This is a genomic window from Gluconobacter sphaericus NBRC 12467 (assembly GCF_006539125.1).
Classification (GTDB): Bacteria; Pseudomonadota; Alphaproteobacteria; order Acetobacterales; family Acetobacteraceae; genus Gluconobacter; species Gluconobacter sphaericus.
On record NZ_BJMK01000015.1, the window covers coordinates 1 to 48,669 of the forward strand.

Below are 48,669 nucleotides of genomic sequence, written 5' to 3' on the forward strand. Positions count from 1 at the left end.
CTGGTTTTCCGCAGGATCTCCGTCCCGGAAGGCAGGGCCTGATCCCTTTTTCCTCCAGAGCCCCCCGAAACCAGTCAGCATCATAACTCCGGTCCGTCAGCATCCACTGTGCCATAGAAAGGCTGTCCAGAAGAGCAGCGGACCTGTATAATCGCTGACCTGTCCCGCCGTCATGAAGAAGCTCAGCGGTCGCCCGTTCTGATCCGTGATCGCATGCAGCTTCGTATTCATGCCACCTTTGGTACGACCGATCAGACGCCCTGGATCATCCTTTTGAACTACAGGCTCAAAGCCGGGCGGTACGCCTTGAGATAGATCGCATCAATCATAATGGTCTGAGACTCTGCCTCTCCGGCAGCTGGACCGCCCATCATCCGGGCAGAAGACCTCCATGGCGTCCCAGCGCGTCTTGTGCGGGCCGTATTCCCGAGGCGCATCCCGCCAGCGCAGACCATTGCGGTTTACGAAAATGATGCCGCTCAGCACACGACGGTCATCAACACGAGACTTGCCGCGGCTCTTGGGAAAGAACGGTCGCAGGCGCTCCATTTGATCGTCCGTCAGCCAAAACAGGTCGCTCATCTTCAGTCTCCTCAAGGAGCCTGAATCAAAATTCTACACAAAAATCAATAGGTTATGATCCTAATGATCCGCTGGCCGAAGCGCACACATATATTAGCGTCCCACCACCCGACTTGCATGACGGGCATAGTGATTCAGGAAATGGCTTCGTACGAGCGCAATTCTCGCATTTTTCTCAGAAACAACCACGTGGTATCCGGATCGATACTTTAAGACCGGGCCCTTCGGTGCGACCTGATAGTTCGATTGCACCGTCGATTCTGTCGATAGCCCGGGCAACGATGGCTAGACCAAGTCCGCTCCCTATACCCGGCGTGTTGCCAAGCTGGTAGAAGCGACGGAAAACGTCAGCCCTGCTGGCTTCCGGAATACCTGGTCCTCGGTCGGAAACGTCAATGCGGAGAGATTGCGAGCTATCTTGCCCTATCGTATAGAGCCGAACCTCAACAATTTTACCGGAGGCCGCGTGAATCATGGCGTTTTCGATCAGCGCCGACAACGCTGTTTCCAGCAACGTGGGATCAGATATGAGGATCGTCGGTTCGTCGCTGTCAAATGAGAATGCGACGCCGCTTTGCGCAGCAAGGAGTGCCTGTCGCGCTATAATCCCACTAATAAGCTCCGCAACATCGAATTGTGCTCTGCTGGCGGTTCCCGCGTCCAGACGGGCCAACAGCAGCATGCTGTCTGTCAGAGACCGAGCCTGATCAATAGATTTAAGCAATGGGATCGTTTGCGCTCTTGAGAGGGCCGTGGTTCGCACCAGCAACTCAGCATGCATACGAATGGCGGCCAGAGGTGTGCGCAATTGATGCGCGGCAGCATCGGTAAAGGCCTGTTCATGTTCGATGCCGGTTCGGACGCGCGCGAAAAGTGTGTTCAATGTACTGATCAAGCCACCCAGTTCTCGCGACCAATTGGATGGGTCAAGTGGGTCGAGATCCTGAAAGGAGCGGCAATCCAATTGCCTGTTTAGACGTCGCATATCCGCGAGACCATTGCGAAGCATGTTCCACAGCAAAAATGCACTAAAAAGAACAAGAAGATTAACCGGAAATACGATTTTATGAACCAGTCTTATGAGACTCCGGTTGATGTCGGCCCGACGCTCGCCAACGACGATCAACAGGCCATAATGCGGAATGTCCATCCCATATGAGCGCCATCGGTCTTGACCGAAGGTATGAAGACCTGGATTACGCGGGATAATGGCATCGGGTGGCGCATTCTCAGAATGGACAATGTCGGCTCCATTCCGAAAGACAGCGAACATGCGCTTTTGCTCGCCGGTGCGAAAAGCCAGCCTATCTTCTGCGCTCAGTAGATCTTTCGGAAAATGTGTATCGGCGCTTTCCGACAACTCTTCCTGCATCAGGGCGTAAAGCATATTCGCGCTGACCCTTAAGCTGCTGTCCGAGGCTCTGTCGATATCGGAACGCGCCATGACGTACGCGATGCCACCGGCTGCCGAGCCGAATGCGATCAACAGCAGCAGCATACGGATATAAACGGCAGCCGTCAGGGAGCGCAGACGCATCGACAGGATACTCTTTATATCTCTATTTCGGGACGGTATAACCCAGTCCACGCGCCGTGATTACGAAATCAGATCCAAGCTTGCGTCGAATGGCTGATATCGCGACTTCGATTGTGTTGCTGTCATATTCCTCACCATCATCATATAGTTCATTAGCTAGGTCTGGCTTCGAAACAAAGCGACCCGCACGGCGTGAGAGTAACGCTAGCAGTTTAAATTCCTTGGCCGTCAGATGCACCGGCTGATCGTCCCGGTGCACGACGCGCCCTCCTAAATCAATGTCCACACCCCGGATGGACAGAATGTCGGACAGACGGCCCTCCTGCCTACGAATTTGCGCGCGTATGCGTGCCGCCAGTTCGGCAAGATCGACAGGCTTGACGACGAAATCGTCTGCTCCGGCATCGAGACCCGCGACACGATGTCGGGGATGCTCCCGCGCTGTGAGAATGATGACGGGGGTGTAGGTGGATTGCCGACGGATCAGGCGAAGGATCTCCTCTCCAGACAGAACAGGCAACCCAAGATCAAGGAGTGCAACGTCAAACCGTGACTGTGTTAAGGCGGCGACTGCCGCCTCGCCGTCCTGACACCAACAGACATTATAGCCATCCTGTTCCAATGCGACCTTAATTGCCATTCCAAGTAGATCATGGTCTTCCACAAGCAGAATCTGCATCGGATATCCTATCCCGGTGCGAGAAACGGCCAAAGGATCGCGGCCCCGCCCCATTACAGTAGTCGCCAAAGCCACATTTTCCACATGGCATCTGACGCGTCGGAGAGCATAAGTTCGCATGATCCGCGAGCTATACGGATCAAAATCCGGCCTTCAATGTCGCGACGATAGCCAGACCCGGTGCGATTAAATAGTCAGGCGCCGTGCCCTGCACTCCGTGTGTCGTCACGGCGTTTGTTGTCACACTCTGAACACCAGACAGGTAGTTATTGTTTGTAAGATTAATGAAATTAAGCTGGATCATAGGGCTTTTCATTGGCCCGTATCCTGGCATCCGCGCGCCGACAGATGCGTTCATGTCATAATATCCTGGAATGTACTCGTCGTTCATGAAGGTGGAATATTGCCGCGACACGTAACGGATGCTGTAGTTCCAGAAGAACATGCCATTGTCCCAGTCGATGCCCAACGCTCCTGTCCAGCGCGGCGAACGCACGGCCGTCTTGCCGCTGGTCGGCAGGCCGGCAATATTATTGTCGATCGTAGCATGCAGATATTGGCCGGAAACATAAGGGCGAAAATGCCAGAACGGCCGCGTCCCTACTTCAATACTGACGCCGTCAGACGTCTGACCCCCAGCATTGATGTCAACCGTCTCCGCGCCGTTCGTGCCGGGAATGACGCTCTGGATCTGCCGATTGGTAAAATTATAGTGGAAATAGGTCGCGCTGGCGACGAGTAGCGGCCCATTGTAGCGATAGCCGATCTCTTCCGAAATCGAATACTCGTCCTTCATGTTCGTAATGCCCTGGACTGAAATTCCGTGCCCGTAATAGGCATTGTACAGCGTTGGAGTCGTTGGCGAACGGAAATTTGTCGAGACACTGGCGAAGATCTGGTGTTCCTTGCTGAACTGATAGCGCGCCGAAAGCGCCGGCAAGGGCTGGAAGTCGTTCAGGACAACCTTGTATTGCGGGCCAGGCAGTTCATTAGTGCCATTACGATTGACCATCGCTACCTTGAGCCCGGCATCCACCGTCAACTTGCCGTCAAAGTAGGTTGCACGCTCCCCCGCGAAGAGCGCATTGACGGTCGTGATCGTCGAGATGTTCTGGTTGGCAAGTAACTGTCCATTGGCGAGTTTGATATTGTCGGTTTCGCCGAAGATATTAATAGGATTTCCGTTTAAGGTAACGGGGGACAAGATGACCGAGTCATGGTCGTTCGAATAATCAAACCACCATCCCAAATAGACGTCATGGTGGCTGCTGATCCTGTAATCGGTTTTCGCCGTGAAACCGCCCCGATATTGGTCGTTCTGAAAGGCCATTAACGTCATGGCATTAGTCGTGCCATCTCCGGCCGGCTGGGCATAGGGCAAATGAAGCGATTGCGTTATGGATTCCGTACCAAGGAAATTACCGTTGGTATTGTTAATGAAGGCACCCGTCGAACTATTGCCGTAGCCATGCCAGAAATAGGGCGTGACATCGAGCTTCCAGTGATTTGTCAGCGTGATATGGGAGGGCGCGCTGAGCAACAGGTTGTCGTAAGGGTTCCGATTGAGCCGCCAGTAATTCTGACCCTCCGGCCCAAAAACATATTTACGGTCCCATGTGAAATTGCGGCCATAGGTCTTCCAATCTGCCATCGTCGTCGAGGGCCACGTGTTTTCAATGGAGTCACGATAGGCTCCGACGAAGGTGACGCGACTGTCGTCGCCCCATTCCTTCACCGCTTTCCAGTCCATGTTCCAGATTCGGTCGTGACCGGGACCGCGCCAGGCATCATCTTGCTGATTGGCGTATGAAATATAAGCGCGCACACCGCTATGACCGACCTCGCCTGTGTCGAGGCGGACAAATTCACGGTGATAGTTGAACGAACCGTAGCCGAGCGTCACAAGCCCCCCGATTTTGTGAGAGGGATCACGGTCACGAAAGGAAAGCAGGCCTCCCGAACCGTTGATGGTCGGCGTGTCGAGATTGGAAGAGCCTTGTTGAACGCTCATATCCTCCAGATCTTCGTTGCTGGCGAATTCCGACGTATCAATCGTGTAGACCCCAACGTCAGTCGCAGGCGCCCCCTCCCATGTTATCGCCATTTCGGATTGATCAAGGCCGCGCAGCGAGATGGTACCCCCCGTTACGCCGAACGGATCGGCAGATCCCACGACGACGCCCGGCAGCAATTGCACCAATTGCAACGGATTTTGGGCCGGTGATTGCTTCTGGATAAAGTCTCGGCTGACGGTGCTAACCGATTTTGGTGCCGTCTCAGGCTTAATGAGGCCACCACCCGGTTGCAGTCCCGTCACGCCGTCCACTGACCGATGGCGACGGAGCGTCACGATGATTTTTTCCTCAGCCGGCTTCGTCGCGGCGCCGGTAAGGATTGGTTGGACTGGCTTGTCGGGCCTCATGTGAATGGGAGACGCGTCGTGGGCATGGCGCATAGGCAGGTTTTTAATTGGTTTCTGTGCATAGGCGTGAACGCTCACGAAGGCACTCGTACAAGCCAGAAGGCACGCATATGAGCGGAGATTAGTCGTGATTTTAATGGAAACCCGCATCATTCAGAACCATACGCCATCGGCCTGCGAGACGAACTGGTGCATGCCGCCGCACTGTTCTTGGAGTTCGTGCGTCTGGAAAACCTGCGTATAGCTGAGCCGCACACCACCCCGGATGAGGGCTGCTGCTAATTCCGTCTCTCCGACTGCGTTGATCATCGAGACATACGGCGTATAAGGCGCTTTGCCTGCGTTGAGAGTCATATCCGCCGGCAACGTATAACCCATTAGCAAGCCGTTAACGTAATAACGGTCCGTCAGGAACGCTGGAGCGATGAAGGCATTTTCATCCTGGAGGGCGCTGATGCTATGTGGCTCGGCCTGCTGCAAATCAGTCGTGTGCGCTCTCGTTGGAGAGATATATCCGGCATTTACTGGAAAACCTAAAAACACGATCGGCAGTCTAGACCTTCGTATCCTGGCATTCTTCGACGGCTTGATATTATTTGCCACCAGAGACCCTCCTTTCTCACGTAAGGCTGACCTTGTAACGCATCAACCTGATGTGAACCTGAAGATGGCGACGAGAGTGACATCCAATGCAACATATCCACAAAGCGAAGATGTCACAGTGCGCGGTCCCCGGCGAATTGAAGTAACCTCGCTGTAGTCGATTAGTCGCTCAAGCTGACGCCAGTCTTGGCAATCAATGCTGCAGAAGCAGCAATGTAACGCTTGGCATAAGCCTCATTCATGCCCTCGGATGGCAATATGGCCTGAGCCTTGCGATTGAAGAATACCCCGCTACGCTGATCCAGATCGGGAGAGACCAGCAATGGCAGAATGCGCGCCGCGTAGTCGTCAGCGCTCGGGGCCAGCTTGCCAATCAGCCATTCCATGATCCGGTGTTTGAGACTGTCCGCGCCCATCAGGTTGCTGCGGATGCTCGATTTGATGAGGCCAGGATTCAGTCCAAAGACGCCGAGATCAGGGTAACGATGTGCAGAGTTTACGACCAGCGCCTCATTGCCAGCGACCGTGTTCATATGGGCCGCCATCACTTTGTAAGCCCGCTCGGAATTCAGGTCGTCTAGCGTACCAAGCTGGCCCGTGCCGGGGTACCCCATGATGAACACGCGCGCATGCAGTGACCCGTCGATCCGTTGTGTACCCAGACGAGGTGCCAGGTTGCGTAGCATCACCAGCCGGTTCAGATAGCTGACCGCCATGTCGCGCTCGATCCCCTCGGCCGTCACCTGACGTTTGGGCGCGGCGAAGATACCCGTTGTAAAAACCAGAAGGTCAGCCTGTTCCACTGGAAGTTCCCGCGCAACCCGCTCCGCATCCTTCAGCAGGCTGAGATCGGCCTGTACGAAGGAGATATTGGCAATATCGGCGTCGCGGAATGTCTGTCCAACGACAGTCACCTGCGCACCACGCGCAGCAAGGGCCTGACTCACAGCACGCCCCACCCCGCCTGTCCCCCCGACGACGATGGCTCTTCTGCCTCGCAGAGAGCCTGGATCCACATTATGCCATTTCAGGCTAAGATCGCGTTTCATAGTTTGGATGCCTCTTGCTTTCTTTCTAGACAGAAAGATATGCTGATGAGGTGAATCGTCAAGTCGGAATCAGGAATGAAAATCGGACGCCCAAAAGAAGTCTCGGACGAACACATCGTAGCCGTTGCCCGCCGCTGCTTTCTTGAACGCGGTGGAAGCATCTCGGCTGCGGACATCGCACGGGAAATCGGTGTCAGCCATACAACTCTCTTCAACCGCTTCGGGTCGAAGCAGGGTCTTATGCTGGCAGCATTGGGCGCACCGAGGGATATCCACTGGATTGAAACACTTGAAGCCGGCCCCGATCACCGACCGATCCGGGAGCAGATTGTCGAGATCGCCTGTACGATTGCAGCGTTTTTCGAAGATCTGTATGCCGGATTTACGGTGCTTCAGGCCAGTGGCATTCCCACTGAAGCCCTGTGCCCAGGGGAAGATCCGGAAGAATCCGCTCCAGCGCGCGCCTTTCGCGCTCTGACTGAATGGATCGGACGAGCGCAGGATCAGAAGAAGCTGGCGCAATGCGATGCACAGGTTCTTGCGTCCACACTTCTCGGGGTTCTGCACAACCGGGCTTTTTCCAACCGCATCTGCGGTGAACCGGGTTCTGACAAAGCAACGGACGAACATCATGTTGCCGACGTAATCACCCTGCTCTGGGACGGGATCAAACCGGTGCCCTAGCAGCTTTTTCCATTAGCCCTCGTGTGACTGAAAGTGCGTGATGCCGAGCAAGGACAGATGACTATGGTGGATCAATCGAAAGCCGTGCGCGCTTCGCAATCGAGATCGCCATAGCTGTTGCCGAGGAAATCGGCGCCGATCGGACAGCCATCCGCTTCTCACCGAGCACCACCCTCTGGGACATTGATGAAAGCGAAGAGGGGCCGGGCTATCTGATTGGCAAACTGGATAAACTCCATCTGTCGTATGTTCACATCATGCATCAGGGCAATGAACAGCTTCTGTCCGATATCCGGCAATTGTGGACAGCCAGACTGATCCTGAACCGTCTCGGTCGACAACGCGCAGACATCGGGAAAGACGTGGCCAGCGGCCTCGCAGACATGGAAGCGTACGGCCAGATGATCCTTGCCAATCTGGATTTTCTGGCACGCCTGAAGGCAAATGCCCCGCTGAACGAGGCTGACCGGAAAACGTTCTTCAGTGGAGCCTAGAAAGGCTATATCGACTCTCCCTTTCTTTAATTACGAATGAGCCTCTCTCAATGTCTGATAACGGGCATTAAGAAATCCAAAGCAGACATTCTGCTTGCCCCTCCATGGCTGTCATTCCAAAGAACGCGGTGCTTCATCGCGGGTCAACAGATCATCCGACAAACGCCCCTGAAGGCGTAGAGCCTCTACCACCGGCGCGTTCATCCATGCGCCCAATTCGTCCGGTTACATAAGAATAACGGGCATAGCCTTCGGATGGATCGCGCCCACTTCCCGGTTGGCCTCTGTGGTCAGAAACTCTCTTTCGCTTAGCCTCTCTACCCAGCGCCGGTTGCAGACGCTCAGGTCGAGCATTCAGGGCTAGTCGCAACGGACGTCTCACGCCGCCCTTGTCCCCTTTTTAGCCTATGGCGAACCTTGAGTGAGGCCACTTTCGAACAGTGTTTCGAGAAGGTCAAAAAAGAGGGGGTAGAAAATGGGCATATTTTTTCCGATTTTGTACATAAAATACAGGGCAAGTGCCATTTTGCTCCTCCGCCTTTTTCTGGGGGGGGGGGAGCGTCTTCGTATCGAAAAGGGAGCCGAATTTATTCGGCGATAGAGGAAAGAGAAAAAGCGTAGCGATTTCATATGCATCCGGAGGGTGCATATGAAATCGAAGTAGCGTGCCTTCCAAGCAGGGGTAAGCAGGTCGTAGGCTCAGGATTCACAGCCAGAAGATTACGGCTGCGCCGAGGCAGATGGCTGAGAGGAATACGGTCGGGCATCTGTCATTATGTGTTACGGCACTCCGCCAGTCCTTGAGGACTCCGAACATAATCTCGATGCGATTACGGCGTTTATATTTTCGCTTGTCGTATTTGAGCGGTTTTCCGCGAGATTTCCGTCCTGGAATGCAGGGCTTTATCCCTTTCGCTTCTAGGGCGTCTCTGAACCAGTCGGCGTCATAACCTCGGTCCGCCAGCATCCACTGTGCCATAGGAAGACTGTCCAACAAGGCAGCAGCACCGGTATAATCGCTGCTCTGCCCCGCAGTCATGAAAAAGCGCCGCAGACGCTCCATCTGTTCCTCCGTCAGCCAAAACAGGTCGCTTATCTTCCGTCTCCGCGCAGAGCCTGAAACAGATTTTCGCAGTCAAATCAATGGGTCCCGAGCCAGGAACAGACAAGTAGTTCAGGTGGAAGATGGTACCAAATCGCTATTATACTCCCTTCTTCATTTATTCTCGCAAAATAGATATTTTCTGGAGCGTAGCAGGATCTGCCACAGAACACGGCGTCCCCAGAGCGAAACCCGGTTTGATGGGACGAACAACTGGGAGCGGAGAGCGATGAATCTCTGATGCTTGCGGACAAATGGACGCATCTGAGCCTCGAACATTTGTAGCGCACCATTAATATCGTGTGGACAGGCCGCGAGAGCTTCACCGAGAACCTGGCCACCAAGCATACCGGCTGAAGCGCCCATGCCTGAATACAGGGTCAGGCACCAGGCTGAATCTCCCAACAGCAGGACCCGACCTTTCGACCAACAGGACATTTTAACCATCTGAACGGAATCAAAAAAGAAGTCGTCCGTTGTTGCAAGATCCTCAAGAGCATTGGAAATAATCCCGTCTACATCCAGATCGGCAAATATCTGACGCAGCGTGGAAAGCAGATCTTTTCTCGAAGCTCGCTCCGGATTTCTGGTTCGGTATGAGAAAAGTGCGGTCGACGGACGCCCTTCCAGCGGAAACACGGTCAAAGTACGTTTCACGTCTGCAACCATAAGGCCATCGTTCGCTTTGAAGCCCTCGACGGGCCGCGCCAGCGGAAAAGCACACAGCATCGTGCCAACTGAATGGAAGAATGCCTCATCTGGGCCGAAGACCAGTTTGCGAACGGTCGAGCGCACTCCATCAGCACCAATCACAAGATCGTAGTCTTCCGTCGTTTCCTCACCGCCGTCTGTTCGGAGTGTGACCTGCGCTTGTGTATCGCCATTCACAATCGCCGAAGGTACGGTACTGAACCGGACGTCCACCTGTCCTTCAATTCCGTGCCAGAGAGCTTCTTCGATATCTCCTCGCAGTACGGCGATCGGCGCATTCGTCTCTTGCGTCAGATCAGCAATGCGTCTGCGCGTGCCATCCTTGCGCACATCCCAGAACCGGATGTTGTCCGGGGTTCTTTTTTCCATGACATCCAGCACACCTAAAGCCGAGGCGGCATTTTTGCCTTCATCGCGCAGACCGATGAAATAACCGCCTTTTCGCCGTTCCGGAGCACGTTCAATAATAACCGGTGTCCAGCCCTGACGCTTTAAGGCAATAGCAGCAGACATACCGCCAATACCGAGACCTACGATCAGTGCGCGCTGTGTCATATAATGCATTTCCAAGAAAGGTGGCATTGTCCATCTGAACATTGCATAGATTGGAGATGTCATCAATCTGAACAATGTTTATATGAATGATCAGGAGACGGTATGAGTGGGGCAACCCGAGACAGCTATCATCATGGCGACCTGAAAACAGCGCTCATTGTAGCGTCGGAGGAGATCATTCGAACGGAAGGTGTCGAAGGGTTTACCTTAAGGAAGGCCGCCAAATCTGCTGGCGTCTCTCCTGGTGCTCCCTCACATCATTTTAACGGCACGAAAGGGCTTTTGACAGCTGTCGCCATTCGGACTTTCGAAAAGCTCGGAAACGAACTGAATACTCTTCCGTCATCCGGTATCCCGGCTCAGGATCTCCGAACGCAGGCGTTGGGCTACGTGAAATTTGCTGCGATCAATCCAGGGTTGTTTCGCCTAATCTGCCGTGTTGACCTGATCGATTTCAAAGATCCTGCTTTCATGCAAGCCTCATTCGACGCACTAAACAGATATGGACACGCAGCAGCAGCGTATTTTGGACAAGAACCACCAGATGTGAACAAGCGTGTTTTTCGCCCATACATGGCCAGTGCAATGGCGACCGCGCATGGGCTAGCTCATATGGTCATAGAAGGACGGCCTGCGCTCTTATTGGATAAACCAGACTCTGACAGCACGTTTATTGAGACGATGCTTTCATCTGTTCTGCTGACCACCTGGCCGGATTGATAAGTCCGCTTTTCAAAAAAGCAATCTACAGTCCTAATGTCTCAGATGAGGGCGTAAGCGGATTTGCGACTTCCGCCGACATAGTAGATGTTCAAACCCACAGAGTGCTTTTCCGAAAGCGGATATCGTCAACAGGCGAAAACCTGCTTGCAAATTGATTGCACGATATCACGAAGCCAGCGGTGAGCAGGGTCGGCGTCAAGCCTTGGGTGCCACATTGCAGAAATAGCGATTTCAGATGTCTGCACGGGCAAAGGGAACAACTTTAAGTCCGATATTCCTGGCGTCTCCTTAGACAGGGCCGCAAGGCACGATCGCGGAACATGGGTGATCAGATCCGAATGCCGCACGATCTCAAGCGTATCCGGAAATCCAGGCACCACAACTGACACATTGCGTTGGTATCCCAGCTGCTCCAGTGCATCATCAACAGGTCCCCAGAATGTCCCACGTCGTGAGGCCGCGACATGCTGGCATGCGGCGTATCGTGCCACGCTGATATCTCCATCTGCGAAAAGAGAATGGCCGATACGCGCCACGCCTATGAACGTATCCCGGAACATGAGTCGACTTCGGATCTCTGGGGCTGACGCGCCCCGGACACCAATTTCCAGGTCGATCCGCCCCTCTCGCAGTGGCAGCGCATCCTTGTCAGGTTTGGGCGCAAACTGCAGTCGAACCCGGGGCGCTTCCTTCAGAATAGACGTCACCAAAGGGGCTGAAGCAACATTCAGAAAGCCTTCATTGGCGCGAAGGACGAATGTCCGATCCAGCGTTTTCAAATCCAATTCCCGATGCTGCGGCCGTAGGACAGCCTGCACATCACGTGTCAGGATATGAACGTGCTCACGAATATCCATCGCATATGGCGTCGGCACGAGATGTCGGCCTGCCCGCACAAGTAATGGATCACCGGTGACAAAGCGGAGCCGCGTTAGCGTACGGCTCATAGCGGACGTGCTGAGCCCAAGTCGCCGGGCAGCACCGGTCACACTGGCTTCCTCAAGGAGTACATCCAGTGCCGTCAGAAGGTTAAGATCCACGTTTTCCATCCGATGAGCCTACCAACAATGATCGGCAACATATAGCGTCGCATGCAAGAACACATTGATATCCATGCGTCTGGCGCCTTTTCAACTTCTGCATTTATTTTCACTGCCGTGGAAACAGGCCTGCAATCATGACAGCGGCCTGCGGGCAGGAGCCATCGCATGAAACTGATCGGTATCGAAGAGCATTTCCTGACGACCGAGGTGAAGGACGCCTGGTCTGCCATTGGCCTTGAAGCCGCTGATCCGAGTGTCGCGTTCCATGGCGGTCCGCTTGAAAAACGGCTGCTGAATCTCGCCGAAGAGCGGCTGTCACTCATGGACGAAAGCGGGCTGGACGTGCAGGTGCTGTCCCTTACCACACCGTCATTGCATGATCTTGGGGCGAATAGTGTCGATTTAGCGCGCCGTGCGAATGACGCCGTGGCGGAAGCAGTAGCTCGCCACCCGGATCGCTTTCAGGCGCTTGCGACACTGCCGGTTGCGATGCCCGATGAAGCAGCGCTTGAACTCGAACGCTGCGTCAGAACGCTCGGCTTCAAGGGAACAATGCTATGCGGGCGTGTAGGCCACCGTAACCTAGACCATACCGATCTGCTCCCGATCTTCCAGATCGCTGCGGCGTTGAAAGCACCGATCCTGCTTCATCCCAGAGCACCGGACAAAGTCGTTCGGGATGCCTATTATTCCGGGTTTAGCCCGCAGGTGGATGCCGCGTTTTCCTGTTTCGGTCTCGGCTGGCATTACGACGCCGGCATTCAATTTCTGCGCCTCGTACTGGCGGGCCATTTCGATCGTTTTCCGGACCTGCAGGTTATTCTGGGCCATTGGGGGGAACTGGTCCTGTTCTATGCCGAACGTATCGCCAATATGGATCGCGTGTCCGAGCTGACCCATTCCATGGCGACGTATTTCCGACGCAATCTGTATGTGACGGCGAGCGGGATATTCATGCCGCATTATCTGGAACAGGCAGCACGGATTGTCGGCCGAGACAGACTGCTGTTTTCTACAGATTATCCATACCAATACCGCCCCGGTGGCGATGCGAGGCGCTTTCTCGAAAGTTGTGGTCTGGATGAGGCTGAAAGGCGAGCATTCGCGTATGGAAACTGGGAGCGGCTTACAGAAAATCTGTCCCTTGGATCAAATTTCTAGATTTTTAGTACCATGGTTTAATGGCGTGATATATTCACGAAAGTGCAAGGAACCTTATATGGGACAGAGGCATCATGGCAGCGCCACGACCACGCATGCCGTGCAAACAGCAATACAGTGATCGCACTCTTCGCTCGCGGCGCTGAGCAAAGAGTGCGGGATCAACCCGAAAACCATTGCAAAATGGCGCAAGCGTCAAACGGTTGAGGATCATAAGACAGGACCTAAAGAGCCGCGATCAACGCCCCTTTCCGCGACGGACGAAGCTTCGAAAAAGCCAACCGGAAGACGGCTTGGGAATTCCTTGAATATCTCCTGAGCATGATCCCTTATCGGATCCATACCATTCTGACCGATAACGGCATCCAGTTCCCCAAGCAGCGCCGTAATCGAAATATGGCCCTGTCGCGTCCCATACGCTTCGAGATGATCTGCAAAGCCCACGGGATTGAACACCGTCTGACAAAGCCTAGCCGTCCCTGGGCCAATGGTCAGCTGGAACGGATGATCCGGACGATAAGGGAAGTAACCATCAAACGCTTCCATCACGACAGCCATGAGCCGTTGAGAAGACGCCTCAATGACTTCATGGCGGCTTATAACTTCGGGAGCAGGCTCAAGACCCTGAGTGACCTCAAACCTTACGAAAACGTCTGCAAAATCTGGACTTCAGAGGCAGAAAAATTCATCATCAATCCAGCCCTACGGGAAACAACAACGCGACTTGCGCGCTCTATCATCGGGGACGGAGATACCACTGCCTTCCACTGACCTATCCGGCGTTATGAGCTGGTCTCCGAAAATTACCCTTCCGTACTCGTCAATCATCGCGTCAGAGTGGACAGGCCACGATCCAGCGCCCCGACCAGCCAGTCGATATCCTCGAACTGGAATGAGAGCGGCGGCCGGAGTTTTAGCACGTTTCCATAAGGGCCGGCGACGGAAGTCAGCACGCCATCGTGACGGAGCGCTTCGACCAAATCCAGTGCCAGAACTTTGTCCGGTGTCTTCAGTCGTCGGTCGGACACGAGCTCTAAACCAATGAACAGACCCGCGCCACGCACGTCACCCACAACGTCATATTTATCCTGGAGTGTTTTCAGTTCATCTTGCAACTGCCTTCCAACATCGAGACTATGCTTTTGCAGATTTTCGCCTACGATCACCTTAAGAACAGCCTGCGCGGCAGCCATTGAGACAGGGTTCCCTCCAAACGTGTTGAAATAAGGAATCGTATCACTGAAGGCCGCCAGAACGTCCTTGCGCGCAAAAAGTCCAGAGACGGGAATGCCGTTTCCCATCGGTTTTCCAGTCGTCACGATGTCGGGCACTACACCGTGACGCGCGAAACCCCAAAACGTCTCTCCAGTGCGCGCAAAACCGGGCTGCACCTCATCGGCGATGAAAATACCGCCGTTCCGGTGAACGACTTCCACAGCTTTTTTAAGAAATCCCCGATCGCCGGGCAGTACGCCGTCGGACGAAAAAATTGAATCTGCAAGGAAGCCGGCAAATTTAATTCCGTGCATCTGCATGTCGTCGATCTGTTTCTGAATCTCGGCCGCGAACCAATCGCCCAGATCAACATCATCCTTGCGATAATGGTCGGGTGCATTAACCAGACGCGTCGTGGACGAGAGCGGCTGGCCGCTCCCCAGCGCCGGAGATACGCCGGACGTCAAATCACTCGTTCCATGATAAGCCTCCTGCGTAACAATGATGCCCGTGCCCCCACTCCACGCGCGCGCGATCCTGATCGCAAGATCGTTAGCTTCTGACCCCGTACACATATACATAGCCCGATCAATTTCGGGCGGGAGGGTCGCCAAAATAGCTTCTGAATAATCCAGTATTCGTTCGTGAAGATAGCGCGTGTGCGTATTCAATTGCAGCATCTGTTCGTGCACTGCATCGACGACAGCCGGATGACAGTGCCCAATGCTGGCAACGTTATTATAGACGTCGAGGTATTTTTTCCCTTCAGCGTCCCATAGATACTGCCCCTTACCACGAACGAGATGAACAGGATCACGGTAAAATAGGCGATATGACGCGCCGAGATTATGCGCCCGACGCTCGGTCAATTCGCGTGTTGTCGCGTCCAGAGCGGCAGCGTCTTCCGCCCTGAAACTGTTCGTGTCCATAATCGTGGAACGCATCTTCATGTCTGCCCTTCCCCCAGTATGTCTGCGGCCTTGAGCGTAACGATAAGAGCTACGGCTCGGAATGGCTTGTCTGCTCGGCACTATTTTGACGGGATGCTGTTACCCGTGGTCAAGAAATTATCGTCGTCGATCAAGTTTCCCTCCGCGAGATGCGCCAATATACCCGCAGGAGCCGTATGACATGACCCACTATCACGCTGATCCCCTGACAGACACCGCACTCCAGGCACTCGCCGAAGAGGCGATGAACCAGTACGCACCGCATTTCCACGGGCGGGTGTCTCTTCTCACCCGATCCGAGAACGCAACCTTTCGCATCGACACGCCCACTGGCCGATATGCGATGCGGATCCACAGGCCTGATTATCATGACCACGTGGCAATCGAGAGTGAGATACAATGGCTTTCCGCGCTAGATAACGATATCGGCCTCGGCGTCCCGACGGCAATCACAAGTTCCGACGGGAAAACGGTACTCACCTGCGCCATGGACGACGGGAGCCATCGACATGTGGTTCTGTTTCACTGGGTGGAAGGCGAAATGCCGACAGCGAATGTCGATCCGCGTTCGTTCAGGCGGCTGGGGCTGATCACTGCGCGTCTGCATCAACACAGCCGCACTTGGGCAAGACCTGAGGGTTTCAAGCGTATCCGGTGGGACCACGAGACGATGGTTGGCCCGCACGCGCACTGGGGCGACTGGCGCAAGACAAAAGGTCTGAACGAAAGAGCTATTGCCACGATCGAGGCCGCAATGACGGATGTGCGCCGTAAGCTCGTCGATTTTGGACAGAAGCCGAGCCGGTTCGGCCTCATTCACGCCGATTTACGACTGACCAACCTTCTCTTGTCTGGTGACGAGACGCGGGTAATCGACTTCGACGATTGCGGCATGGGCTGGTTTCTCCACGACCTTGCTGCGGCCATCAGCTTCGAGGAACACCATCGCAGCGCCGCCGAATGGATCGCAAACTGGCTGGAGGGCTATGAGAGCCTCGTGCCGCTTTCCCCGGACGAACATGCGATCATCCCCGCTCTGGTGGTCCAGCGCAGAGTTCAGCTGACCTCATGGGTCGCGTCTCATGCGGATACCGAAATGGCACGCAGCCTTGGGGCTGACTGGATCGAGCAAACCGTTCGCCTGTGCGAGGAGTACCTGACCACAAGCTCGGCAGCATAGCGCAAATTGAGTGGGGATCCTGCCAGCCGAATCAAGGACGATCTGGCGGGGTTTGTCTCAGATTTGCGAAGGCTATACGTCGAGACGACGTTAGACTGAAAAACGCATTCCTTGTCAAAAAAATGTGTCGCTGCGTCAAGATCAAGCGCCACCGAATTTCGTAAAAAAACATAATCAAATCGTATCGAAATGAGGCACTTTTGTTCCTCATCGTCTAGGGAAGTGATCCTATCATGCAGATCCGGTACCGCCCCTGTCTCGTCATGGCCATTTCGCTTTTGGGTTTTGGGGCGCAGGCGGCCACAACGCCGCGCCACCCCGTAAGACGGCCCATCAAATCCAAACCTGTCGTAGCGTCTCATGCGCAGCGTGCCGTCGTTATCCGATCAGGTAACGAGGCTATTTCGGTGACGGGAACGCATCGGTCCCGAGGTGTCGAGGAGGTGATCGATGCGAAGGCCATTCAGCAGGAAACGCCAGGCACCAGCGTCCTCAAGGTTTTGGGAAAATTACCAGGAATCATGCTGCAATCAGCGGATTCACAAGGCGTCGATATCTGGTCACAAATGTTTTTCATGCATGGCTTTCTTCAAAACCAGATCGGTATGACACTCGACGGCATTCCTCTAGGCGACCAGCAGTACCATTCCTTCAACGGCCTGAACGTCATCAACGCCATTGCCTCCGAAAATATCGGACATATGGTGGTGTCCCAAAGCGCGGGTGCAGAAGAGATCGCGAGCACGTCAAATCTAGGCGGATCAATCGAATATTTTTCAAGCGATCCGAAACACAAGGCTGGTGGCCAGATCGCCCAAACCTTTGGCTCTAGCATGAATATGCACACCTTCATCCGCTTCGATAGCGGTGACCTAAACAAGACCGGAACCCGGATGTACGCGTCCTATATGCGCAATGACCTGAACAAATGGAAAGGCGGTGCCAACCAGTTCATGCAACAGGTCAACGCGAAAATCGTCCAGCCTGTAGGACAGGAAAGCCAGATTTCCGCGATTTTCGACTGGGGTGATCTCGACCAGTACCAATATCAGGACATGTCGTTCAACATGCTGGACAATTACGGCTCGAGCCTCGACAACTTCATCGGGACGCCCAATGCCTATGCCAAAGCGTACAAGCTCGCGCTGGCGGCCAACGGCAAGGCAGGCGGCGCGCTCCCGGCGGGGTTCAGCAAACTTTCCGATCCGTATGACGCCGCCTATTATGACGGAGGTACCGTCGAGCGCGATTATCTAGGAGGGCTCAATATGGATTTTGCGCTCACTTCTCGTCTGCGCTGGAAGTCGACCGTTTACGCTCAGGGACAGTATGGACGCGGGACATGGACCAGCCCCTATCCGTGGTATTCGAATGGCCTGATGCCAAACGGCTCCCCGCTCTTCGATCAGATTACCCTTGAACGCGCCCAGCGTGGAGGGTTCACTTCTGCGCTGCACTACAATATTGCCCATAACGATCTGAGCGTCGGCGTTTGGTACGAACACTACCACGTAGACGTCGGGCGTAACGCCTACGAGGAACCGGTGCTCGGAGAAGGCACGCCGATCAATTCGATGGGGTCTCTCCCCGACCCAACCGCGCGGCTATGGGGCGAAACTTTCTCATCCAACAGTTTCACGGGCTTCGTACAAGATACCTATCATATTCTACCGAACGTAAGCCTTCATTTCGGATTCAAATCTCTCTGGCAGTCCGTCACGGGAAACCAGACGGCCAACATTCCCGCCTATACCGGGACGAATGCCATCGCCAGCGGCACGGTCACAACCGCGCGCGCCTTTCTACCGCATATCAGCGGGGACTGGCATTTCCTCAAACATCACGAACTATTTTTCGACGTTGCGGAGAACGTCAAATCCTTCCCGATCTCGGGCTACAAAGGTGGTGCGTCGCCTTTTGCCATGACGCAGAGCGCCTATGACCAGACGATGGGTGCTGGAAAGATGAAGCCAGAAACCAACTGGAACTTTGCCGTCGGCTATCGCTACATTGACCGCCTGCTGAACGCGAGCCTTTACGCTTACCATACCAATTTCCACAATCGCCTCCAGCAGATTACGAGCGGTTCGATCACCAACCCGTATTCCGCCGTCATGAACGTCGGTGGCGTCACAATGAATGGTGTGGATGCCGGCCTGACGATTACGCCGTTCAAAGGCCTCTCGCTGACCAATTCCGTCAGTTGGAACCACGCGACCTACGATGAAAATGTCATCAGTGACAACAAGACCTATGCGATCGCGGGCCAACAGATCGTCAATTATCCGCGCTTCATGTACAAAGCCAGCCTCGGCTACACTTGGCAGGACCTGAGCGCACATATCGATACCATGTTCATGGGCGAGCGTAACTACACCTATACCGGCGATCTCACTGTACCATCCTACTGGCTGACCAGCGCGGGCGCACAGTATCACCTGCGCAATCTCGGTCAGTACAACCGGCACCTGAAAGCTCTGCAGGACCTGACCTTCAGCTTCAATGTCTATAACCTCACGAATACGACCTACATCGCAACTACCGGCGAGAACGGCAACGCCATGAGCGGCGATGACCAGTCTTTCCTGATCGGCGCACCAAGACAGTATTTCGGCTCTATCGCCCTTACGTTCTAAGACGTGCCACCAGACCGTGCGGGAGAGAACACATGCCGCGAACCACCCCGGGCCGCAGGTCCTTTCTTAAGGCGAGCGCCGCTGCTACCAGCATGGCTCTCCTGCCGGACAATATTCGCAAGGCTCTTGCGATCCCCGCGAAGCACGAAACCGGTACGATCCAGGATGTCGAGCATGTCGTCCTGCTCATGCAGGAGAACCGCTCGTTTGATCATTATTTCGGCTGTCTTAAGGGCGTGCGGGGATACGGCGACCCTCGTGCCCTTCGTCTCCCCAGCGGCAGCACGGTCTTCGCCCAGCCCGATGGACACGGTCGGCAGATACTCCCGTTCCGGATGAACACAGTCCATACATCCTCCGCTTGCCTCGCCAGCCTCGATCATAGCTGGAAGGGTACACAGGCGGCCTGGAATGACTGGGACGTCTGGGTCTCACGCAAGAGCGCCATGACCATGGGGCACTTCACACGTGAAGATATCCCCTATTATTACGCACTCGCAGACGCTTTTACGATTTGCGACGCCTATCACGCTTCCATTTTCGGCCCCACCAATCCGAACAGACTGTATTTTTTCACAGGAACAAGCGGGCTCGCTGCCGGCAACGACGGAAGACAGGTCACAGTCAATGTCGATGACGGAAATCCCTCCGCCGACAGCGCACTCGACAACCCGTCCTTCAAACCATTCAACTGGAAAACCTACCCGGAATGCCTGCAGGCCGCAGGCGTCTCATGGCGCGTCTATCAGGAATACGATAACTTCACCGACAACCCTCTGCAGTCATTTGCGCCGTTCCGAAATGCTCCGATCCAGAGTTGGCAGCATGATCGTGCACGCACAATCGTCGCGGGGTCCAATGCCCAGAACAGCGCCACGTCCGAAGGACGTTTTCTGATCGAAGCATTCGAAAAGGACGTCGCTGGCGGGACGCTTCCGCAAGTCTCATGGATCGTCCCCTCGCAAGCCATGTCGGAGCACCCTGACGCCCCCCCCGGCTACGGCGAAACCCTCGTCTCGCGCCTGATGGATGTTTTCATACGGCATCCCGACGTCTGGGCGAAAACCGTTTTTATTCTGAATTACGACGAAAATGACGGTTTTTTCGATCACATGCCTGCCCCCGTCCCTCCGTTGAAAGCGGATAATCCCTCACAAGGGTACAGCTCTGTTGCACTTGACGGCGAGGCACTCGGGGATGTTCCGGTCGGGCTTGGCCCGCGCGTCCCAGCCATCGTCATTTCGCCCTGGACCAAGGGCGGATGGGTCAATTCGCAGCTTTTCGACCATACTTCTGTTTTGATGTTTCTCGAAGCGCGCTTTGGCGTCAAAGCTCCAAATATTACCCCCTGGCGCCGAAGCGTTTGTGGCGATCTGACGAGCATTTTCGATTTTACCCGCGGCGATCGCAAATGGCCTTCCCCCCTGCCCGATACGGAACAATACCTCGCGCAGACGCGCTCATCGTGCCACCTGTCGCCTCCTAAGGTCCCTCAAGTACAGGTTATGCCACGGCAGGAGTCAGGGCAACGTCCTGCCCGTGCGCTGCCGTACAGGCTAAGCGCAGATCTTCTCAATACAGGGGACGCGCAGACCGCGCTTCGTCTTACCAATACAGGTCCGCAGGGTATTGTTTTCCAGCTCCAGAGCGGTCGTCGCTCCATGCGGCATTACACGCTTGGGGCGGGCCAGACCCATGAGATTATTCTCTCCCCCTACGAAGATACGCCGTTAAGCCTGCACGGTCCGGATGGCTTTCAGCGTACTCTGACCGGAGCAGCGCCGCCGCAAGCCATACTCGAAACAGACGCAGATCGCGGGATCATCACGCTGAGACTTCAAAGCTCATCCAACCGCACAAGGCATTTTTCCGTCTCCTCGCCCTATACACCCACCGATATCCGAACGATTAAGTTACCCATGCACCAGGAGGTCCGGACATCCTGGAATATTTCCCCCTTCGATCACTGGTATGACCTCATCGTAACCGAAATTCCCGAAGCCGGCATGCAGGCTTCGGGAATAGCCGAGCCAAGCTCGACCTTACGCTTTGCAGGTCACCTTCAATCAGGACGCCCGAGCCGGACGGACCCCCTTATGGGCACTCAAAACGCATGACTGAACCGACCCGCAGGCATTTTTTGGCCGGCGCGACCGCTTTTGCCGGTATCTGCGCGACTACCGGCGCCACGCGCGCTCGCACCGAGATTCTATCGCCCCTGAAATGGGCGCCACGCAATCACCGAGTATTGTCAAACCTGATTGCAGCTCAGCCGACACCCGGAAACCGCAATTCCGTGCGCCCCTATGCGGTCTTTGACTGGGACAACACCTGCATTTTTGGCGACTGTCAGGAAACATTACTGCACTACACGCTCGAAACCTTCAGTTTCGCACTCTCCCCCGACCGTTTCTTCGACGCGGTCCGACGAGACGTTCCACAGGGCCCTCTCGGACCAGATTTTCTGAACGCGGAAGGACAAGCTCTGCGGTTTTGCGACCTCGCCGCAGACATGACGCGTGACTACGCCGCACTCTGGTCGCGCTATGGCGCATGGTCTCCCGAACGCACCGCCGTCCCCCGTGACACTCCGGCACTAGAGGCGCTGAGGACGCGCCTCCTGTATAGTTACAACGCAGTCAACACTGTTGCCGGGCCGAGAGTCGCCTTGTACTGGATCATTCGTCTTCTGGCCGGCATGACAAATGCGGAGATCACTAAACTCGCCGCCTCAGCCAACCGCTGGGCACTTGGGCGCGATATCGGTCAGGTCACGCATCTCACGCCGCCGGATCGTGCAGGCCAGTCCGGACCGCTAAGATATACAGCCCAGCACGGCCTGCGTCTCACCCCGGAAATAAGTGATCTACAACACACGCTGCGAGAGGCGGGCATTGAAGTCTTCATATGCTCGGCTTCGCTCGAAGCCGTGGTTCGTGCTTTCGCGACAGATCCCGACTTCGGCTATAACCTGCCAGCGGACAATATTCTCGGGATCAGGATGGAGGAAGACTCCGGTAAGCTCGGGACGCGGCCTTTAGCAGATTGGCCGCTGACGTATGCAAACGGAAAAGTCGACGCGATACGCATGAGGCTCACGCATGAGCGGGGTCACGGCCCCCTACTCGTCTGCGGAGACAGCAACGGCGATGTGGCGATGCAAACAACCTTCCCCGACACGCGCCTGTCGCTAATCATCAACCGTCTGTCCAGCGGAGGCGAGGGCGCACTCAGTCGCAAGGCGGTACAGAATATCGACGCGGTATCGCCCCGAATTCTTCTTCAAGGGCGGGACGAAAATACCGGAGAGTGGCGGCCGTCTGAGGAGACAGTACCCTTTGGCACAACGACTGCGCGCCTTCTCGGATCTGGGTAAGATAGATCACTGCTTGACAAAATTCGTTTCGATAAGAAATTGATACCTGACAGTGTTGGGATTTGCGAACAGAATTATCGAAATCCGAGTCACCTACCGAATGTCCCCCCGATAGAGAGGGTCCATGACTTCATTCATCGCGCGCTTTCCTGCCCCTGACGCAATGCCTGCCTCCCTATCGCACAAAGGGCAGAGAGGAAGCGTGCTGGCTGCGGCGATGACTGGCGTAAGTTCCTTCATCCGCCAGCAGGGATGCGATCCGGACATTATCGCGAAATCCGTTGGCCTTCAGGTTGCCGACGAGCTTCCCCCAACGCTAGCGTTACGCCTCGAGGATTATTGTAATCTCTTCGAACAGATTGCCTGCCAGTCCGGACGCTATGATAGCGGCTTAGTCTACGGAAGGCAGTTCCAACCCGACCAGCTTGGTCTCCTCGGCTATATTACTCTCAGCTCCGCAACGCTCAGGAGCGCGCTCGTCAACCTCATCGAACTTTTTCCGTACCACCAAAAAGCAACCCAAACGCGCCTTGTCCGGATGCCCAACGGCTTTCGTATCGAATACCGCATTATGGACCCGCTAATTTCACAGCGCGCGCAGGATGCAGAACTGACGATGGGCATGATCTGCAATGTCTTTCGTCGTGCTCTGGGAAGCACCTGGCGCCCGGATACCATATGGTTCGAACACGCCCGTCAATCCGACCCAGCGGCCTATGCCGCAGCCTTTGACGCTCCGGTCTTTTTCCAGCGCGAGACGTCGGCACTCATATTCTCCGATCGCGATCTGGATATCAAAATGCCAGGTGCCGATGCCGGGCTGCTCACACTCCTTCGCGAAAGCCTGACACATCTCGATCACACAACGCGTCTGGCCCCGAACCATCGGGATGACCTCCTCCTTCAAGTACGACGCGAAGTTAAAAGCATGCTTCCCGATGGCGTTATAAAGCTGCCGCTTCTGGCTGAAAAGCTTCGCATCCCGCGTTGGACGCTCCAGCGACGCCTCGACGCGATGGGTGTTACCTATACCGAACTCGTCGATGAGACCCGGCGCGGTATGGCGCAGTCTTATCTTCAGCAGAGCGGACTAGCTATCAGTGAAATCGCGTATCTGCTCGGATATTCGGAAGTCAGCGCGTTCAGCCGCGCCTTTCGCAAATGGTTCGGCATTTCTCCGCAAGCGTTTCGCAAAACGAAATGATGGGGCGAAATGTCAAGAAATTGTGTCTGCAGGGCAGTCGTATTGCCCCCCGCACTGCTAGCATTATCGGCGGATCTGTCTGCCTGAGCCGGTAATTGGGCCGACTATTCCCGCTTCGACCTCAAGGACACCGGACTACATCTGTCTACTCGTCAATTGTGCCTATGGTTTGATAGCTGACGCCAGACGCTTTGGTTGTTTTTATGGTCGGATGGCCCCGAAATATCCTCTCCCTACAGAAGGTTTTTCCATGACTGACCGTTCCGAACCGCAGCTTTCACACAGTCTCGGCCCGGTCCAGCTCTGGGCGATCGCCGTAGGTCTGGTGATTTCCGGGGAATATTTCGGATGGAGTTACGGCTGGGCGAGTGCGGGGACGTTAGGTTTTCTGGTTGCGACCGTTTTCGTTTCAATGATGTATCTCGCGCTGATCTTTTCCTACACCGAACTGACTACTGCCATGCCCAAGGCCGGTGGGCCGTTCGTCTATGTCAGCGCGGCATTCGGGCGCAGGGCGGGCCTCATAGCCGGCTATGCCTCGACCGCGGAATTCATTTTTGCGCCGCCCGCCATTGCCCTTGCCATCGGATCATACCTGCACGTCCAATTTCCTAGTCTGCCACCCAAAGCAGGCGCAGTGATCGCTTATCTGCTTTTCATGGGAATCAACATCGCGGGAATACAGGTCGCTGCCAGTTTTGAACTTGTCATTACCCTCGCCGCCATCATCGAGCTTCTCGTCTTTATGGGTGTGGTCTGGCCAGGCTTCTCCTGGCATCGTTTCGCAATGCATGGATGGGGGGGGCGCGACAATCTGTCGTGGTCGCTCCTTGGCGGTATTGCTGCGTCCATTCCCTTTGCCATCTGGTTCTTTCTGGCCATCGAAGGCGTCGCGCTGACGGCCGAGGAAGCACGCTCGCCTCGCCACACGATCCCCATTGCCTATGTTGCGGCCATTATTACGCTTGTTGCGCTATCGTTCGGCGTCATGATACTCGCCGGTGGCGTAGGAGACTGGCGCCTACTCTCCAGCCTCAACGACCCATTGCCATTGGCGATGAAAACTGTGGTCGGTGCGCATAGCCCTTATCTACATATGCTCGTTTGGCTCGGGCTGTTCGGACTGATCGCGTCGCTGCACGCAATCATCATGGGCTGTGCCCGCCAGATTTCATCGCTCGCGCAGGCAGGGGGATTGCCCCATTGGATGGGTTTGATCTCGCCACGCTTCCGCACCCCCTATACGGGCGTACTCGTCTGCGGAACTGTCGGAATTCTCTCCATTTTTGCCGACGACATCCTGTCATTTGAAGGGCAGAGCCTTACGGCATCCATCGTCACGATTTCCGTCTTCGGTGCGCTCAGCATGTATATTATGACGATGGCAAGCCTCTTCAAGCTTAGGAAAATCGCGCCTAACATGCCACGCTCCTGGCATGCGCCCGGATACCCGATCATCCCCGCATTCGCCCTCTTCGCCGCCAGCCTGTGCTTCTTTGTCGTCGGCCTGCAGAAACCATGGCTGCTCGCGTTCTACTTCCTCCTCCTCCTTGCGATGGCGCTCGGAAGCTACATGAACGACCGGCAATCCGATCAGGCCGAACGGTAGGAGGATGGGCGAAACGCGCTTGGTGATCAGATCGAACCTTTTTCCCGGACTGTAGCTTTCGAAGCCTTTCGTCCTATTGTTGACGTTCAAATTTCTGGTGATCCAGCCGCTGAACAATCTCTCCGACGAGCAGACGGAATACCTGATCGACGATCATCTCTCCATTATGTATTTTTTAGGTCTGAAGCTATCGGAGCGTATGCCTGATGCCAGAACGGTGTGACTGATTCGCCAGCATCTGATCTAGGCGGGTGCAATCAAGAAAGAGCCTGCTTGATAACGGCAATACAGCCTCAACAGTTGGGGCAGACACGGCCTATCGCTCAAAAGCCAATGAAGACTTCATGGAAACGCGGGGCCTTGTCGCGCAGCTTCACGAGAAGAAGTCAAATTTCAAACCGATATCCAAACACATCCACGGACCCAACGCCCGAAAGTCCATTATCCGGTCGCATGTCGAGAATGTCTTTGCTGATCAAACATCACTGACGGGGCTGTTCATCCGAACCATAGTCATAATACCAAGCTCTCATAAGTATGGCGCATCTGTGAAATGACGCGAAAAGGCTGTTCTGTTTCTGTCCTGAGAGGTTGGATCGGGAATGGCTGGTGCGGTTGCTTTATGAACGAATTATACAGCTGATCAGATCAGGAGAGACCTTCAAACCATAAAGATCAACCAGATGGGCCAGGGCGTTCCGGACAGTCAAACCGGCGGGCGCACGCAACGTACTGAACGGGAATATCCGTTTCCGCATAAAGGCCGCAGAGCAGCAGATTGTGGATACGCGACGGGTCAATCGCCTGCGGTCGCAGGCCGGCGTGCTGTTCCAGAACTCCTGCCTGTAGAGCCACCGGACGGTCTTGCAGAACGTCATAGAAGGCCCGGTCCATATTCATGGACCTAACCGCCCCGAAGTGCGTGAGAAAGCCGAAAAGGGCTGGACTCGGAACTGGTCGAGCAAATACTCAAAGTTCTGCGGTCGAGGGCAGGACCATGCTGATTGTCACGCATGAAATGGCGTTTGCACGAGATGTCTCGATCCGGGCCGTGCTTCTGGAACAATGAACCGTCTACGTCCAGGGTGCCCCGCAGGATCTGTTCAAAAGCAGTCTGGATGAGCGCTTCGACAGGTTTATCAGCTATTGTTCGCGTTAGGGCTGAAGCCCAGCGCAGAGTATCGGAAAGGAGTTGAGATGAAGACGTGCCAGATTCTGGGAGTCCCCACCCAGAGCGGAACCTCCGAAAGAGGCTGCATCATGGGTCCGACGGCCTTCCGCATCGCGGGTTTGCCCGAAATCCTGCAGGAACTCGGATGTCAGGTTGAAGATGTGGGAGACGCCGTACCCGCAGCCATGCCGGATGTGAGCCATTCCAACCCTGCCGTACGCAATCTGGACGCAATCATCGCATGGACGAAAAGCGTCGGTGAACGGGCCTATGAGATGGCGAAAGCCTGCGACGTCCCGATTTTTCTGGGCGGAGATCACTCCATGTCCGCCGGGACGGTTTCAGGTGTGGCGCGTCATGCGCAGGATCTGGGGCAGCCCCAGTTCGTGCTGTGGCTGGATGCTCATACGGATCTGCATACGCTACATACGACGACGAGCGGCAACCTGCATGGTACGCCTGTCGCCTATTTCACGGGACAATCGGGGTTCGAGGGCTTTCCAGCGCCTGTCGCGCCTGTCGATCCGCGCAATATGTGCATGATGGGCATCCGCTCAGTCGATCAGGCCGAAAAGCGCCACGTTGCGGAAATCGGCATCACCGTCTTCGACATGCGCGCCATTGACGAGCAAGGAATCGTCGGTCCGCTGAACAGCTTTCTGGAGCGCGTTCGCGCTGCCAATGGCCGCCTTCATGTCAGTCTGGACGTGGACTTCCTCGACCCGGACATCGCGCCGGCCGTGGGCACCACCGTCAATGGCGGTGCGACCTTCCGTGAGGCGCATCTCATCATGGAGATGCTGCATGACAGCGGGCTCGTGACGTCACTGGATCTGGCGGAACTCAATCCGTTCCTCGACGTCCGCGCCAAGACCGCCTTGCTCATGACTGATCTGGCCGCCAGTCTCTTTGGGCGCCGTGTTCTCGAACGCAAGACAAGGACCTACTGAGATGCCCTCCTCCGCCCCTGCCCCTTCCCATCTCGCCTTCGTGCCGTTCGTCTCGGTCGAGAACATGATGGCGCTCGTCCACACCATCGGGATCAAGACATTCCTGCGCGAGCTTGCCGAGTATCTTGAGTCCGACTTCAAACGCTGGCCGGAATTCGACAAGACCCCGCGTGTGGCCGCGCATTCGGCCGAGGGCGTCATCGAGCTGATGCCCACGAGCGACAGCAGCCTCTATGGGTTCAAATACGTCAACGGCCATCCCAAAAACACAAAGGAAGGCCTTCAGACTGTCACGGCATTCGGCATGCTGGCGGATGTGGCTTCGGGCTATCCGACGCTTCTGTCCGAAATGACGCTGCTGACGGCCCTGCGCACGGCAGCAACGTCGGCCATGGCTGCAAAATATCTGGCACCGGCAAACGCAAAAACGATGGCCATTATAGGCAATGGTGCGCAGTCCGAGTTCCAGGCCATGGCGTTCCGTGAGATCGTCGGAATTCGTGCGCTGCGGCTGTATGATCTGGAGCGCGCAGCTTCAGAAAAATGTGCTCGCAACCTGAGCGGACAGGGTTTCGACATCACGATCTGCGGCAGCAGCGAAGAGGCTGTGGACGGGGCGGACATCATCACGACCGTCACGGCTGACAAGCAGTGCGCGACAATCCTGTCCGACAACATGGTTGGCGCGGGGATTCACATCAATGCGGTGGGCGGGGACTGCCCGGGCAAGACGGAGCTTCAGCGCGATATCCTGCTGCGATCCTCCATCTTTGCGGAATATCCGCCGCAGACGCGCATCGAAGGCGAGATCCAGCAGCTTCCTGAAGACTATCCAGTGACGGAACTGTGGCAGCTCATCAACGGCGAGGCCAAGGGTCGCACCAGTGAGAGCCAGATCACGCTGTTTGATTCCGTGGGTTTTGCGATCGAGGATTTCTCGGCGCTGCGCTATGTGCGCGATAAGCTGGACGCCACCGGCCTGTATGAGAAGCTCGATATGCTGGCCGATCCGGATGATCCGCGCGATCTGTTCGGTATGCTTCAGCGCTCCAAGGGTTCGGACATGGCCTGAAGCGCCGCTCCGGCTGCCCCTCTCGCAGAGGCAGCCGAAACAGACTTTTAGAGCACGCCCAGATCGACACCTACGTAAGGCGCAAGATCAATCTTGTTGATGAGCAGCAGCAGGTCGCTTCGGATAATGCCGGGTCCGCCCTTTCGAGAAATGTTGTCGCCAGCCGAAACGTAGATCGGCCAGCTTAGGACTAAAGGTCGCGGCCAGATTATCGCCTCCGCTTTCCACCAACATCAGATCCAGCCCCTCGAAATGCTCCGTTAATTCAGCGACGCCTGCCAGATTGATGCTGGCGTCTTCGCGGATGGCCGTATGGGGGCAGCCGCCTGTTTCGATCCCCTTGATCCGTGCCGGCGGGAGAGCCCCGCGCAGGTGAGCAAAAAGGCATTTAGAGGAATGGAGACCTTTTAAATCGGCTGATATCCTTGCCGTTCGTGTCCCGCGTACCTGTCGCTCAATCCAGGCATCCGGAATGTTCCCGGTGACCTCCAGAAATCAGCAGATCACCTTGAGAGAGAAAATCCAACCAAATTAGAAACGATAACGGAATATACGTTTTTTCTATTCTACCGTAAGTTGTTCTTATCCTTTGAGAAGAACCGAAGAGGAGCCACGGTGCCCCTCTTCGGCGCTTCATACCAACAGAAACTCTGTAAAAGTTGGCTCCAGACCAGAAAGCTTCTTTTCTCGGATATTGTGCGCCTTCTGGATTAAGCCTGAGCCTCATGGCATCCACAAAAAACGCGGAAAGGATAACCTTTCCGCGCTCAAAACATGAGTTGTTCAAACCGCCCCTGATATCAGAGCGTTAAATTAACACGTCCATAGTAGTACCCACCCGTCATCGGAACCTGCGACGAGAACGTATCGTAAGGGTTGCCACCAAGCTGGTTCAGATCACCCGGGAGCTTGCGGGGACGGATATTGAAGATGTTATTCGCACCCACAGCCAGATGCCAACGGGAATTTACACGATAGCCGATCTCAAGATCCGTCAGCCAGCGCGGAGTATTCTTGAACTGGGCGAAGCAGCTGCTGGACTGCTGAAGCTGCTTGCCGTCGATCGGACAGATCGCGGCCGTCGGCGTCCAGTCCTGATAGGTCATCATGTCCGTCGTCTCGCCGTAACGCGTCTGCCGCAGGTTCACGTCCCATTTTCCGATCGTCCAGAACGCATTCAGGATGATCTTGCTGCGCGGATAGGCCGTCGTCAGATAGGCAATGTTCTGCGCATTCAGAAGCGGCGATCCCGTAGCAGACATACCGTTATGCGTCAAACGCGTCCGGTTCAGGTCGAGCGCCATGGAAAGGGTCAGATTGCCGTAGCGATGCATGCGGAACATGTAATCCGCCTTGATGTCCAGCCCCTGCGTCCGAGTGCTTGCCCCGTTCGTGAAATAATAGGTCTGCACCGCGTTTTCGGAAAGCTGCGTCAGGGCCGGAAGCGAAACGCCCATGCCTTCCAATGCTGAAATCGCAGTCGCACCCGTCACGTTGCCACCCTGCACGATGCGATCGCGGATGTTGATCTGATAGACATCCGTCTCGATATGAAAGCCATCAATCGGTTCAAGAACGATACCACCGGTCGCACTGGTCGAACGCTCGGGCTTGAGGGGAGACGCACCCGTCGCACGTGCTTCGGAAGACGAAACCGGCAACAATCCCAGCACCGATGTCGGGCCAACATTAATGGCACTGTAATGCTGTTCGGCCATAGTCGGTGCGCGGAAACCGTTGCTGATGGTTGCACGCAGGCCGATCCGTTTGGTGATGTCGTAGCGTGTAGAGACCTTACCGTTCTCGGTGTTTCCGACGTCAGTGTAGTGTTCGAAGCGACCGGCGAAATCGAGGTCCCAGTTCTTCAGAGGATGGAAATCACCATCCAGATAGCCCGCCCAGACATCACGGCTCCACTTACCGGCATCCTGCGGCGTCAGACCCGCCAGCGCCGAAGTGCCACCATATTCATAGGACGCAGGTTCGCCCGCCTGAATGGTGTATTGTTCCAGACGATGTTCGCCGCCGAAAGCAACCGTGACAGGAACCACATTGGCAATCTTGAAGTTCCGGCGCAGATCGAGATTGTTCGTCCACTGTGCCAGACTGAAATTGGAGGTCCGTACGGTCGTCGGTGTGTAACCCGTAGCCGCGTACATGTTCGGATTGGTGGTGTTCTTGTTTGAAATCTTGTCCAGATCTTCGCCCCAGGTGCTGCTCAGATCCCAGTCAAACCCGAAAAAATGGCTACCTTTCAGGCCCAGTGTCGCCGCGTAGTCGTTCTCGTCGATTGTCTCCAGCGGAGAGTAACCGTAGGGGAACAGTTCCGGATTGCTGGCGCTCGAGCCGGACGGGACGCGATAATTTTCATATGCTTCCGCATGACGGTGCGCGTAGGTAATCTGCCCGTAAAACTGGACGTTCTCAGTCAGGCTCTTACCGAAATCGATACCCAGATTCTCGCGCGTCTCTTCAGGCGTGCTCATGATCTTGTTGGAGTTCTTGGGTACCTTGACGGAGCCCGTATACAGTTCGTTTGCAGCACCTGCAGGAACATAGCCTGCAAGGCGGTTGTCGACCGTATTCGTGACGAAATGATCCGTATGATAAACCTGTGCCGAGATATGGACATACCCGTCATTGCCCAGCTTGAGGCCGCCATCGGCGTTCAACTGGTACTGCCAGCCATCACCGTTATAGGCATTCGCCCCCGTCTGGGCGCTCATGTTCAGACCATGATCCTGCTTTTTAGTAATGATGTTCACCACGCCCGCAATGGCGTCAGAGCCATACATCGCAGCCGCACCATCTTCGAGCACCTCAATATGATCGATCATGTTCGACGGGATCATGTTCAGATCCACAGGCGTCGCACCAAAGTTCGGACCGGCATCTGCATTGATGTTGGCCGTGGTGTGACGGCGCTTTCCATCCACCAGAACCAGGACCTGGTTCGGATTCAGACCGCGCATCCGGATGAAAGATGTCAGTGCGCCGGCATCATTGCCCATCGTGCTCATGTTGATGGACGGATACGTCTTCGCCAGCGCATCGGCGAGGTTCATCATACCTGAGCGACGCAGCGTCGCGCTGGACAGAACCGTGATCGGGCTCGTGCTCTGACGGGCATGGCGGTTCGTGGCATGCGTGCCGGTCACGATCACGCCCTCTTCGCCCCCTGCGACAAACGGCGCATTCCTGGCCTTTACTACCCTCCTTGCAGGCGCAGCTGCCTTCACGGGCGCTACCTTGGCGGGCGCCTTGTGAACCGACGCCTTCACGGGGCCTGCAGTGGCCTTTGTCGTGGCGGCAACAACCGAACCAGTACAGAAACTGACGGAAAGAAAAGTCGAATAAAGCGCAAGTTTTCTGATGTTCATGATCGGCTCCATCGCCCTGGCAAGACAGGGATATCAGTCGGAATAGTCAGATCGCACAGCAGGAACCGCAGGCCCCACGACTGCGCGGTGGAATTATTTCAGAGGCGGGACTACATGGCTTCGGGGCGCAGGAGGCAGGCTAATGCATTTGCAATCACCTTCGTCGCACGGCGCATGTCTTCAAGAGCCACATGCTCATTCGCACGGTGGCCATTGGCGTCCTGAAGCCGGCGCGGTCCGGCTCCATACAGAACAGTGGGGTAACCCGTATTACTGTAAATCCGGGCGTCCGTGAAAAGTGGCATGCCCTTCACGGCAATCCGCTCCCCGAAAACAGCCTCCGCAGCATCCTGCAACGCTGCGATCAGCGGAGCCTGACCCGCGTCCGGCACCAGAGGCAGCGCCAGCAGATGTTGCGTCACGACGCATTGCACCCCCGGAACATCTGCCGCCTCCAGAATGATCTGACGTAGCCCTGCCTCGACATCGGCCGCTTTTTCGTCAGGAAGGATCCGGCGTTCCAGGCGAAATTTCGCATATTCGGGAACGACATTAGCTGCCACCCCGCCTTCAATCGTTCCGATAACGAGCGTTGACGTATCAATTCCAGGAATGGAGCAGACCGCCTTCACCAACCCATCCCGATAGGCATACAGCGCTGACATGACACGATTGGCCGCTTCGATGGCATCCGCCCCTGTTTCGGGCCATGCGGAATGAGCTGCCTTGCCGGTAAAAGCAACATCAAGTTGAAGGCTGCCATTATGCGCGACCATCACGTCATAGGTAAAACCAGCACTGATGACATAATCCGGCTTACTCAGCCCTTCAGACAGAAGCCAGCCCGGACCAACATGGCCGCCGATTTCCTCATCATAGGTCAGGTGAAGTTCGACGGTTCCGGAGAGATCGGAAGCAACTTCCTTCAACGCCCGCAATGCAAACGCATAGGTTGCGAAATCGGACTTGGAGACCGCAGCCCCACGACCATAGAGTTTCCCACCCTCAATCACACCGCCATAGGGATCGTGAATCCATCCTTCGCCAGGGGGTACCACGTCGCCATGTGCATTGAGGGCAATGATCGGCCCCTTACCGTCCCCGAAACGTTCCCGGATGATGAGATTGATTGCGCTCTGCATTCCGTGACGTTCCACGAAATCACGGGGAACAGGATGGCATTCGACTTCGAATCCAAGATCCCGCAACTGCCCGGCAGAGAACTGGGCATGTGGTGCGCAGTCACCGGCCGGATTGTCCGAAGGAACCCTGACAAGCTCCTGAAGAAACGGTACCTGCCGCGTCTCGAAATCCCGGTCGACAGCACAGCCCAGACTCTCGGTCAGAGTTTTCTTGCAACAGGAAGTCTTTTCCAGCACAGCGCCTTCTCCCACCGGATCGCCTTTTCGTCCTCAGTTCATATTCTCTTTGTATACGAACTGAATTCGATCTCGAAGCGGAATGTTGTCTAAACTGTAAAAAAAATTTCTTATCCGGGATGACCGGCTTCAAACCGCAGAAAAGCCTGGGCCCGCGCCGAGCAACGACCCGCAAAAAAGTCCGCGGCCGGACAGTCATCGACAATCTCGCCCGCATCCACGAACAGAATCCGCGTCGCCACCTGCCGTGCGAATCCTATCTCATGTGTCACGCACATCATGGTCATGCCCTCGCGGGCCAGCTCCGTCATGACCTGAAGAACTTCCTGCACCATCTCGGGATCGAGCGCCGATGTCGGTTCATCGAACAGCATCACCTCCGGCTTCATCGCCAGAGCACGGGCGATCGCCGCACGCTGCTGCTGCCCACCGGAAAGAGCGATCGGATACTTGTCCGCATGGCGCTCCAGCCCGACCCGGCGCAGAAGGGTTTTTGCATGCTCGCGGGTCTCATCCTTCCCACGCTTCTGGACCAGTCGAGGCGCCAGCATAATGTTGTCGAGAATGCTCAAATGAGAGAACAGCTCGAAGCTCTGGAACACCATCCCCGCTTTTGCCCGCAGCGCCGAATGATCAGTCTGCGCAGACCGCACGGCCATGCCATCAACCCAGATCTGGCCGCCTTCGAACGTCTCCAACGCATTGATGCACTTGATGAGCGTGGACTTGCCCGAACCTGACGGCCCGCAGACAACGACTACTTCTCCCTTCCCGACTTCCGCCGAACAGCCTTTGAGCACCTGAAAGGCGCCATATGATTTCGTCACCTTGTCCAGCGTGATCATGACGGATCTCCATAAAAACGTGCGGGAGAAAAGATCTCCAGATCGGGACGTTCGGAACGGCACAGAACCATATCCGCGACATGCCGCCCCATAGCCGGCGCAAGCGTGACACCATTGGCCGTCACCGCAGTGAAGAATCCCGGAACATCGGGGCTTTCCCCAAGGATCGGAGCGCCATCGATATCGATGTTCATCGCAGCCCAGCTCCTGACAACATTCACCGCGCCCAAAGCCGGAATGAGCCTCTGGGCAACCCAGAGATTCCCTTCCAGATTCTCCCGCAGCGGACGCGGATGACCATGCACCGGATCCAGACCGGCACTCCACCCTCCGCCAATCAGCAGAGAGCCGTTTGCAGCCTGTTTGAGCGTCAAATGACGGCTGGCATGCGCTAGAAGCGAAAAGACCAGCGGAGCCACAGGCTCGGTCACGATCATCTGCAACGGCGCCCCAAAGACCGGCAGGCGCCTCCCGACCAGCTCCGCAACCTCTCCCGCGTAGGCCCCGGCAGCATTCACTACGGCCCTGGCTGACCAACTTACCGCACCCGCACTAACGCGGAACTGGCTTCCATCGCGCTCGATTGCGGACAGGGCCGTCAGTTCCTCAACCCGCACACCCGCCTTGCGCGCCCGGGCGAGGACGGCCTGCGTTGCTGCCATGGGATTGATTTTGCCTTCCTCGGAGCAATACGCGCCACCAAGGAACCCTGCTTTCAGGTTCGGTTCGATCCCATGAAGCTCACCCGGATCCAAAATCCGCGCGTCAACACCCAGAGACTGCTCGACCGCAACCTTGCTGCGCAGACGCTCCATGTCGGACTCAGTTTCCGCCACGACCAGGCCACCGCAGACCTTGATTTCCAGATCCCGGTCGAACGTTCCGCGCAACGCCTCCCACATCCGGATGGATTCCCGCTGCAAGGCCAGCGTCCGCGCGGGCATTGACGGTCCATCCGTATCCGCGCTGGCATCGAACGCCATGAGCTGGGCATGCAGACTGCCCGCATTACCGCCCGAGGCCAGCGCCCCGGCACGCCCGCGTTCCAGCACCACCACACTCTTCCCCGCCTCCGCAAGAAAGAGCGCGGCGAAAAGCCCGACGATCCCACCGCCCACGACCACGACATCCACGGTTTCCGCGGTGCCAGAAGCCGATTGCACAACCTGCCCCAGACCCGAAGGAATGGAGACCCGGACATGCCCCTGCCATTCCGGCTTCTGGCGCGCCAGTGCCGCCACTGGCACCGGACGAAGGGGAATCTGGGGCGCCGTAAAGTCCTTCTCGCTTTTCGGCTCGGGCAGGACCTTCATGAGCGACGCCTGACAGAACCGCCCCTGACAGCGCCCCATCCCGGCACGTGTTGCCCGTTTAAGGGCCGCCAGATCCGTAATCCCGTCCTCGGCCACTCGTGCCCTGACAGTCCCGGCCGTCACACATTCGCACCGACACAGGATGGTGGTATCTTCCGGCACTGGAAGCAGCCCAACCGGCTGATAGAGTTTCCACAGAAGGGCCTGAAAGCGCGCATTGTCGCGATACATCTGCCGGCTGCGTTTCAGAGCGGGGGGCAGCATCTTTCCGAAACGCTCCAGCAGCCGCGCCGCGCACAGTCTGCCTTGGGCCTGCGCCAGAAAAGCTCCTCCAAAACGCCCCGCCTCGCCGATGACGGACACATCCGTCTGATCGGTCCGCCCGTCGGGCTGTCGTCCTGTTTCGGGGTGAGGTACGGGCCAGCCCCGAACGTCCTGCCGACAACCCAGAAGACGCGGCAACTCGCTGGCCGGGACAAAGCCGTCGCCAAGACAAACTGTATCGACCTCGATCGAACGCGCTTCTGCTCCGGCCTGCTTCACCGTCACACGTTCAACACAGGCCGAGCCCTCGATCCGTGTTACGACACTCTCCCACAGCACAGGCACACCTGCCCGGCGCAGCGTCCAGAGATGCCGCATCCCGGCAAGAGCGAGACGTGGCGCCGCCATAGAAAGCTGCCCAGCCAGAACAGGCCGTTTCACGGGCGCAGACGCTGATTCCACAACAGCGACCACATCGGCTCCACGATCGACGAGTTCCGCAGCAAGTTGAAGATTGAGCGGCCCGTTTCCAGCAATGATGACCCGGCCCGGAGAGACTGTTTCATAGGCTCGCAGCAGCGTCTGTCCCGCTCCCGTCGTGATGACGCCCGGCAACGTCCAGCCCGGACGCGGAGCGGGTGTCTCCTGCGCACCTGTTGCCACGATGATGTGCTGTGTGCGGATATAGAACGCCTCGCCATCCCGCAGCCCCCCGATGACGAGCGTGCCGTCCTCGCGATGGGCGCACCATACGAGCGTGTCGTGCCACAGACGTGCACCACTGGCCCGCATGGCGTCAATCAGGTGCCGCCCCTTGCGCGCCTGATCGTCCTGCTGCTCTGGATGCACGGCATTCTGCTTGAAATATTGGCCGCCCGGAATGTGACGCTCATCCACGACAAGAACGTCCACACCGCCTCGTGCCAACTCCATCGCGGCCACCAGCCCCGCCGGCCCGGCGCCCACCACGAGAACCTCGCAGACATGTTCGGCCAGCCGCTCTTCACCCCCCGACAGGGGCGCTGAAACAGCCGCATCCGGGAGACAGTCATTGCTCCGGACCCGCATGCCGTCCCGCACCGGCGTCATGCAACCCCGGCGCGACATCTGCCCGTCCACTTCCAGCAGACAATCCTGGCAGGCCCCGATCCCGCAGAACGGTCCGCGCCCTGACCCGTCAGGAGCTGTGCGATGCACGATCCGGCCTGCAGCCATCAAAGCTGCCGTCAGGGTCTGACCGGCTTGCGCAGAGACAGGCCTGTCATTGAACGTAAAACTCAGACAATCCGACATCAGCGTGCGTCCTGCGCCGTGACAGGCATTTCGATGGGATCGACTGCCGCAGACTGCTGCTGGCGGCGATAGGGACGCTCCGCATAATGCTCGATCCGCCGTTGCAGAAAATCCCATACAGTCGTCATCAGCAGGTAATACAGGGCCGCTACAGAAAAGAGTTCCAGAACCATAAACTGGTCCTGCACCAGAATCTGGCTGCGCTGCATCAATTCCTCCATGGAAATGACTGACGTCACGCTGGTTGTCTTAAGCAGCCCGTTCACCGAATTACCCAGCGGCGGGATAATAAGCCGGAACGCCTGCGGAAACGCGATGCGCCAGGCAATCTGCCGCTCGCTCAGACCCAGCGCCCGTGCCGCCGCGATCTGGCCGGTCGGCACGGCATTCAGACCCGCACGGATGATTTCCGCCAGATACGCCGCCTCGTTCAGCGTCAGCCCGATGATTGAGCACGCCATTACGCTCAGCCGGATATCCAGCTTCGGCAGTCCAGCATAAATCACGACAAGCTGGACCAGCAGTGGCGTACCTCGAAAAAACCAGACATAGAACCGCGCGGGCCACGAGAGCAAACGACGCTGCGAGCGTTTCATAACGGCAAGCAGCAGCCCCAGAAGAAACCCCATCAGCATTGAGACGGCCGTCATATAGACCGTGATGAGTGCCCCGCGGAAAATATAAGGGCTGCCGAGATAGGTGAAGAAGCCGTTCCAGCTCCAGATCTGCATATCGATGCCCCGTGCTCGTATATCGAATTAGTGTGTCGTATCAGGGTGTGTCGGACGGATGGGCCGGTCCTGAAACCGTAATCCGTCCGGGAAAGGGCGAGACACCATAAGGCGCCATGAGGCGGTCCAGTGTTCCATCCTCACGCATGTTTTCCAGAACATCCGCCAATCGCTGCGCCAAAGCCGGATCCCTCAGCGCCAAGGCAACGGGGGTGGGATACAGCCCCTTCAGAACCGGCCTTACACCGCCCTGAAGCGCATTGCGCCTTGCCACCGCATCTATGGAAAACACGGCTGTCACCTGCCGCGCCCGCAGAGCAGCAAAGGCAATGCCCACGTTCTGGAACGTCTTGATATTAAAACCCGGACGCCCGGCGTTCCGCAGGGCCTGATCGGCCTCGCGGGCATGGTGCTCCTCGATCCCGCCCATCTCAACCCCGATCGAAGAGCCGGACAGATCCTCTAGCCGGGTGGGGTGCCGGGCAGAATTGTCGTTGAGAGACACGCTGATCGCCTGAATTTCATAGGGGATCATTTCCATCAGCCGCGCCCTCTGGGCAGTGTAGAACATCCCCGTATTGATGACGTCCCACCGCTTTTCAAGCAGTCCAAGCGTAAGCTGCGCAAAGGACGTCGAGAGCGTGACCGGCGTCAAACACAGCCTGCGTGCGATCTCATTCCCGAGTTCCATCCGCATCCCGGTGATCTGCCCGTCCACCGTCACATATTGCAGGGGCGGCAGCGTCGGATTGGTCGCCATGATCAGATGCTGCGGAGAAATCAGCCCGCTGACCTCCTCCGGGCATGGCGCGGCCTGCGCTCCGAACGCCAGGGCTGCACAGAGCAGCCCTGCTCCCCGGATCAGACAGGATACAGGGCTACCCCCCATATCAGGCGCGCTCTTCGAACCGCAGGTCCAGATCGCGGACGATCTGGAACGCACGCGCATCATCCTCAGCCGGCAGCGGCAAACGCGGCGCGCGCGGACCACCCACATCGAAGCCCATATGCTTCAGAAGGGCTTTCGTCCCCGAGACATAGCCCTGACCGCCCACGAACTGGATCAGCGGGACATGGCGGAAATACATCTCGCGGGCCTTGCCGATATCCTTGTAACCGTCACAGAGATTGAAAATCTCGCTCATGACATGAGGCGCCACGTTGGAGGCCACTGCAACCCAGCCGATCGCCCCTTCGAGAAAGCTCTCGAAGCCCATAATGCCGCCAAAAACCGAGAGCCGGTCACCGCACAGCCGGATGATATCCCGCACGCGGGTCACATCCATCGTGGATTCCTTGATCAGACAGCAGTTGTCGATATGGGACAGGCGCGCCACCAGTTCCGGCTTCAGATCCACATTCGCCGTGGCCGGGTTGTTGTAGAGCATGATCGGCAGGCCAATTGCATCTGAAATCCGGCGATAATGGACGAACAGTTCGTCGTCCGTCGGCGTGGAATAAAACGGCGGAATGATCATCACGCCATCCGCCCCAAGCTTCTCGGCTTCTTGGCTATAGCGGATCACGTCATATGTATTCTCGGCGCCCGTGCCGATGAAAACCGGAACGCGGCCTGCAGCCTGCTCGATAACGGTCTGTGCAACCAGCGTGCGTTCGTCATCCGTCAGCGACAGGAATTCTCCGGTTGAGCCCAGCGGGATCAGGCCCGCAATGCCCTGTGCGATCTGCCAGTCGGTGAAGCGCCGCAGCCCCGGAACGTCAACGCGTCCTTCACTGTCATAAGGCGTGATCATGACGGTATATGTGCCACGAAACTTCATGGGTCTTTCCTTCCTCAATGTTCCGGGTCCGACCGCGATCCGGTCGGGTCCGTGGCGGCCTCACCGCCATGGGTATTCATGAACGCCGCGATATCGGGCTGTTGCGCCGCATCCCCGCGCCCTGTTCCGACAGCGCTAACCTGACCGTCCTCCAAAAGGACGATCCTGTCCGACAGCGATGAAACGACAGCCATCGCGTGTGAAACCTGAATGATGGTCATGCCGTCCTGTGCCAGATCGCGCAGCAGCACGCCGACATCGCGCACCTTGTGCGGATCGAGCGCCGATGTCGGCTCGTCGAGCAGAAGCAATGACGGGCAAAGCATGAGCGCGCGCGCAATCGCCACACGCTGTTTCTGGCCGCCCGACAGATCGGCTGGCAGCACGTCCGCCTTGTCCGCCAGCCCCAGACGCTCCAGCAGCGCACGCGCTTCATGCTCGGCCTCCCGACGCGAACGCTTCGCCACGACCGTTGGTGCCAGCGTCAGGTTCCGCAGAACCGACATATGACCGAACAGTCCGTATTGCTGGAACACGATTGCCGCCTGTTCCCGCAGAATGCGCGCCGATGCCGGAACGGCCATATCTACAATCCGCCCGTCAACGCCCATCCGTCCCTGCCAGACCGGCTGAAGCCCGATCAGAGTACGCAAGAACGTGGTCTTTCCCGAACCCGACGGCCCGATAAAACTCACGATTTCTCCGCGCTCGGCCTCGAACCCGGCATGACGCAGGGTCTCGTTTTTCCCGTGACGGACGCAGACGTCGCGGACATCAATGTACGGCAATGCGTTTCTCCAGCAGGCGGCTAAGGCAGGTCAGCGGATAGGAAACGGCGAAATAAAGCAGCAGCACCACGCAGAAGACCTGCGCCGCGGGCAACCCGCGGTTGGACAGGATCACTCCCGCCTGACTCAGCTCCACGACCCCGATTTGCGAGGCCAGCGCCGTGTCCTTGATGAACAGAACCAGATATCCCACTGCCGGCGGCACGATAGCGGACATCGCCTGAGGGCCAATCACGTAGCGCCACCGCGCCCAGAGCGGCAGGTTCAGTACCAGCGCCGCCTCGATCTGCTCTACCGGAACCGTCTTCACACCGCCATGCAGGATCTCGCAGAGATAGGCTGCCGCAATCAGCCCGATAGAGCCGATCGCCACAACGGTCGCGGACACGTCCACACCCATCATGCCCGCGCAGAAAAAGACGATATACAACGTCACGATGAACGGAATGCGCCGTATGGTCTGCACATACACCACCGCCAGCATCCGTAGTGGAAAGATGTAGCGCAGATCCGACAGTCGCAGCGCCGTCAGGATGATAGCCCCGGCAATTCCGAGAGCACCGCCACCCAGCGACAACTCGACCGTCCGGCCCATCGCCTGTAGCAGAAGCGCGATGTCATAATGCGAAAACGCAATCATACCATTCGCTCCATCGTCCGGCGGCACAGGGCAAACATGCCGGTCAGAGCAAAAGACAGCACGGCATACAGAGCGCCCGTCACGAGCATGACCTCAAGAATCCGGAACGTTGTCGATCCGATATCATAGGCCCGGCCGGTCAGATCCTCGACGCCGAAAATGGACGCCATCGCACTGCCCAGGATCATGATCTGGAAGTGATTGGCCAGCGCTGGAAACATTGTGCGTCCTGCATAGGGCAAGATCACCCGCAGATAGGTTTGGCGCCGGTTCAGCCCCAGCGTCAGCGCAACCTCATGATAGACCGGAGGCACCCGCGCCATTCCTGCACCGAGAATATCTGCCAGATAGGCCGCCGCATTGAGTGTCATACCAATCACGACAGACAGAAACGGCGAGACCATCAGCCCCATCAGCGGGAGACAGTAAAAAACCGCGAAAATTTGCGAGAGTTGCGGCGTGTTGGTCAGGGCTGTGCTGTAACTACGGCTGAGCGTGCGCAATGTCCCCTGATTTTCAAAACGCACAACCGCCAGCCCGACCGCCATCAACAAGCCTAACACGAAGGCCAACCCCGCAATCAGAACCGTCACGCCAACACCCCCCATCAGGAACGGCAGACGCGCAAAAACGGGACGGAAGTCTAGCCCTGTCATGGCGCACGTTCCGTCGCAACCGGGTCGAACCACCGGCGGTAAATCTGCTCAAGACGCCCCTCATGCTCCATCGCGACGAGAATACGGTTCACATCCGCGCGCAGAGTTACGTCCTGCTTCGGCATTCCGATGCAGTCATCCCCTACCGGAGGCGCAAATCCCCGAATGATCCGCCAATGAACCTGGGATTGAGACGGCAGGTAATGGCCGACATATTCAATAACATCCACCATCGCATCACCGCGCCCCTGAGCCAGAGCTCGAATGGCATCGGCATAGCTTTCCAAAAGTAGCATCGGCGCCTCGGGAACGCGCTGCTGCAGATAGGCAACAGCTGTTGAGCCCCGCACCTCGACCAAACGATGCGCGCCCGATTCAAGATCAGAGAAGGATGTAACGCCCCGATCCTCGGGTGTGATGACTGCAAACTGTTCGGAATAAAGCGGCCGTGAGAACGCGATGACCTCCGCACGACCTGGCGTCCGCGTCAGGCCACCGAGAACGATATCGACCTTCCCGGCCATCAGATAGGGAATGCGTCCGCTGGACGCGAGTGTTACGAAACGCGGCTCAACCCCCATACCCCGGGCAACCTCGCGGCCGATATCAACATCATATCCGACGAGTTCGTTATGATCGTCATATTCCCCAAGTGGAGGCAGCCCGGGCTCCACACCGATGTTGATGTGCCCGCTCGCCCGGATGGCAGCGCTGTCCCTCGCCCCTGCTCCCTCGCTCCACAAAGCGCCAGAAACAGCGCAGAGCCCCAGCAACAGACTGTTCCAATTCGTTCTCAAGAACGGTTTCCCTGCATGCTGTGCGACTTTGGGGTTGCGGTTGCCCGATCACTGATCTAATCCAGATATACGTTCTGTATACGATAGAAAACCCTTTAAAAGAAATTTCTTCTCCGGACCGATCCCGATAGGAAACATGATGCAATCCGTCACCTTCACCTTCCTGAGCCAGGCCATCGAAGGCATCGAGGGAGAACCGGTTGCAGCAGCCCTCAGGCGCGCCGGAATCACGGGACTCGGCCAGTCCGGCGTCGATGGCACACCGCGCGGTGCCTTCTGCTTCATGGGAAGCTGTCAGGAATGCCGCGTCCGTATCGACGGCACCGTCGCCTATGCTTGCAAGGCTCCAGTCCTCCCGAACATGACCGTCACGCCCTATGTTCAGTCCTGATTTCTCCCCCGTCACCGTAATCGGTGGAGGTATCGCCGGTACAACATCCGCCATCGCGCTCGCCCGGCATGGTTTTCCCGTCACCCTGATTGACGAACAGCCGGCTGCAGGCGGTCAGATCTTCCGCGCGCCCTCCCCCTATGCCCGCAAGACGGTTCCGCCCAACCACGAATTTTCCGGCGGCGACGCTTTGCGCCAAAAACTGGCCGCATCCCCGGTGAATGTCCGTTTTTCCACCCGCGTCTGGGGATTGTCCCCCGCCCTGACCCTTGACCTGATCGGGCCGGACGGTATCGATCAACTGCCCCCGTCGACCGTCGTCGTCGCCAATGGCGCAACCGAACGTTTCCTTCCGTTCCAGGGCTGGACCACGCCCCGCATCACCGGGCTTGCGGGCGCCAGCATCCTGATGCGCGACGGCGGGACCCTACCCGGCCAGACCGTCGTGGTGGCGGGGTCGGGGCCCCTCCTGTTCTCGGTCGCCCATCAGGTGCTTGAATTGGGTGGCAAGGTCGCCGCCATCGTGGATGCAGGCCACCGCTCCGACTGGCTCCGTCTCGGCGCCATGCTGTCTCTGGATCCCGCCCGTCTGACGCAGGCCACCAGCTGGATGCTGCGCCTCCGGAAAGCTGGCATTCCGATCCACCACCGCGCCCATATTTCGACGGCGCAGGAAACGGAAACCGGCCTTCTCCTGACAGTCAGCGACATGGATCATCCCGAACGCCGCCACGTCTATGCTGCCGAGGCTACCGCCTGCGGATATGGGCTCAAACCTACAACCCTCATCACACGCACGGCCGGTGTCCAGCACCGTCATGATCCCATTGGTGGTTACCTCGAGCCCGTTACGGATGTTGCCGGTCGTACCAGCCACCCCGATCTTTACGTCACGGGCGACGCCGCGGGCATCCGCGGCATGGCCGTGGCCCGTCTGCGGGGCCTAATCACAGCCCATGCCATCGCCCAGGACCGAGGGGGGATCTCCGCCCAAACCTACGAAACTCTCACACGTGCGCCCCTGCGGCAGCTGCGCCGTCTCGAAGCCGTCTCCCGCCGGATGCTTCCCTTAATGAACGCCGGGAGCGCCATCCCCGCCCATCTTCAAGACGAAACTATCGTCTGCCGCTGTGAGCGGGTGAAAGCCGTGACCCTGCGCTCCGCCATCGAGGCCGGAGCCGAAGACCTGAACCAGCTCAAGGCCTGGACACGCTGCGGTATGGGGCCCTGTCAGGGCCGAATGTGCGAGGACAGCGCCCGGGGCCTGCTGACTGCGGCCTGTGGCAACACGCCCGAAGAGGCAGGCAGCTTCACAGCCCGGATGCCCTTCTTCCCTCTCCCCCTCACAGCCGTGACCGGGACCTTCGCCTATTCCGACATTCCCCTTCCGAAGGCGGCTCCGCTATGACCCCAGCCCTGCAAAGCAGAGCGGATGTTTTTGACATAGTCATCGTGGGTGCCGGCGTCATGGGCGCCACGACCGCGCTTTTCCTCGCGCGCGGCGGCCAGAAGGTGGCGCTGATCGACAGACAGGACATGTTCCGAGCCGCATCCGGCGTCAATGCAGGCACCCTGACCCTGCACATGACCCGCGCCCAGCTCATCCCTCATGCCATCCGCGGCCGTGAAATGTGGCTCAACAGCACCGCATGGCTTGGCGAAGATGTGGGGGCCCTGGCGACACCAGGGCTTTCGATGGCCTTCACCGAAGCCGAAGAAGAGCTTCTGCGCCAGCGTGCACGGGTCAGACAGGATATGGGGGCCCCCATCGAGGTAGTCTCTCCCCAAGAGGCAGTCCGGATCGAACCGGGCGTAAACCCGACCCTCCGCGCCGCTGCCTATTGTGCGCTGGACGGCCATATCCCAGCCTACCGCGTCGGGGGAGCCTATGCCCGTGCACTCCGGCAGGCCGGCGTCACGATCATCGAAAACAGTCCGGTCGAGACCATTACCCACGCCACTGGCGGCGGCTATGACGTCCGGGTTTCCAATCGTGCCCAGCCCGTGCATGGCCACAGGATCGTGCTCAGTGCCGGAGCATGGCTCGAGAAAATGCTGGGGTGGCTTGGATACAACATTCCGATCCGCTGCCTCATCAACCAGCTCGTCGTAACGGAGACGCTTCCTCCAGTCATGGGGAGTGTCCTGAGCATTGCCAATGGCCTGTTATCCCTCAAGCAGTTCGCCAATGGCAGCGTGCTGATCGGCGGCGGCTGGCAGGGCGAAGGCAACATTCATCAGGGCGGCACCCGCGTCATTCCCGAAAACCTGCGCGGGAATGTCCGTCTGGCCCAGTACGTTGTTCCGCGCCTCGACGAAGCGCAGGTCTTGCGTGTCTGGCTCGGCCTCGAATCCGAAACGCCGGACGCCATGCCCCTGATCGGCGCGCTAACGCCGGATGACGATGCCTTTGTCGTCGGCTGCGTCCATTCCGGCTTTACGAGCGGCCCGTATATGGGCCGGCTGCTCGCCGAGCGGATCCTGGGTGGTAACCCAGACCTGAGCGCCTTCGACCCCACCCGCTTCTCCACCCCCACAGCTACTGGACCAAAGTCATGATCCCAGCATCTCCCACGCCATTCCGGGGTGTCTATGCCGCAACGCTGGTACCCTTTTTGGAAAACGGGACGCTGGATGAGCCCCTGTTCAAACAGCACCTGTTCGACTGCACGCGCGCCCAGGGCATTGTGGGCATCCTGTGCAACGGCCATGCGGGCGAGAACCATCTGCTGACACGTGCGGAAAAAAAACGCGTCGTGGAACTGGCCGCCGAAACCATTGGCAAAGAGCGCATCATCGTCTCGGGAATCCTATCCGAAAACGTGGACGAAGCCTGTCTTCATGCCCAGGACGCGGTCAAAGCCGGAGCTGATGCCCTGCTCGTGTTTCCACCTTTTTCATGGGCCGTCTCACAGGACCACGACGCCATCATCGCTCATCATGCTGCCATCTGTGAGGCCGTAGACGCCCCGATCATGCTGTATCAGTCGTCAGTCGGCAGCGGCGGCATGGCCTATTCCCTTCCAATCCTGGAAAGCCTGCTCAGGCTCCCCGGCATCGTTGCCATCAAGGAAGGCAGCTGGGAAACCAACGCCTATGACAAACACCGCAGGCTCGCCGCCCGCGTCGCACCCCATGTGGATGTCATGGCTTCGGGGGATGAACATCTCCTGCCCTGCTTCGCCATCGGAACGACGGGCAGCCTCGTCAGTCTCGCAGCCATCCTGCCCGTCTCGCTCGCAAAGCTGTGGCGCGCGATGGAGAACAATGACCTCCCGGCCGCCCGCAAGGTCCATGATGTCATCCAACCATTGGCCAATCTGATCTACGGCTGTGCGCCGTCGGGACGCGCCACCCTGCGACTGAAAGCGTGCCTGGTCATGCAGGGCAAATGGCCCTCCTGCCGTACCCGCAAGGCTTCTGATATCATCGCTCAGGAAGAATGGCAGGAACTGTCAGCCGCATTGCAGGACGCAATGACTCTGGAAGGACCATAATGGGCGATTACATGGTGGCCGAACGCGAATTAAACCTTGCGGAGCTGGCCTACACGCAGATCCGGCGCATGATTCTCGAGAAAGAGCTTCCAAGCGGCATGTCCGTTGTGGAAGGCCGTCTGGCCGATCATCTGGACATCTCACGAACCCCCGTTCGAGAAGCCCTGATGCGACTCGCCGCCGAAGACCTTCTGGTCAAGCAGGGCTCGCGCTCGTTTGCGGTCCGGAACGTCTCGGCCACCGAGTTCTTTCAGGGCATTCACATCCGCGAAATTCTCGAACGCGAAGCCATCAACCTGTCTTTCGACAGACTTGATCGCAGCATGCTGGAAAACCTTCGTCAGGAGGTCATCGAACTCGGCGAAACACCGGAGCAGACTGCTGCCCAATGGCAGCTCGATGACAGGCTACATCTGATGTTCCCCAGAGTTTCGGGAAACACCGTCCTGCTGCGTTCGATCAGCGAACTGCGGACACTGACGCGCCTGTGCGAGGTCACCTACCCTCTCGGCCGTGTTCCCGCATCCACACGGGAACATCTGGCCATTCTGGACGCCCTGCTCGACGGTGACAGCGTCGGCGCCCGCGAAGCCATGGTCATGCATCTGCGCAATGTCGCAACCGATTGCATGGACATTCTCAGGGGTGGCTGAACAGCTCCCCCATATTTCAGGAGAACCCGTCATGACGACTTTTGACATCGTTATCCGCAACGGCATGATCGTGACCGCAACGGATAAATATATCGCCGACATTGGAATAAACGGCTCAAAGATCGTCGATATCGGTTTCGACCTGAAAGGCCATGAAACCATTGATGCAACCGGCCTGCTCGTCCTGCCGGGCGGTATCGACGGCCACTGTCATATCGAACAGGAAGAAGCCGACGGGACGATCCACGAAGACGATTTCGTTTCTGCCACCGGCTCAGCCCTGCTGGGTGGCACCACCACAGTCGTCTGTTTTGCTTCCCATGTTCCCGGCCGTGGACTCGTAGAGCAGTTTGACGCCTATCGCAGAAAAGGCGCCAATTCCCGCATAGATTTTGCCATCCACCAGATCATCACCCGGACCGACGAGCAGACCATCCGTGATGAAATTCCTGCCGTAGCAGAACGGGGCGCCGCGGGCCTGAAGGTCTTCATGACCTATGACGATTTTCACCTCTCTGACGGCCAGTTCCTGCAGGTTCTAGAAGCCGCGCACAAAAGCGACATCCTTGTCTCCGTACACTGCGAAAACTATGACGCCATCCGCCACCTGATCCTCAAACATCTGGCCGAAGGCCGCACCGAACCGCATGGTCATGTCACGTCACGTCCGCCCTGTGTTGAGCGCGAGGCCACTTATCGTGCCATGACGATGAGCGAGCTAACCCACCAGAAGATCCAGATCTTCCACGTTTCCTGCCCCGAAGTCGCTGAGGAAATCGGTCGAGCCCAGTCACGTGGCGTGAAGGTCGTCGCGGAAACCTGCCCGCACTACCTCACCCTGACGGAAGAAGACCTCAAGCGGGATGGCTTCGAAGGCACAAAATATATCTGTAGCCCTCCCCTGCGTACAAAAGCAGCCCAAGAAGGAATGTGGCAGTATATCCGCAGTGGCGTGATCAGCATTATTTCTTCGGACCATTGTGGTTATACGTTCGACGGCTCGGCCGGCAAGGGACGGCACGGTCGGGACGCGGATTTCTCTCTGATTCCTAACGGCATGCCCGGCCTAGGAACGAGACTGCCCGTTTTCTATGACGCGGCCATCAATAACGGGAAAATCGACCTGACAGACTTCGTTCGTCTGACCGCGACGACCCCCGCCCAACGATACGGCCTCTATCCGCAAAAGGGCACCATTGCTCCAGGCTCTGACGCTGATCTCGTCCTATGGGATCCGAAAAAATCTGTGACAATCACCAACAACCTCTTCCAAAGTAATATCGATTACACTCCCTATGAAGGTCGAAATGTTCAGGGATGGCCTGTCAAAGTCTATCAGAGAGGCAAGCTGGCCATGAATGATGGCAAACTGGTCGCGCAGCCAGGCACTGGCCAGTTCCTCAAAGCCAAAAGGAAATAAAACCCTTACGCTGGCTATATACGATATCAGAGACTCTCCTTCACCTTCCTCAGGACGGGAAAACAGCGCCTATAAAGAACGTATCCTGAGCAATTTCTCTCGGCGGTCAAACGCCCCCCCCCCCCCCCCCCCC

38 protein-coding genes and 7 pseudogenes are annotated in these 48,669 nt (G+C 57.1%); 21 read left to right on the top strand and 24 right to left on the bottom strand.

The genetic code is table 11. From position 1 onward, the window contains the following. The 6 genes and pseudogenes from GSP01_RS09680 to GSP01_RS09705 form a co-directional block, all read right to left on the bottom strand. A pseudogene (locus GSP01_RS09680) lies at positions 1-582 on the bottom strand (IS5 family transposase); the annotation flags it as partial. Positions 583-757: 175 nt separating this feature from the next. Further along, on the bottom strand, positions 758-2,119 hold the full coding sequence (locus tag GSP01_RS09685; protein WP_141353062.1) for a sensor histidine kinase: 1,362 nt from the start codon (positions 2,117-2,119) through the stop codon (positions 758-760). Between the two features lie 22 nt (positions 2,120-2,141). Then, a complete protein-coding gene (locus tag GSP01_RS09690) occupies positions 2,142-2,798 on the bottom strand; it encodes a response regulator transcription factor (RefSeq protein ID WP_167495520.1) in 657 nt (218 codons plus the stop codon). 139 nt (positions 2,799-2,937) lie between these two features. Then, on the bottom strand, positions 2,938-5,298 hold the full coding sequence (locus GSP01_RS09695) for a TonB-dependent receptor (RefSeq protein ID WP_255320892.1): 2,361 nt from the start codon (positions 5,296-5,298) through the stop codon (positions 2,938-2,940). A 75-nt stretch (positions 5,299-5,373) separates the two neighbouring features. After that, positions 5,374-5,700 (bottom strand): lipid A deacylase LpxR family protein, encoded by a 327-nt coding sequence (locus GSP01_RS09700; protein WP_167495521.1) that lies wholly within the window; start codon positions 5,698-5,700, stop codon positions 5,374-5,376. A gap of 284 nt (positions 5,701-5,984) precedes the next feature. Further along, positions 5,985-6,872 (bottom strand): SDR family NAD(P)-dependent oxidoreductase, encoded by an 888-nt coding sequence (locus GSP01_RS09705; protein ID WP_141353068.1) that lies wholly within the window; start codon positions 6,870-6,872, stop codon positions 5,985-5,987. A 75-nt stretch (positions 6,873-6,947) separates the two neighbouring features. Between GSP01_RS09705 and GSP01_RS09710 the strand changes: the two genes are divergently transcribed. Together GSP01_RS09710 and GSP01_RS09715 are read left to right on the top strand one after the other, a co-directional pair. After that, positions 6,948-7,556 carry a TetR/AcrR family transcriptional regulator gene (locus GSP01_RS09710; protein ID WP_141353070.1) on the top strand — a complete coding sequence of 203 codons (609 nt, stop codon included), beginning with the start codon at positions 6,948-6,950 and terminating at the stop codon, positions 7,554-7,556. Positions 7,557-7,615: 59 nt separating this feature from the next. Beyond that, positions 7,616-8,050 (top strand): annotated as a pseudogene (locus GSP01_RS09715) (oxidoreductase); the annotation flags it as partial. 111 nt (positions 8,051-8,161) lie between these two features. Here GSP01_RS09715 and GSP01_RS15200 read toward each other — a convergent pair. From GSP01_RS15200 to GSP01_RS09730, 3 genes and pseudogenes are all read right to left on the bottom strand, one after another. Continuing rightward, positions 8,162-8,347: pseudogene (locus GSP01_RS15200) on the bottom strand (SOS response-associated peptidase); the annotation flags it as partial. A 409-nt stretch (positions 8,348-8,756) separates the two neighbouring features. Beyond that, positions 8,757-9,095: pseudogene (locus GSP01_RS09725) on the bottom strand (transposase); the annotation flags it as partial. Between the two features lie 171 nt (positions 9,096-9,266). Next, the gene (locus GSP01_RS09730; protein ID WP_167495522.1) at positions 9,267-10,418 is read right to left on the bottom strand and encodes an FAD-dependent monooxygenase; all 1,152 of its coding nucleotides are present in this window, start codon (positions 10,416-10,418) and stop codon (positions 9,267-9,269) included. A gap of 102 nt (positions 10,419-10,520) precedes the next feature. On the opposite strand from GSP01_RS09730, the gene GSP01_RS14740 reads away from it, so the two are divergent. Then, on the top strand, positions 10,521-11,138 hold the full coding sequence (locus GSP01_RS14740; RefSeq protein WP_167495523.1) for a TetR/AcrR family transcriptional regulator: 618 nt from the start codon (positions 10,521-10,523) through the stop codon (positions 11,136-11,138). A 128-nt stretch (positions 11,139-11,266) separates the two neighbouring features. On the opposite strand, the gene GSP01_RS09740 is transcribed toward GSP01_RS14740, so the two are convergent. Further along, positions 11,267-12,190 carry a LysR family transcriptional regulator gene (locus tag GSP01_RS09740; RefSeq protein WP_141353076.1) on the bottom strand — a complete coding sequence of 308 codons (924 nt, stop codon included), beginning with the start codon at positions 12,188-12,190 and terminating at the stop codon, positions 11,267-11,269. A 159-nt stretch (positions 12,191-12,349) separates the two neighbouring features. On the opposite strand from GSP01_RS09740, the gene GSP01_RS09745 reads away from it, so the two are divergent. Next, complete coding sequence (locus tag GSP01_RS09745) at positions 12,350-13,345, top strand: amidohydrolase family protein (protein ID WP_141353078.1); 996 nt, start codon at positions 12,350-12,352, stop codon at positions 13,343-13,345. Positions 13,346-13,403: 58 nt separating this feature from the next. Then, a pseudogene (locus tag GSP01_RS09750) lies at positions 13,404-14,116 on the top strand (integrase core domain-containing protein). Between the two features lie 53 nt (positions 14,117-14,169). Here GSP01_RS09750 and GSP01_RS09755 read toward each other — a convergent pair. Beyond that, a complete protein-coding gene (locus GSP01_RS09755; RefSeq protein WP_228123677.1) occupies positions 14,170-15,429 on the bottom strand; it encodes an aspartate aminotransferase family protein in 1,260 nt (419 codons plus the stop codon). A gap of 262 nt (positions 15,430-15,691) precedes the next feature. Between GSP01_RS09755 and GSP01_RS09760 the strand changes: the two genes are divergently transcribed. The 8 genes and pseudogenes from GSP01_RS09760 to GSP01_RS15565 form a co-directional block, all read left to right on the top strand. Next, positions 15,692-16,690, top strand: coding sequence for a phosphotransferase enzyme family protein (locus GSP01_RS09760; RefSeq protein WP_141353082.1), 999 nt, complete (start codon positions 15,692-15,694; stop codon positions 16,688-16,690). A gap of 233 nt (positions 16,691-16,923) precedes the next feature. After that, positions 16,924-19,326 carry a TonB-dependent receptor gene (locus GSP01_RS09765; protein WP_141353084.1) on the top strand — a complete coding sequence of 801 codons (2,403 nt, stop codon included), beginning with the start codon at positions 16,924-16,926 and terminating at the stop codon, positions 19,324-19,326. Between the two features lie 32 nt (positions 19,327-19,358). Beyond that, entirely contained in the window at positions 19,359-21,443 is a 2,085-nt protein-coding gene (locus GSP01_RS09770) for a phosphocholine-specific phospholipase C (RefSeq protein ID WP_141353086.1), read from the top strand. Next, on the top strand, positions 21,440-22,702 hold the full coding sequence (locus tag GSP01_RS09775) for a haloacid dehalogenase-like hydrolase (RefSeq protein WP_141353088.1): 1,263 nt from the start codon (positions 21,440-21,442) through the stop codon (positions 22,700-22,702). The genes GSP01_RS09770 and GSP01_RS09775 overlap by 4 nt, the downstream gene beginning before the upstream one ends. 124 nt (positions 22,703-22,826) lie before the next feature. After that, complete coding sequence (gene qhpR, locus GSP01_RS09780) at positions 22,827-23,906, top strand: AraC-like transcriptional regulator QhpR (protein WP_228123678.1); 1,080 nt, start codon at positions 22,827-22,829, stop codon at positions 23,904-23,906. Between the two features lie 250 nt (positions 23,907-24,156). After that, positions 24,157-25,515: an ethanolamine permease gene (gene eat, locus GSP01_RS09785; RefSeq protein WP_141353090.1), complete on the top strand. Its 1,359-nt coding sequence runs from the start codon at positions 24,157-24,159 to the stop codon at positions 25,513-25,515. 97 nt (positions 25,516-25,612) lie between these two features. Continuing rightward, on the top strand, positions 25,613-25,738 hold the full coding sequence (locus GSP01_RS15560) for a transposase (protein ID WP_456304016.1): 126 nt from the start codon (positions 25,613-25,615) through the stop codon (positions 25,736-25,738). Positions 25,739-25,775: 37 nt separating this feature from the next. Next, a pseudogene (locus GSP01_RS15565) lies at positions 25,776-26,057 on the top strand (IS5/IS1182 family transposase); the annotation flags it as partial. A 133-nt stretch (positions 26,058-26,190) separates the two neighbouring features. On the opposite strand, the gene GSP01_RS15380 reads toward GSP01_RS15565, so the two are convergent. Next, positions 26,191-26,415 (bottom strand): hypothetical protein, encoded by a 225-nt coding sequence (locus tag GSP01_RS15380; protein ID WP_167495524.1) that lies wholly within the window; start codon positions 26,413-26,415, stop codon positions 26,191-26,193. A 297-nt stretch (positions 26,416-26,712) separates the two neighbouring features. Between GSP01_RS15380 and rocF the strand changes: the two genes are divergently transcribed. Further along, positions 26,713-27,636 carry an arginase gene (rocF, locus tag GSP01_RS09800; protein WP_141353094.1) on the top strand — a complete coding sequence of 308 codons (924 nt, stop codon included), beginning with the start codon at positions 26,713-26,715 and terminating at the stop codon, positions 27,634-27,636. Position 27,637: 1 nt separating this feature from the next. Beyond that, the gene (locus tag GSP01_RS09805) at positions 27,638-28,708 is read left to right on the top strand and encodes an ornithine cyclodeaminase (protein ID WP_141353096.1); all 1,071 of its coding nucleotides are present in this window, start codon (positions 27,638-27,640) and stop codon (positions 28,706-28,708) included. Between the two features lie 50 nt (positions 28,709-28,758). On the opposite strand, the pseudogene GSP01_RS09810 reads toward GSP01_RS09805, so the two are convergent. The 12 genes and pseudogenes from GSP01_RS09810 to GSP01_RS09865 form a co-directional block, all read right to left on the bottom strand. Continuing rightward, a pseudogene (locus GSP01_RS09810) lies at positions 28,759-29,074 on the bottom strand (GTP-binding protein); the annotation flags it as partial. Between the two features lie 434 nt (positions 29,075-29,508). Then, the gene (locus GSP01_RS09815) at positions 29,509-32,088 is read right to left on the bottom strand and encodes a TonB-dependent receptor plug domain-containing protein (protein WP_218023658.1); all 2,580 of its coding nucleotides are present in this window, start codon (positions 32,086-32,088) and stop codon (positions 29,509-29,511) included. Positions 32,089-32,198: 110 nt separating this feature from the next. After that, positions 32,199-33,467: an ArgE/DapE family deacylase gene (locus GSP01_RS09820; protein WP_456304015.1), complete on the bottom strand. Its 1,269-nt coding sequence runs from the start codon at positions 33,465-33,467 to the stop codon at positions 32,199-32,201. Between the two features lie 110 nt (positions 33,468-33,577). After that, a complete protein-coding gene (locus tag GSP01_RS09825) occupies positions 33,578-34,312 on the bottom strand; it encodes an amino acid ABC transporter ATP-binding protein (protein WP_141353100.1) in 735 nt (244 codons plus the stop codon). Further along, complete coding sequence (locus GSP01_RS09830; RefSeq protein ID WP_141353102.1) at positions 34,309-37,182, bottom strand: FAD-dependent oxidoreductase; 2,874 nt, start codon at positions 37,180-37,182, stop codon at positions 34,309-34,311. The genes GSP01_RS09825 and GSP01_RS09830 overlap by 4 nt, the downstream gene beginning before the upstream one ends. Next, entirely contained in the window at positions 37,182-37,913 is a 732-nt protein-coding gene (locus tag GSP01_RS09835; RefSeq protein WP_141353104.1) for an amino acid ABC transporter permease, read from the bottom strand. Before GSP01_RS09835 ends, GSP01_RS09830 begins: the two co-directional genes overlap by 1 nt. A 40-nt stretch (positions 37,914-37,953) precedes the next feature. Then, positions 37,954-38,856 (bottom strand): transporter substrate-binding domain-containing protein, encoded by a 903-nt coding sequence (locus GSP01_RS09840; protein ID WP_255320893.1) that lies wholly within the window; start codon positions 38,854-38,856, stop codon positions 37,954-37,956. Beyond that, on the bottom strand, positions 38,804-39,694 hold the full coding sequence (locus GSP01_RS09845; RefSeq protein ID WP_141353106.1) for a dihydrodipicolinate synthase family protein: 891 nt from the start codon (positions 39,692-39,694) through the stop codon (positions 38,804-38,806). Before GSP01_RS09845 ends, GSP01_RS09840 begins: the two co-directional genes overlap by 53 nt. Positions 39,695-39,708: 14 nt before the next feature. Continuing rightward, positions 39,709-40,482, bottom strand: coding sequence for an amino acid ABC transporter ATP-binding protein (locus tag GSP01_RS09850; protein WP_141353108.1), 774 nt, complete (start codon positions 40,480-40,482; stop codon positions 39,709-39,711). Further along, positions 40,469-41,122, bottom strand: a complete 654-nt coding sequence (locus tag GSP01_RS09855; protein ID WP_141353109.1) for an amino acid ABC transporter permease — start codon at positions 41,120-41,122, stop codon at positions 40,469-40,471. Before GSP01_RS09855 ends, GSP01_RS09850 begins: the two co-directional genes overlap by 14 nt. Then, positions 41,119-41,778 carry an amino acid ABC transporter permease gene (locus GSP01_RS09860; RefSeq protein ID WP_141353111.1) on the bottom strand — a complete coding sequence of 220 codons (660 nt, stop codon included), beginning with the start codon at positions 41,776-41,778 and terminating at the stop codon, positions 41,119-41,121. The genes GSP01_RS09855 and GSP01_RS09860 overlap by 4 nt, the downstream gene beginning before the upstream one ends. Further along, a complete protein-coding gene (locus GSP01_RS09865) occupies positions 41,775-42,575 on the bottom strand; it encodes a transporter substrate-binding domain-containing protein (RefSeq protein WP_141353113.1) in 801 nt (266 codons plus the stop codon). The genes GSP01_RS09860 and GSP01_RS09865 overlap by 4 nt, the downstream gene beginning before the upstream one ends. Before the next feature lie 136 nt (positions 42,576-42,711). On the opposite strand from GSP01_RS09865, the gene GSP01_RS09870 reads away from it, so the two are divergent. The 6 genes from GSP01_RS09870 to hydA are packed head-to-tail and all read left to right on the top strand — an operon-like array spanning position 42,712 to position 48,536. Continuing rightward, positions 42,712-42,966: a (2Fe-2S)-binding protein gene (locus tag GSP01_RS09870; RefSeq protein ID WP_167495525.1), complete on the top strand. Its 255-nt coding sequence runs from the start codon at positions 42,712-42,714 to the stop codon at positions 42,964-42,966. After that, positions 42,953-44,374, top strand: coding sequence for an FAD/NAD(P)-dependent oxidoreductase (locus GSP01_RS09875; RefSeq protein ID WP_141353115.1), 1,422 nt, complete (start codon positions 42,953-42,955; stop codon positions 44,372-44,374). Before GSP01_RS09870 ends, GSP01_RS09875 begins: the two co-directional genes overlap by 14 nt. Continuing rightward, positions 44,371-45,525, top strand: a complete 1,155-nt coding sequence (locus GSP01_RS09880; RefSeq protein ID WP_141353117.1) for an NAD(P)/FAD-dependent oxidoreductase — start codon at positions 44,371-44,373, stop codon at positions 45,523-45,525. The genes GSP01_RS09875 and GSP01_RS09880 overlap by 4 nt, the downstream gene beginning before the upstream one ends. Further along, positions 45,522-46,463 carry a dihydrodipicolinate synthase family protein gene (locus GSP01_RS09885; protein WP_141353119.1) on the top strand — a complete coding sequence of 314 codons (942 nt, stop codon included), beginning with the start codon at positions 45,522-45,524 and terminating at the stop codon, positions 46,461-46,463. Before GSP01_RS09880 ends, GSP01_RS09885 begins: the two co-directional genes overlap by 4 nt. Beyond that, positions 46,463-47,116 carry a GntR family transcriptional regulator gene (locus tag GSP01_RS09890; RefSeq protein ID WP_228123679.1) on the top strand — a complete coding sequence of 218 codons (654 nt, stop codon included), beginning with the start codon at positions 46,463-46,465 and terminating at the stop codon, positions 47,114-47,116. Before GSP01_RS09885 ends, GSP01_RS09890 begins: the two co-directional genes overlap by 1 nt. 31 nt (positions 47,117-47,147) lie before the next feature. Next, positions 47,148-48,536 (top strand): dihydropyrimidinase, encoded by a 1,389-nt coding sequence (gene hydA / locus GSP01_RS09895; protein ID WP_141353121.1) that lies wholly within the window; start codon positions 47,148-47,150, stop codon positions 48,534-48,536. Positions 48,537-48,669: the final 133 nt, after the last annotated feature.

What these genes read in the sequence shown, in the direction of transcription:
- GSP01_RS09685 (WP_141353062.1), bottom strand. Translation starts at nt 2,119, where the DNA reads ATGCGTCTGCGCTCCCTGACGGCTGCCGTTTATATCCGTATGCTGCTG.
- GSP01_RS09690 (WP_167495520.1), bottom strand. Translation starts at nt 2,798, where the DNA reads ATGCAGATTCTGCTTGTGGAAGACCATGATCTACTTGGAATGGCAATT.
- GSP01_RS09705 (WP_141353068.1), bottom strand. Translation starts at nt 6,872, where the DNA reads ATGAAACGCGATCTTAGCCTGAAATGGCATAATGTGGATCCAGGCTCT.
- GSP01_RS09710 (WP_141353070.1), top strand. Translation starts at nt 6,948, where the DNA reads ATGAAAATCGGACGCCCAAAAGAAGTCTCGGACGAACACATCGTAGCC.
- GSP01_RS09730 (WP_167495522.1), bottom strand. Translation starts at nt 10,418, where the DNA reads ATGACACAGCGCGCACTGATCGTAGGTCTCGGTATTGGCGGTATGTCT.
- GSP01_RS14740 (WP_167495523.1), top strand. Translation starts at nt 10,521, where the DNA reads ATGAGTGGGGCAACCCGAGACAGCTATCATCATGGCGACCTGAAAACA.
- GSP01_RS09740 (WP_141353076.1), bottom strand. Translation starts at nt 12,190, where the DNA reads ATGGAAAACGTGGATCTTAACCTTCTGACGGCACTGGATGTACTCCTT.
- GSP01_RS09745 (WP_141353078.1), top strand. Translation starts at nt 12,350, where the DNA reads ATGAAACTGATCGGTATCGAAGAGCATTTCCTGACGACCGAGGTGAAG.
- GSP01_RS09760 (WP_141353082.1), top strand. Translation starts at nt 15,692, where the DNA reads ATGACCCACTATCACGCTGATCCCCTGACAGACACCGCACTCCAGGCA.
- GSP01_RS09765 (WP_141353084.1), top strand. Translation starts at nt 16,924, where the DNA reads ATGCAGATCCGGTACCGCCCCTGTCTCGTCATGGCCATTTCGCTTTTG.
- GSP01_RS09770 (WP_141353086.1), top strand. Translation starts at nt 19,359, where the DNA reads ATGCCGCGAACCACCCCGGGCCGCAGGTCCTTTCTTAAGGCGAGCGCC.
- GSP01_RS09775 (WP_141353088.1), top strand. Translation starts at nt 21,440, where the DNA reads ATGACTGAACCGACCCGCAGGCATTTTTTGGCCGGCGCGACCGCTTTT.
- qhpR (WP_228123678.1), top strand. Translation starts at nt 22,827, where the DNA reads ATGACTTCATTCATCGCGCGCTTTCCTGCCCCTGACGCAATGCCTGCC.
- eat (WP_141353090.1), top strand. Translation starts at nt 24,157, where the DNA reads ATGACTGACCGTTCCGAACCGCAGCTTTCACACAGTCTCGGCCCGGTC.
- GSP01_RS15380 (WP_167495524.1), bottom strand. Translation starts at nt 26,415, where the DNA reads ATGAATATGGACCGGGCCTTCTATGACGTTCTGCAAGACCGTCCGGTG.
- rocF (WP_141353094.1), top strand. Translation starts at nt 26,713, where the DNA reads ATGAAGACGTGCCAGATTCTGGGAGTCCCCACCCAGAGCGGAACCTCC.
- GSP01_RS09805 (WP_141353096.1), top strand. Translation starts at nt 27,638, where the DNA reads ATGCCCTCCTCCGCCCCTGCCCCTTCCCATCTCGCCTTCGTGCCGTTC.
- GSP01_RS09815 (WP_218023658.1), bottom strand. Translation starts at nt 32,088, where the DNA reads ATGAACATCAGAAAACTTGCGCTTTATTCGACTTTTCTTTCCGTCAGT.
- GSP01_RS09825 (WP_141353100.1), bottom strand. Translation starts at nt 34,312, where the DNA reads ATGATCACGCTGGACAAGGTGACGAAATCATATGGCGCCTTTCAGGTG.
- GSP01_RS09830 (WP_141353102.1), bottom strand. Translation starts at nt 37,182, where the DNA reads ATGTCGGATTGTCTGAGTTTTACGTTCAATGACAGGCCTGTCTCTGCG.
- GSP01_RS09835 (WP_141353104.1), bottom strand. Translation starts at nt 37,913, where the DNA reads ATGCAGATCTGGAGCTGGAACGGCTTCTTCACCTATCTCGGCAGCCCT.
- GSP01_RS09845 (WP_141353106.1), bottom strand. Translation starts at nt 39,694, where the DNA reads ATGAAGTTTCGTGGCACATATACCGTCATGATCACGCCTTATGACAGT.
- GSP01_RS09855 (WP_141353109.1), bottom strand. Translation starts at nt 41,122, where the DNA reads ATGATTGCGTTTTCGCATTATGACATCGCGCTTCTGCTACAGGCGATG.
- GSP01_RS09860 (WP_141353111.1), bottom strand. Translation starts at nt 41,778, where the DNA reads ATGACAGGGCTAGACTTCCGTCCCGTTTTTGCGCGTCTGCCGTTCCTG.
- GSP01_RS09870 (WP_167495525.1), top strand. Translation starts at nt 42,712, where the DNA reads ATGATGCAATCCGTCACCTTCACCTTCCTGAGCCAGGCCATCGAAGGC.
- GSP01_RS09875 (WP_141353115.1), top strand. Translation starts at nt 42,953, where the DNA reads ATGTTCAGTCCTGATTTCTCCCCCGTCACCGTAATCGGTGGAGGTATC.
- GSP01_RS09880 (WP_141353117.1), top strand. Translation starts at nt 44,371, where the DNA reads ATGACCCCAGCCCTGCAAAGCAGAGCGGATGTTTTTGACATAGTCATC.
- GSP01_RS09885 (WP_141353119.1), top strand. Translation starts at nt 45,522, where the DNA reads ATGATCCCAGCATCTCCCACGCCATTCCGGGGTGTCTATGCCGCAACG.
- GSP01_RS09890 (WP_228123679.1), top strand. Translation starts at nt 46,463, where the DNA reads ATGGGCGATTACATGGTGGCCGAACGCGAATTAAACCTTGCGGAGCTG.
- hydA (WP_141353121.1), top strand. Translation starts at nt 47,148, where the DNA reads ATGACGACTTTTGACATCGTTATCCGCAACGGCATGATCGTGACCGCA.